Source organism: Erythrobacter sp. S57(2025) (assembly GCF_057365055.1).
Genome location: NZ_CP200299.1, coordinates 2,575,242 through 2,629,483, shown reverse-complemented (window position 1 = coordinate 2,629,483; position 54,242 = coordinate 2,575,242). Strand labels below are relative to the sequence as shown.

Annotated in this window: 64 protein-coding genes and 1 tRNA gene (2 of these 65 cut by a window edge); 46 read left to right on the top strand and 19 right to left on the bottom strand. The window is 57.0% G+C overall.

The window, feature by feature from the left end:
• From AC0V6N_RS12590 to AC0V6N_RS12550, 9 genes are all read left to right on the top strand, one after another.
• Nucleotides 1-1,079, top strand: the 3' portion of a protein-coding gene (locus AC0V6N_RS12590) for an acyl-CoA dehydrogenase family protein (protein ID WP_486171892.1). Its footprint begins 91 nt before the window's first position; 1,079 of the gene's 1,170 nt are visible here — the last part of the coding sequence; its start codon lies beyond the left edge, outside the window; its stop codon occupies nt 1,077-1,079.
• The gene (locus tag AC0V6N_RS12585) at nt 1,076-1,390 is read left to right on the top strand and encodes a DUF5076 domain-containing protein (RefSeq protein ID WP_486171891.1); all 315 of its coding nucleotides are present in this window, start codon (nt 1,076-1,078) and stop codon (nt 1,388-1,390) included. The genes AC0V6N_RS12590 and AC0V6N_RS12585 overlap by 4 nt, the downstream gene beginning before the upstream one ends.
• Before the next feature lie 14 nt (nt 1,391-1,404).
• Nucleotides 1,405-1,716 (top strand): DUF1330 domain-containing protein, encoded by a 312-nt coding sequence (locus AC0V6N_RS12580; protein ID WP_486171890.1) that lies wholly within the window; start codon nt 1,405-1,407, stop codon nt 1,714-1,716.
• Nucleotides 1,716-2,084 (top strand): hypothetical protein, encoded by a 369-nt coding sequence (locus tag AC0V6N_RS12575; RefSeq protein WP_486171889.1) that lies wholly within the window; start codon nt 1,716-1,718, stop codon nt 2,082-2,084. The genes AC0V6N_RS12580 and AC0V6N_RS12575 overlap by 1 nt, the downstream gene beginning before the upstream one ends.
• Nucleotides 2,081-2,443, top strand: a complete 363-nt coding sequence (locus AC0V6N_RS12570; protein ID WP_486171888.1) for a hypothetical protein — start codon at nt 2,081-2,083, stop codon at nt 2,441-2,443. The genes AC0V6N_RS12575 and AC0V6N_RS12570 overlap by 4 nt, the downstream gene beginning before the upstream one ends.
• Nucleotides 2,440-4,047, top strand: coding sequence for a carboxyl transferase domain-containing protein (locus tag AC0V6N_RS12565; RefSeq protein ID WP_486171887.1), 1,608 nt, complete (start codon nt 2,440-2,442; stop codon nt 4,045-4,047). Before AC0V6N_RS12570 ends, AC0V6N_RS12565 begins: the two co-directional genes overlap by 4 nt.
• Nucleotides 4,047-4,301 (top strand): hypothetical protein, encoded by a 255-nt coding sequence (locus tag AC0V6N_RS12560; protein ID WP_486171886.1) that lies wholly within the window; start codon nt 4,047-4,049, stop codon nt 4,299-4,301. Before AC0V6N_RS12565 ends, AC0V6N_RS12560 begins: the two co-directional genes overlap by 1 nt.
• A 73-nt stretch (nt 4,302-4,374) precedes the next feature.
• Nucleotides 4,375-5,004: a lysophospholipid acyltransferase family protein gene (locus tag AC0V6N_RS12555; RefSeq protein WP_486171885.1), complete on the top strand. Its 630-nt coding sequence runs from the start codon at nt 4,375-4,377 to the stop codon at nt 5,002-5,004.
• Between the two features lie 98 nt (nt 5,005-5,102).
• Nucleotides 5,103-5,750, top strand: coding sequence for a hypothetical protein (locus tag AC0V6N_RS12550; RefSeq protein ID WP_486171884.1), 648 nt, complete (start codon nt 5,103-5,105; stop codon nt 5,748-5,750).
• A 13-nt stretch (nt 5,751-5,763) separates the two neighbouring features.
• On the opposite strand, the gene AC0V6N_RS12545 is transcribed toward AC0V6N_RS12550, so the two are convergent.
• The 4 genes from AC0V6N_RS12545 to AC0V6N_RS12530 form a co-directional block, all read right to left on the bottom strand.
• The gene (locus AC0V6N_RS12545; protein ID WP_486171883.1) at nt 5,764-6,558 is read right to left on the bottom strand and encodes a M50 family metallopeptidase; all 795 of its coding nucleotides are present in this window, start codon (nt 6,556-6,558) and stop codon (nt 5,764-5,766) included.
• Between the two features lie 4 nt (nt 6,559-6,562).
• Complete coding sequence (locus AC0V6N_RS12540) at nt 6,563-7,726, bottom strand: AI-2E family transporter (RefSeq protein WP_486171882.1); 1,164 nt, start codon at nt 7,724-7,726, stop codon at nt 6,563-6,565.
• Nucleotides 7,727-7,769: 43 nt separating this feature from the next.
• Entirely contained in the window at nt 7,770-10,313 is a 2,544-nt protein-coding gene (gene gyrB, locus AC0V6N_RS12535) for a DNA topoisomerase (ATP-hydrolyzing) subunit B (protein ID WP_486171881.1), read from the bottom strand.
• Nucleotides 10,314-10,403: 90 nt separating this feature from the next.
• On the bottom strand, nt 10,404-11,300 hold the full coding sequence (locus AC0V6N_RS12530; protein WP_486171880.1) for a PIG-L deacetylase family protein: 897 nt from the start codon (nt 11,298-11,300) through the stop codon (nt 10,404-10,406).
• Between the two features lie 137 nt (nt 11,301-11,437).
• Between AC0V6N_RS12530 and AC0V6N_RS12525 the strand changes: the two genes are divergently transcribed.
• The 8 genes from AC0V6N_RS12525 to AC0V6N_RS12490 all read left to right on the top strand — a co-directional run bounded on the left by AC0V6N_RS12525 (nt 11,438) and on the right by AC0V6N_RS12490 (nt 19,817).
• Nucleotides 11,438-13,003: a class I adenylate-forming enzyme family protein gene (locus AC0V6N_RS12525; protein ID WP_486171879.1), complete on the top strand. Its 1,566-nt coding sequence runs from the start codon at nt 11,438-11,440 to the stop codon at nt 13,001-13,003.
• A gap of 888 nt (nt 13,004-13,891) precedes the next feature.
• Nucleotides 13,892-15,466, top strand: coding sequence for a glutamine-hydrolyzing GMP synthase (guaA, locus tag AC0V6N_RS12520; protein WP_486171878.1), 1,575 nt, complete (start codon nt 13,892-13,894; stop codon nt 15,464-15,466).
• A gap of 87 nt (nt 15,467-15,553) precedes the next feature.
• Nucleotides 15,554-16,162 carry a YceI family protein gene (locus AC0V6N_RS12515; protein ID WP_486171877.1) on the top strand — a complete coding sequence of 203 codons (609 nt, stop codon included), beginning with the start codon at nt 15,554-15,556 and terminating at the stop codon, nt 16,160-16,162.
• A 3-nt stretch (nt 16,163-16,165) separates the two neighbouring features.
• Complete coding sequence (locus tag AC0V6N_RS12510; RefSeq protein WP_486171876.1) at nt 16,166-16,699, top strand: metal-dependent hydrolase; 534 nt, start codon at nt 16,166-16,168, stop codon at nt 16,697-16,699.
• Nucleotides 16,700-16,717: 18 nt separating this feature from the next.
• On the top strand, nt 16,718-17,584 hold the full coding sequence (locus AC0V6N_RS12505; protein ID WP_486171875.1) for a hypothetical protein: 867 nt from the start codon (nt 16,718-16,720) through the stop codon (nt 17,582-17,584).
• Nucleotides 17,585-17,602: 18 nt separating this feature from the next.
• Entirely contained in the window at nt 17,603-18,307 is a 705-nt protein-coding gene (locus AC0V6N_RS12500; RefSeq protein WP_486171874.1) for an endonuclease III domain-containing protein, read from the top strand.
• A gap of 31 nt (nt 18,308-18,338) precedes the next feature.
• Complete coding sequence (locus AC0V6N_RS12495) at nt 18,339-19,127, top strand: hypothetical protein (RefSeq protein WP_486171873.1); 789 nt, start codon at nt 18,339-18,341, stop codon at nt 19,125-19,127.
• 39 nt (nt 19,128-19,166) lie between these two features.
• On the top strand, nt 19,167-19,817 hold the full coding sequence (locus AC0V6N_RS12490; protein WP_486171872.1) for an endonuclease III domain-containing protein: 651 nt from the start codon (nt 19,167-19,169) through the stop codon (nt 19,815-19,817).
• On the opposite strand, the gene AC0V6N_RS12485 is transcribed toward AC0V6N_RS12490, so the two are convergent.
• The gene (locus AC0V6N_RS12485; protein WP_486171871.1) at nt 19,814-20,299 is read right to left on the bottom strand and encodes a hypothetical protein; all 486 of its coding nucleotides are present in this window, start codon (nt 20,297-20,299) and stop codon (nt 19,814-19,816) included. The genes AC0V6N_RS12490 and AC0V6N_RS12485 overlap by 4 nt on opposite strands.
• Before the next feature lie 145 nt (nt 20,300-20,444).
• On the opposite strand from AC0V6N_RS12485, the gene AC0V6N_RS12480 reads away from it, so the two are divergent.
• Both AC0V6N_RS12480 and AC0V6N_RS12475 read left to right on the top strand, forming a co-directional pair.
• Nucleotides 20,445-21,416, top strand: coding sequence for an NAD(P)H-dependent flavin oxidoreductase (locus tag AC0V6N_RS12480; RefSeq protein WP_486171870.1), 972 nt, complete (start codon nt 20,445-20,447; stop codon nt 21,414-21,416).
• Nucleotides 21,417-21,622: 206 nt separating this feature from the next.
• On the top strand, nt 21,623-22,279 hold the full coding sequence (locus tag AC0V6N_RS12475) for a hypothetical protein (protein WP_486171869.1): 657 nt from the start codon (nt 21,623-21,625) through the stop codon (nt 22,277-22,279).
• An 11-nt stretch (nt 22,280-22,290) separates the two neighbouring features.
• Here AC0V6N_RS12475 and AC0V6N_RS12470 read toward each other — a convergent pair whose 3' ends face one another.
• Both AC0V6N_RS12470 and AC0V6N_RS12465 read right to left on the bottom strand, forming a co-directional pair.
• A complete protein-coding gene (locus AC0V6N_RS12470; protein WP_486171868.1) occupies nt 22,291-22,755 on the bottom strand; it encodes a hypothetical protein in 465 nt (154 codons plus the stop codon).
• Between the two features lie 162 nt (nt 22,756-22,917).
• Nucleotides 22,918-23,175, bottom strand: a complete 258-nt coding sequence (locus AC0V6N_RS12465; RefSeq protein ID WP_486171867.1) for a zinc-finger domain-containing protein — start codon at nt 23,173-23,175, stop codon at nt 22,918-22,920.
• Nucleotides 23,176-23,293: 118 nt separating this feature from the next.
• On the opposite strand from AC0V6N_RS12465, the gene AC0V6N_RS12460 reads away from it, so the two are divergent.
• From AC0V6N_RS12460 to AC0V6N_RS12430, 7 genes are all read left to right on the top strand, one after another.
• On the top strand, nt 23,294-24,238 hold the full coding sequence (locus AC0V6N_RS12460; RefSeq protein WP_486172486.1) for an ABC transporter ATP-binding protein: 945 nt from the start codon (nt 23,294-23,296) through the stop codon (nt 24,236-24,238).
• Between the two features lie 692 nt (nt 24,239-24,930).
• The gene (locus tag AC0V6N_RS12455; RefSeq protein ID WP_486171866.1) at nt 24,931-25,914 is read left to right on the top strand and encodes an MBL fold metallo-hydrolase; all 984 of its coding nucleotides are present in this window, start codon (nt 24,931-24,933) and stop codon (nt 25,912-25,914) included.
• Between the two features lie 434 nt (nt 25,915-26,348).
• Nucleotides 26,349-27,986 (top strand): L-aspartate oxidase, encoded by a 1,638-nt coding sequence (nadB, locus tag AC0V6N_RS12450; RefSeq protein ID WP_486171865.1) that lies wholly within the window; start codon nt 26,349-26,351, stop codon nt 27,984-27,986.
• An 8-nt stretch (nt 27,987-27,994) separates the two neighbouring features.
• Nucleotides 27,995-28,732: a hypothetical protein gene (locus AC0V6N_RS12445; protein WP_486171864.1), complete on the top strand. Its 738-nt coding sequence runs from the start codon at nt 27,995-27,997 to the stop codon at nt 28,730-28,732.
• Between the two features lie 20 nt (nt 28,733-28,752).
• Complete coding sequence (locus AC0V6N_RS12440; protein ID WP_486171863.1) at nt 28,753-29,727, top strand: TraB/GumN family protein; 975 nt, start codon at nt 28,753-28,755, stop codon at nt 29,725-29,727.
• Between the two features lie 187 nt (nt 29,728-29,914).
• Nucleotides 29,915-30,823, top strand: coding sequence for an alpha/beta fold hydrolase (locus AC0V6N_RS12435; RefSeq protein ID WP_486171862.1), 909 nt, complete (start codon nt 29,915-29,917; stop codon nt 30,821-30,823).
• 571 nt (nt 30,824-31,394) lie between these two features.
• On the top strand, nt 31,395-33,434 hold the full coding sequence (locus AC0V6N_RS12430; RefSeq protein ID WP_486171861.1) for a ribonucleoside-diphosphate reductase subunit alpha: 2,040 nt from the start codon (nt 31,395-31,397) through the stop codon (nt 33,432-33,434).
• A gap of 49 nt (nt 33,435-33,483) precedes the next feature.
• Here AC0V6N_RS12430 and AC0V6N_RS12425 read toward each other — a convergent pair whose 3' ends face one another.
• Nucleotides 33,484-33,753: a hypothetical protein gene (locus AC0V6N_RS12425; protein WP_486171860.1), complete on the bottom strand. Its 270-nt coding sequence runs from the start codon at nt 33,751-33,753 to the stop codon at nt 33,484-33,486.
• Between AC0V6N_RS12425 and AC0V6N_RS12420 the strand changes: the two genes are divergently transcribed.
• The 6 genes from AC0V6N_RS12420 (at nt 33,752) to AC0V6N_RS12395 (ending at nt 35,466) form a co-directional block, all read left to right on the top strand.
• Nucleotides 33,752-33,922 carry a hypothetical protein gene (locus tag AC0V6N_RS12420; protein ID WP_486171859.1) on the top strand — a complete coding sequence of 57 codons (171 nt, stop codon included), beginning with the start codon at nt 33,752-33,754 and terminating at the stop codon, nt 33,920-33,922. The genes AC0V6N_RS12425 and AC0V6N_RS12420 overlap by 2 nt on opposite strands.
• Nucleotides 33,923-33,935: 13 nt before the next feature.
• Nucleotides 33,936-34,229, top strand: coding sequence for a hypothetical protein (locus tag AC0V6N_RS12415; protein ID WP_486171858.1), 294 nt, complete (start codon nt 33,936-33,938; stop codon nt 34,227-34,229).
• A 90-nt stretch (nt 34,230-34,319) separates the two neighbouring features.
• Nucleotides 34,320-34,679, top strand: coding sequence for a PilZ domain-containing protein (locus tag AC0V6N_RS12410; RefSeq protein ID WP_486171857.1), 360 nt, complete (start codon nt 34,320-34,322; stop codon nt 34,677-34,679).
• A gap of 22 nt (nt 34,680-34,701) precedes the next feature.
• On the top strand, nt 34,702-34,893 hold the full coding sequence (locus AC0V6N_RS12405; RefSeq protein ID WP_486171856.1) for a hypothetical protein: 192 nt from the start codon (nt 34,702-34,704) through the stop codon (nt 34,891-34,893).
• Between the two features lie 97 nt (nt 34,894-34,990).
• Complete coding sequence (locus tag AC0V6N_RS12400; protein WP_486171855.1) at nt 34,991-35,182, top strand: hypothetical protein; 192 nt, start codon at nt 34,991-34,993, stop codon at nt 35,180-35,182.
• The gene (locus AC0V6N_RS12395) at nt 35,179-35,466 is read left to right on the top strand and encodes a hypothetical protein (protein WP_486171854.1); all 288 of its coding nucleotides are present in this window, start codon (nt 35,179-35,181) and stop codon (nt 35,464-35,466) included. Before AC0V6N_RS12400 ends, AC0V6N_RS12395 begins: the two co-directional genes overlap by 4 nt.
• A 25-nt stretch (nt 35,467-35,491) precedes the next feature.
• Here the strand turns inward: AC0V6N_RS12395 and AC0V6N_RS12390 are convergent, their stop codons facing one another.
• Entirely contained in the window at nt 35,492-36,799 is a 1,308-nt protein-coding gene (locus tag AC0V6N_RS12390) for a GGDEF domain-containing protein (RefSeq protein ID WP_486171853.1), read from the bottom strand.
• Between the two features lie 299 nt (nt 36,800-37,098).
• Here AC0V6N_RS12390 and AC0V6N_RS12385 point away from each other — a divergent pair, with 299 nt between their 5' ends.
• Both AC0V6N_RS12385 and AC0V6N_RS12380 read left to right on the top strand, forming a co-directional pair.
• Complete coding sequence (locus AC0V6N_RS12385; protein WP_486171852.1) at nt 37,099-38,148, top strand: ribonucleotide-diphosphate reductase subunit beta; 1,050 nt, start codon at nt 37,099-37,101, stop codon at nt 38,146-38,148.
• 3 nt (nt 38,149-38,151) lie between these two features.
• Complete coding sequence (locus AC0V6N_RS12380; RefSeq protein WP_486171851.1) at nt 38,152-38,865, top strand: DUF4145 domain-containing protein; 714 nt, start codon at nt 38,152-38,154, stop codon at nt 38,863-38,865.
• 22 nt (nt 38,866-38,887) lie between these two features.
• Here the strand turns inward: AC0V6N_RS12380 and AC0V6N_RS12375 are convergent, their stop codons facing one another.
• A complete protein-coding gene (locus AC0V6N_RS12375; RefSeq protein WP_486171850.1) occupies nt 38,888-39,358 on the bottom strand; it encodes a hypothetical protein in 471 nt (156 codons plus the stop codon).
• 122 nt (nt 39,359-39,480) lie between these two features.
• On the opposite strand from AC0V6N_RS12375, the gene AC0V6N_RS12370 reads away from it, so the two are divergent.
• A complete protein-coding gene (locus AC0V6N_RS12370) occupies nt 39,481-40,026 on the top strand; it encodes a DUF4440 domain-containing protein (protein ID WP_486171849.1) in 546 nt (181 codons plus the stop codon).
• Between the two features lie 108 nt (nt 40,027-40,134).
• Entirely contained in the window at nt 40,135-40,485 is a 351-nt protein-coding gene (locus AC0V6N_RS12365; protein ID WP_486171848.1) for a hypothetical protein, read from the top strand.
• Between the two features lie 9 nt (nt 40,486-40,494).
• Here the strand turns inward: AC0V6N_RS12365 and AC0V6N_RS12360 are convergent, their stop codons facing one another.
• The 5 genes from AC0V6N_RS12360 to AC0V6N_RS12340 form a co-directional block, all read right to left on the bottom strand.
• Nucleotides 40,495-41,205: a hypothetical protein gene (locus AC0V6N_RS12360; protein WP_486171847.1), complete on the bottom strand. Its 711-nt coding sequence runs from the start codon at nt 41,203-41,205 to the stop codon at nt 40,495-40,497.
• Between the two features lie 220 nt (nt 41,206-41,425).
• Complete coding sequence (locus tag AC0V6N_RS12355) at nt 41,426-41,896, bottom strand: DUF4870 family protein (RefSeq protein WP_486171846.1); 471 nt, start codon at nt 41,894-41,896, stop codon at nt 41,426-41,428.
• Between the two features lie 63 nt (nt 41,897-41,959).
• Nucleotides 41,960-42,319 (bottom strand): DUF4870 family protein, encoded by a 360-nt coding sequence (locus tag AC0V6N_RS12350; protein WP_486171845.1) that lies wholly within the window; start codon nt 42,317-42,319, stop codon nt 41,960-41,962.
• A gap of 92 nt (nt 42,320-42,411) precedes the next feature.
• Entirely contained in the window at nt 42,412-42,963 is a 552-nt protein-coding gene (locus AC0V6N_RS12345; RefSeq protein ID WP_486171844.1) for a thermonuclease family protein, read from the bottom strand.
• Between the two features lie 130 nt (nt 42,964-43,093).
• A complete protein-coding gene (locus AC0V6N_RS12340; protein WP_486171843.1) occupies nt 43,094-43,438 on the bottom strand; it encodes a BufA1 family periplasmic bufferin-type metallophore in 345 nt (114 codons plus the stop codon).
• A gap of 203 nt (nt 43,439-43,641) precedes the next feature.
• Here AC0V6N_RS12340 and argB point away from each other — a divergent pair, with 203 nt between their 5' ends.
• The 5 genes from argB (at nt 43,642) to AC0V6N_RS12315 (ending at nt 47,290) form a co-directional block, all read left to right on the top strand.
• Complete coding sequence (gene argB / locus AC0V6N_RS12335) at nt 43,642-44,550, top strand: acetylglutamate kinase (RefSeq protein ID WP_486171842.1); 909 nt, start codon at nt 43,642-43,644, stop codon at nt 44,548-44,550.
• Nucleotides 44,551-44,638: 88 nt separating this feature from the next.
• Nucleotides 44,639-44,935 carry a YggT family protein gene (locus AC0V6N_RS12330; protein ID WP_486171841.1) on the top strand — a complete coding sequence of 99 codons (297 nt, stop codon included), beginning with the start codon at nt 44,639-44,641 and terminating at the stop codon, nt 44,933-44,935.
• A 34-nt stretch (nt 44,936-44,969) separates the two neighbouring features.
• A complete protein-coding gene (gene folD / locus AC0V6N_RS12325) occupies nt 44,970-45,863 on the top strand; it encodes a bifunctional methylenetetrahydrofolate dehydrogenase/methenyltetrahydrofolate cyclohydrolase FolD (RefSeq protein ID WP_486171840.1) in 894 nt (297 codons plus the stop codon).
• Entirely contained in the window at nt 45,860-46,624 is a 765-nt protein-coding gene (locus AC0V6N_RS12320) for a hypothetical protein (protein WP_486171839.1), read from the top strand. The genes folD and AC0V6N_RS12320 overlap by 4 nt, the downstream gene beginning before the upstream one ends.
• 12 nt (nt 46,625-46,636) lie before the next feature.
• A complete protein-coding gene (locus tag AC0V6N_RS12315) occupies nt 46,637-47,290 on the top strand; it encodes a MarC family protein (RefSeq protein ID WP_486171838.1) in 654 nt (217 codons plus the stop codon).
• Here AC0V6N_RS12315 and AC0V6N_RS12310 read toward each other — a convergent pair.
• Complete coding sequence (locus AC0V6N_RS12310) at nt 47,287-47,718, bottom strand: MAPEG family protein (RefSeq protein WP_486171837.1); 432 nt, start codon at nt 47,716-47,718, stop codon at nt 47,287-47,289. The two genes, AC0V6N_RS12315 and AC0V6N_RS12310, sit on opposite strands and share 4 nt — an antisense overlap.
• Nucleotides 47,715-48,374 carry a TetR/AcrR family transcriptional regulator gene (locus AC0V6N_RS12305; protein WP_486171836.1) on the bottom strand — a complete coding sequence of 220 codons (660 nt, stop codon included), beginning with the start codon at nt 48,372-48,374 and terminating at the stop codon, nt 47,715-47,717. The genes AC0V6N_RS12310 and AC0V6N_RS12305 overlap by 4 nt, the downstream gene beginning before the upstream one ends.
• Before the next feature lie 149 nt (nt 48,375-48,523).
• Here AC0V6N_RS12305 and AC0V6N_RS12300 point away from each other — a divergent pair, with 149 nt between their 5' ends.
• Nucleotides 48,524-49,549, top strand: coding sequence for a serine hydrolase domain-containing protein (locus tag AC0V6N_RS12300; protein ID WP_486171835.1), 1,026 nt, complete (start codon nt 48,524-48,526; stop codon nt 49,547-49,549).
• Nucleotides 49,550-49,560: 11 nt separating this feature from the next.
• Here AC0V6N_RS12300 and AC0V6N_RS12295 read toward each other — a convergent pair whose 3' ends face one another.
• Entirely contained in the window at nt 49,561-50,172 is a 612-nt protein-coding gene (locus AC0V6N_RS12295) for an LON peptidase substrate-binding domain-containing protein (RefSeq protein ID WP_486171834.1), read from the bottom strand.
• Nucleotides 50,173-50,183: 11 nt separating this feature from the next.
• Nucleotides 50,184-51,113, bottom strand: a complete 930-nt coding sequence (locus AC0V6N_RS12290; protein WP_486171833.1) for a tetratricopeptide repeat protein — start codon at nt 51,111-51,113, stop codon at nt 50,184-50,186.
• Nucleotides 51,114-51,341: 228 nt separating this feature from the next.
• Between AC0V6N_RS12290 and AC0V6N_RS12285 the strand changes: the two genes are divergently transcribed.
• From AC0V6N_RS12285 to kynU, 4 genes are all read left to right on the top strand, one after another.
• Nucleotides 51,342-51,416, top strand: a tRNA-Gly gene (locus AC0V6N_RS12285).
• A 121-nt stretch (nt 51,417-51,537) separates the two neighbouring features.
• The gene (locus AC0V6N_RS12280; protein ID WP_486171832.1) at nt 51,538-52,521 is read left to right on the top strand and encodes a tryptophan 2,3-dioxygenase; all 984 of its coding nucleotides are present in this window, start codon (nt 51,538-51,540) and stop codon (nt 52,519-52,521) included.
• Nucleotides 52,518-53,153 carry an arylformamidase gene (gene kynB / locus AC0V6N_RS12275; protein WP_486171831.1) on the top strand — a complete coding sequence of 212 codons (636 nt, stop codon included), beginning with the start codon at nt 52,518-52,520 and terminating at the stop codon, nt 53,151-53,153. The genes AC0V6N_RS12280 and kynB overlap by 4 nt, the downstream gene beginning before the upstream one ends.
• Nucleotides 53,153-54,242, top strand: the 5' portion of a protein-coding gene (gene kynU / locus AC0V6N_RS12270) for a kynureninase (protein ID WP_486171830.1). It continues 146 nt past the right edge of the window; the window shows 1,090 of its 1,236 coding nt (coding positions 1-1,090); the start codon lies at nt 53,153-53,155; the stop codon falls past the right edge of the window. Before kynB ends, kynU begins: the two co-directional genes overlap by 1 nt.

Sequence of the window (54,242 nt, the reverse complement as noted above, 5' to 3'; positions counted from 1 at the left end):
TGCCATTAGCGGACAAGATCGACCGCGAAGACTATTTCCCGCAAGCCGAATTGTGGGCCCAGATGGGCGAACTTGGGCTGCACGGTATCACCGTTGACGAGGCCGATGGCGGGCTGGGGCTTGGCTATTTGGAGCACGTAATTGCAGTCGAAGAAGTCAGCCGCGCCAGTGCGTCGCTGGGCCTCTCCTATGGCGCGCATTCTAACCTGTGCATCAATCAGATCCGCCGCTGGGGCAATGAGGAGCAAAAGGCAAAGTACCTGCCCGGCCTGATCTCTGGCGAGCATGTCGGCAGCCTCGCCATGAGTGAGGCTTCTGCCGGGTCAGATGTGGTTTCCATGAAGCTGAAGGCCGAGGCTGTTCAGGGTGGCTATGTTCTCAACGGCACCAAGTTCTGGATCACCAATGCGACCTTTGCCGACACGTTGGTGGTCTATGCCAAGACTGACGGCCAAGCAGGTTCGCGCGGGATCACGGCGTTCCTGATTGAAAAGGGCGATGAAGGCTTTTCCATCGGTCAAAAAATCGAGAAAGTCGGCATGCGCGGCTCGCCCACCGCAGAATTGGTGTTTGACGATTGCCACATTCCCGAAGACCGCATCATGGGCCCGGTCAATGGCGGCGTGGGCGTTTTGATGAGCGGTTTAGACTATGAGCGTGTGGTGCTCGCAGGGCTTCAGCTTGGTATCATGCAGGCCTGCCTCGACACGGTCATTCCTTACCTTCGCGAGCGCAAGCAGTTCGGCAAACCCATCGGCTCTTTCCAGCTGATGCAGGCCAAGGTCGCGGATATGTATGTCGCGCTGCAATCGGCGCGCGCTTACACCTATGCGGTGGCGAAAGCATGCGATGCCGGCCAGACCACACGCTTTGATGCGGCGGGCGTAATCCTGCTCTCTAGCGAAAATGCGTTCCGCGTCGCAGCCGAGAGCGTGCAGGCTTTGGGCGGCGCAGGCTACACGCTCGACTGGCCGGTGGAGCGCTATATGCGCGATGCCAAGCTGCTTGATATTGGCGCCGGCACGAATGAGATTCGCCGGATGCTGATCGGGCGCGAATTGATCGGGGCGGCGGGGTGAGCGTTGTTCGCCCCCAACCGCAAGGATCAATAGACCTCGCGGATGCCGATCTGAAGGATGCGCGAGAGATCATGCGCGTGTTTCTGCCCGAAGGCGAGCCCATCCATGGCGGGATATTCATTGATCCACCAGCTGATTTCCAGCCCTTTGGCTTTGGCATTCTGCTCGCCGATTTGGCCACCCACGCAGCCTATGCCTACGCTCACAAATTTGAGATAGAGGACGTCGACAGTCTGAAAGAGGCTATTGTAGCGGGACTTCAAGCCGAGCTCGAAAACCCCACTGATACGCCCGGCCCCGCTTCTAACTGATTGGAACCGCAGCAATGCCCGTCTACATGATCTCTCGCATGACCATCCATGACCGTGCCGAGTATGACAAATACGAAGCGCGCTTCATGGAAATCTTCGAGAAATTTGAAGGCAAAATGCTCAGCGTTGACGAAGATCCTCAAATTGTGGGCGGCGAGTGGAACGCCACTCGCAGCGTGCTGATTGAATTTCCTGACAAGCCCAAATTGTTCGCGTGGCTGACATCACCCGAATATCAGGAAATCGGCAAATTTCGCGATGCTGGCAGCACGGCTGAGGCGATCATTGTGAAGGGCTTAGAGCCCGGCGACATTCCCGGCACCTAATGCCCACAATCGCCAAGATTATCTGGACTGTCGGTTTCCTGATTGGGACCATCACCCATACGCTCGATATCTTTCATGGCGGCTGGTTGCCTTATGATTTTCGCCCGTTGCCATGGAATGTCTATTGGACCAGCCTGGTGTTCCTCGACCCACTCGCCGCGATGTTGATCTGGGCGAAGGAGCGATTGGGCGTGGTGCTTGGCGTTTTGATCATGGCGTCGAACGTGCTGGTGAATGGCTACACCGCCTTTGTCGCAGGATACGAAGAGTTCTATTTCAGCCTCACCCTGCAAAGCATCTTTGCAGCCTTTGTCTTTTTCGCCGCATGGGAGCATTGGCGTCAGGATCGAACAGGAGAAAAGGGATGATGGGAACGTCGATCTGGCTGTGGCTGTCGGGACTAGTCATGGTGTTTGTCGCAATCGCCCATTCAACCGGCGGGGCGAGTACGGTGCTGGGGCCGATCCTCGCGCAGGGGAATCCGCATCCTGACATGGAGATCGCGCCTGCTCTGCTGCGCTATCTTTGGCATGCCATTTCCGCCTTTATGATCGCGAGTGCGGTCACGATCGTGTGGCCGGACACTCCGCGCGGGCTTATCATCGTGATAGGATTGTTCTGGATCGCGCTGGGCCTCGCGGATATCGCAACCTCTCATTTTAAACATCCCGGCTGGATACCCATGGGAATCGCCGGCGTATTGGCACTTATTGGGGCATATAAATGACCGCACCCGTTCTCACTTCCAAACTCGACCGCGAAGACCCGCAGGCGAAGGCGCGCGCTGAACACAACAAAACGCTTGTCAGTGACTTGCGGGCGAGTGTGGCTGAGGCTGCTCTTGGCGGATCCGAGCGCAGCCGCGAGCGGCATGTTTCACGCGGCAAACTCCTCCCACGCGAGCGGGTGGAGCGGCTGCTTGATCCGGGTTCACCCTTCCTTGAGGTCGGCCAGCTTGCTGCCAACGGCATGTATGAAGGGGATATCAATGGTGCGTCGCTGATTTGCGGAATCGGGCGGGTGTCAGGTCGCCAAGTGATGATCGTGTGCAATGATGCGACGGTCAAAGGCGGCACGTACTATCCCATGACGGTGAAGAAGCACCTTCGCGCACAGGAAATCGCGCAGGAAAACCGTCTGCCCTGCATCTATCTGGTCGATAGTGGCGGTGCGAACCTGCCGCATCAGGCGGAGGTGTTTCCAGACCGCGATCACTTTGGCCGCATCTTCTTCAACCAAGCCAAAATGTCAGCCCTCGGCATCCCGCAGATCGCCTGTGTCATGGGAAGCTGCACCGCAGGCGGCGCCTATGTGCCCGCCATGTCGGACGAGACCGTGATCGTCCGCAACCAGGGCACCATCTTCCTTGCTGGCCCTCCGCTGGTGAAGGCCGCGACGGGTGAAGAGATCACTGCCGAAGACCTAGGCGGCGGTGACCTTCATGCCAAGAAATCGGGCGTGGTCGATCACTTGGCCGAGAATGACGAGCACGCGCTCACCATTGTGCGCGATATCGTTTCGCAGCTCGGCGCAAACACCGATGCTGCCAAGGATATTGCGCTCAAAGACCCGCGCCCGCCCAAGTTTGACGCCGATGACCTCTATTCGATCATTCCGGACGATGTGCGGGCGCCCTATGACGTCAAAGAGGTCATCGCCCGGCTTGTCGATGGGAGCGTGTTCCACGAGTTCAAAGCGCATTATGGCAGCACGCTTGTCTGCGGCTTTGCGCATATCTGGGGAATGCCTGTCGCGATCCTCGCCAATAATGGTGTGCTGTTTTCTGAGAGCGCTCAGAAAGGCGCGCACTTTATCGAGCTCGCCTGCCAGCGCCGCATTCCGCTGCTGTTTTTGCAAAACATCTCCGGCTTTATGGTCGGCGGGAAGTATGAAGCGGAAGGCATCGCCAAACATGGCGCGAAGCTTGTCACCGCTGTCGCCACCGCAACCGTGCCCAAGATCACCGTAGTGATTGGCGGAAGCTTTGGCGCGGGCAATTACGGCATGGCGGGCCGCGCTTATTCGCCGCGCTTCCTCTTCACCTGGCCCAATGCGCGCATTTCGGTGATGGGCGGTGAGCAAGCCGCCAGCGTCCTCGCCACAGTCCACCGCGATGCTGACAAGTGGTCGGACGAAGAGGCGGAAGAATTCAAAGCCCCAATCCGCCAGAAATACGAAGACGAAGGCAATCCCTACTACGCCACCGCGCGTCTGTGGGATGACGGCGTGATCGACCCGGTGCAGACCCGCGACGTGCTGGGGCTGGCCTTCGCGGCGACGCTAGAGGCTCCGATCGCTGAGCGGCCCGCATTTGGTGTGTTTAGGATGTGATGATGTCAGACGTTCCATTAGACATCGTTCATGTGCCGGCCTTGGTTGCCGTCCTGCTCAACAAAGAGCGAGAGAAAGGCAGCCCGCTGACTGAGGCTGAAGTGATTCATATCCGCGATACCTCAGAAGCCATCGCGATGACCCGAGAACAGCACTTGGCTGTTACAGAGGGGCGAGGGTACTTAGATATCGACCCTGAAAATGTGTGGGAAGCGTGGCGGGACGCCCGCAAGGACTTCGAGGCTACTGAGTAAATCCTTCGCCCCTTTGCTTTCGTAGCTGTTAGACCTTACCTATCGGGAAGCGCGGCCTTGGGAGAGAGAACGCTTGCAACATAATGAAACTCGCAATGTCGGCTTGCTGTCGCGGATTGTGAACCGGATCATCCTGTTTTTCTACTGGCTCAAAGGCTGGCGGATTGTTGAGCGCTTTCCCAAGGATGTGAAGAAGTGCATTATCGCGGGCGCTCCGCATACCTCGAACTGGGATTTCGTCTTTTTCGCTGGCGCCACCAAAGAAGAAAAAGTGCAGCCTAACTTCATGGGTAAGCACACGCTATTCCAAGGCGTCATGCGTAACTTTATGCTCGATATGGGCGGCATTGCGGTTGACCGTCGCAAGGCGGGCGGCACGATCCAGCAACTCAAAGAAGAGTACGACCGCCGCAGCGAGCTAAATTTAGTCATGGCCTGTGAAGGCACGCGCAAATCAGACGGAAAGTGGAAATCGGGCTTTTACAATATTGCGAAAGCGGCCGGTGTCCCGATCGTGCTCGCCTATGCGGATAATGCGAAGAAGACGATCGGTTTTAGCGAGCCGATGATGCCGAGCGGCAATTACGGCGAAGACCTGCTTAAGATTGCTGAGTGGTTCCGCTCCAAAATCCCCGACCTGGAACGCTACAAGGTGCTCGAGCAGCAAGCGCGTGACATAATTGCGGGTAAGAACGACATTTAGGTCCGTCTTACGCGACACTTCGTCGAAAATTGCCAAACTATGCCTTTAAGACCGGACGAATCCCTCCTAAATAGCGATCAATCAGGAGGCCCCACCCCATGCCGTTGAGCGAAGAGACACGCAAAGCTGAGCGCGAACGGATCGCCCAGATGGTGCTTGATCTGGTGCGTGAGCGTGGTGCGGAAATCTCCTATGTTGCCGCTCAGACCGAAAGCGGATTGTCACGCAGCCGGTTTGAATGGCTGTTCCCCGACTATGACGATCTGTTCGATGCCATCGCGCAGGTTTGGCTGGCACCGCACATGCAGGTAATGGAGGAGGTTTTAAACGCTGACCTCCCACCCAATCGCAAAATGTACGAATTCATCCGTCGGCGCTTTGTTATTTCGCGCGAGCGATTTGATGCCGACCCTGAATATTTCACAATGATCTGCGAAATGGGCGCGGCGAATTTTGAGCGCGTGCGTTCCTATGTTGACCTGGCTGACCATTATTTGGCTGAGCTGATTGTGCAGGCTCAGGCGGACGGCTATTTTGCAGGGCTTGAGATTGATGAGGCGCTGTCATTGGTCAATCAAATGATTGGCAATTACACTTTGCCAGATGCGCTGATCTATCTGGGTGACAAGCTGACCGAGGAAAAACTGGCGCGGATCATCGACACGATCTTTATCGGATTGTCGGGTGAAACAGGCTTGTCAGCAGGCGGCGTCAACACAATCCGCGTGGCGTCTCCGGCGCAATAGCCTAGCGCGGCGATTACGGGCGCTTATCGTTCGAGTCGCGCCTGAACTGCAGCACATTGGCAGGAAGCTTTGGTTTGGGTTGCGCTCGGCGTTTTTCGGATAGCGCGTAACGAAAACTTGCCCCGACCATCACTGCGCTTACCACCAAAATCAAACCTGCCCAGAACCAGTGCGGCAGGAACAAGGCAGCCTCCATTTGGCCCGTATCAGACAGCATTTGCTGACCATTGATCACGCCTTGTTCGGTGAAGAGATAGTTGAAATCGCGCAGCATGCTCAATGCCCCGAGCAGGCCCAGGAATTGCAGCGCAAAGCGGACGATGCCTGGCGACGCTTTCCACGCGATCAGCGCAATTCCCAGCGCGGTTAGGGGGAGCACAGCGAATCCAACTGCAGAACGCACATAGATGATAACCGAGGCGAAGATAACGCCGGACATCACCCACAAGGTTGGCCGCCAAAGCCGCTCATGCGCGCTGGTGAGGATAAGCGCAGCGCCCACCACGCTCGGTGCCAACGGGCCGCCAGCAGCAATCGCTGCTTGGGAGAAAGGGGAAAGATCACTCTCAACCCGGCTTTCAGCTACGCCTGAGCCATCGGCGAAAATCCGCAATTGCTCAAAATCCTGACCCAGCATCAGCGCGGTCATGCCGTGGCCCATCTCATGAAACCAAGTGGTCAGGATCATGAAGGGATAGACGAGGTAATTGCCCAGCGGCAGCGAGGGCAGGGCGATGACGATAAAGCCTGCCAATATTAGCCGCCCGACCTGCTCCGCCTGGCTTCCCGGTTTGACAAGCGATTGCATCTAATCAGCCATCGCTCTCAGCAAGGCGGGCGACCGCATCGGGATCGCGCGCTTTGCCATCGGGGCCGATGCGCGCTGCATAGCGGGACGCGGCCTCTTCATCTTCTGCACGGTGTTCTTGCAAGATGCCCCAGCTGGCCAAGAATAGGCCGGCGACCAACGGCCCCAGCACAATGCCAGAGAAACCGAGCAGCGAAATGCCGCCAAGCGTTGTCACCAAAATGATCCAGTCAGGAATGCCGGTGTCGCGGCCCACCAAAACGGGGCGCAGCACATTGTCGACCGAGCTAATGATGATGAAGCCTGCGCCAAGCACGAATACGCCCTGCCAGACCTCTCCGACCACCAGCAACCAGATCCCTGCGGGCGCCCAGACAAGCGCGGTGCCGACGGCTGGGATCAGAGCAAGAATGCTCATCAAAACGCCCAGAAGCAATGGTGATGGCACGCCAGCGATTGCCAGCATAATGCCGCCCAACGTGCCTTGAACCAGACCCACAACGCCTGACCCTTTAATCACCGCACGCACGATACCCAGGAAGCGTTCTGCCAAACGGTCGGCAATGTCGCGCTCAATCGGGGCGGAGTGCAGGATCGTCTCTCCAATGCGCGAACCGTCGCGCAGCAGGAAGAACAGGACATAAAGGCCGATAGAAAAGCTTAGGACAAAGCCCAATGCGCCGCTGCCAATGGAAAGCGCCTGATTGGCAATAATGCCCGCGCTTTCGCCTAGGATGCCTTGCAGATTATCCTGAATGTTTGAGACGTCGGTCCAGCCATTGTCGCTAACGAATTGCTGCACACTGGCTGGCACCATTGAATAAAAGCTGTCGAACCAGGCGCGTACATCAATTGGGTTTTCGCGCAGGTCATTAACAACGCCTAGCGTCTCTCCCACGACGATTGACCCAATCCAAAGCGCGGGTAAGAGCACCGCGACAAAGATCACCAGCAGCGTCAGCGATGCCGCAAGATTGCGTCGCCCGCGCATTTTTCTGAGCGACCATTTGTACAGCGGCTGGAACATAATCGCCGCCAGCGCTGCCCACATGACCGGGCCGACAAAGGGCCACGTGACCCATACAAACAGGATCGAAACCACTGCAAGCAGGAGCAGAAAGCTCCAGTGTTCGAGGACTGTTGTGTCGTTGGGTTCTGCTTCTGACATGGCCTTTGATGTCGGACTTTAGCGTCCAAACATCAAGAGCCTATCAGACATCGAGATTGGCAACGTTCAGGGCATTGTCCTGAATGAACTCACGCCGCGGTTCGACCACATCGCCCATCAAACGGGTGAAGATTTCATCGGTGACATCGGCGTCTTCGACTTTTACCTGCAAAAGGATGCGGTTTTCCGGGTCGAGTGTGGTTTCCCACAATTGCTCAGGGTTCATCTCGCCCAGACCCTTATAGCGGCTGATCGCGAGGCCTTTACGCCCTGCGGCAAGCACGGCGGTGAGCAATTGCGTCGGCCGCGTGATAGCATCCTCTGCGATTGCCACTGGCGTTTCATCGCCGTCCTCGCTGGCTGTTTCGGGCTCTTCTTCGACCATATCGCCCGCTTTCACCAGACGCACGGCACTGGTGTAGGCATCGGCCTGATCGGCGGCGATAGAGTGCAGCTTTTGCGCCTCAGTGCTGGAGAGGAAGCGACCTTCGATCTCATGCACATCGGTGACGCCGCGCCAAGCCCGCGCAAATTGCACTGTGCCGCTTTCGAGCACTGTCGCTGTCCATTTCGCATCGGCATCGCCAGCCTGAAGAGCCGCAGCCGTTGCGCCAAGCGCTGTTTCGCGTGCCGCATCGCTGAGAGACGGATCAAGCGCGCCGGACAAAGCCATCTGCTCGATAATGCCCGCATCATAACGGCGCGGAGCAAAGGCGATCATGTTCTTAAGCCGCAAAGCGCTGTCCACCAGCGCTCGCAAGTCTTCACCCGAACGCGCACCGCCGCCTGTCTCCAACACGCGGCCTTGCAGGCCTGCATCGACCAGATAGCGGTCAAGCGCGCCCTGGTCTTTCACATAGACCTCGCTCTTGCCCTTTGCGACTTTGAACAAAGGTGGTTGTGCGATGAAAAGATGCCCGGCTTTCACAATCTCCGGCATCTGGCGATGGAAGAAGGTGAGCAAGAGCGTGCGGATATGAGCGCCGTCGACATCGGCGTCAGTCATGATCACAATCTTGTGATAGCGCAGCTTTTCAAGGTCGAACTCATCGCGAATGCCGGTGCCCATCGCTTGGATTAGCGTGCCGACTTCGCGGCTGGAAATGATCCGGTCAAAGCGCGCGCGTTCAACGTTCAGAATCTTGCCTCGCAGCGGCAGGATCGCCTGATACTGGCTGTCACGCCCACCTTTGGCAGAGCCGCCCGCGGAATCGCCCTCCACCAGGAACAGTTCGGCTTTGGTCGCGTCGCGTTCGCGGCAATCGGAAAGCTTTCCGGGCAGCGAAGCAACGCTCATCGCGCCCTTTCGGCTCATCTCGCGGGCGCGCTTGGCAGCCTCGCGCGCAGCGGCCGCGTCGATGATCTTCTGGATGATTGCCTTCGCGTCGGCAGGATTTTCCTCCAGCCACTCATTCATCTTCTCGCCCATCAGGCTTTCAAGCGGTTGGCGAACTTCGGATGAAACCAGCTTATCCTTGGTCTGGGATGAGAATTTGGGATCAGGCAGTTTCACGCTGACAATTGCGGTCAAACCTTCGCGCATGTCCTCGCCCGACAGCGAGACTTTCTCTTTCTTGAGTAGGCCCGACCGGTCCGCATAACCATTCAGCGTGCGGGTCAGCGCTGCGCGAAAGGCCGCCAAATGCGTGCCCCCATCGCGCTGAGGAATGTTGTTGGTGAAGGTCAGGACGTTTTCGTAATAGCTGTCATTCCATTCCAACGCGACGTCGATTCCGATCCCGTCTTTCTCTGCCGACACTGAAATAGGCTCAGAAATCAGGGCGTCTTTGTTGCGGTCGAGATATTTGACGAAGGCCGCAATGCCACCTTCATAAAATAGGTCGTGCTCAATTGGTTCTTCGTGCCGTTTGTCGCGCAATTTGATGCGCACGCCGGAATTGAGGAATGCAAGCTCGCGGTAGCGGTGCTCGAGCTTGTCAAAATCATACTCGGTGACGTTTTTGAACGTGTCATTCGAATGGTGGAAGGTGACGCGGGTGCCCTTCTTATAGCCGTTATCATCCGGATTACGATCAACCTTGGGCGCATCGCCCTTGATCTCAAGCGAATTGACCGCATCCCCGTGCTCAAAGCGCATCCAATGCTCTTTGCCCTCGCGCCAAATGGTTAGCTCCAACCATTCGGACAGCGCATTCACAACCGATACGCCCACGCCGTGCAGGCCGCCTGATACCTTGTAAGCATTATCGTCAGAGGTGTTTTCGAACTTACCGCCCGCATGCAGCTGGGTCATGATGACCTCGGCTGCGGAAACGCCTTCTTCCTTGTGCATGCCCACAGGAATACCGCGGCCATTATCTTCAACCGAAACCGAGCCATCGGGGTTCAATTCGATCAAAACGAGGTCACAATGCCCCGCTAGCGCTTCGTCGATCGCGTTGTCGGAGACTTCAAACACCATGTGGTGCAAGCCCGATCCATCATCGGTATCGCCGATATACATGCCGGGGCGCTTTCGCACCGCGTCCAAGCCTTTGAGAACCTTGATCGAATCGGCGCCGTATTCACCCTGCATTTTCTCGGGCTTTGATGGGCTTGTGGCGTTTCCTGAAGTGTTGTCTTCCATGCCCATTATATAGGCGCAGACCGCCCCAAACCCAAGCTTTCACGCCCCAACGGAGCAGCTTTTCCACCGCCTGTTTGGGCACTTGGAAATCTACTGTGGTTCGACGGTCACTTGATTGGGAAAGGCTAGCCGGAAATGCACGCTGCCGCGCCATACATGCTGGTGCAATAGAGAGGGCAACGCGCTGCGGGCGCTTGCATCAAACTGGCTCTGATAGCAGTCGATTGCAAAGCGTGTGGCCTCCAGATCGGCCAGCTCATAACGAAGCCTGTCCGTAACCAAAGAGGGGTGCGTCGTGGCCCAGCGATCAATGCCGGGTACGTCTGCGCGGTCTTCAGCGGGGATCGTGACGTAGAGGAGCTCAGGCCGGTTTCCTCCCAGTGTTTGGATGACTTCGGTCACAACGTTGCTGATCGCGCGATGATCGGAATGGCCGTATCCGCCATCCGGACCCCAAGTCATCACCACTTTGGGCTGATGAATGTCGATCAGAGCGGCTACCCGCTCTCGCGCGGCATTTGCTGCACTCTCAGGATCGCCTGACTTGTTGGCGAGCGACCCATCAGCCAAACCCCAGAAAATTGGCTCGTCCAACCCAATCGCAAAAGAAGCGCAGCGCGCTTCGTTTTCGCGCAAGGTCTCCAATTCTTTCCCTGGCTCCAATCCGCTCACGCCAGGCCCGATTCCGCCGCTGGTCGCAAAAACAAGCGTGACATCGCCGCCACCGCGCAATGTGCGCGAAAGGACAGGGGCAATCATGATCTCATCATCGGGATGCGCAAAGATGGCGAGGATCGATCGTGATTCGCTGCGTGTTGGAGCGGCATCGTTGCCCGGCCTTACCTCAGAGGGAGCGCGCCTTGGCGGCAAAGGGCCGGATGGAGGAAGAATACGAATATCATCTTCACGCTCGCTCTGGGCAATCGCAGGCGAGGTCATCAGCCCCGCGCCCAGAAGGGCAGCCATCGCCAACGCGGTTCGTTTCATGCTCGGTCTCACAGCTGCATCCCTCATGTATTTCGGCGCATCTGCGCAGCATCAAGCCATAGCCTAGCTGAGCAAACGTAAACAATTCACGCCTGAAAGCTTGTGCGGCGCGATCTGGCCAAGCTAGGCTCGCAGCCATGACATCACCTGCGATCGCTGAGAAAATGAGCGCCAAGCTCGCTGAGCCCTTTGGCTCCTACACCGATATCTTGCGCGATTGGGCGCGCGCGCAGCCCGATGCGATTGCCCTGGTCGATGATGATGGGGACTGTGCATGGGCAGAGCTGATCGGGCTTGTTGAAAGGCTGGCTGCGCGGATGATCGAAACGGGGCTGGAACGCGGGCAGTCGGTTGCGATCCTTGGCACAAGCTCGATAAATTACGCGCTGGTGTTTCTGGCAGCGGTCCGGGCTGGCGGGGTGGCAGCGCCGCTGACCACCAGCGCAAGCCCAGATCAATTGCGCGGCATGGCCAGGGATTCGGGCGCGCGCCACCTCTTTATCGATGCGGGTAAAGCCGCTGAACTTGGCCCTGATTTCTTGGCTGACATGATCCGCGTGCCGCTCGAAGAGATTGATCAGTGGATGGCGCCTCCTGGTTCGCGCGCGGCGGATTTCACGCCGGAGCCTTCAGAGCCGTTCAACATCATCTATTCCAGCGGCACGACCGGCATTCCTAAGGGAATCGTCCATTCGCACCAGATGCGCTGGCGGCAATTTGGTGCGACCGCCATGTCCTACCTTTCAAGCGGACTTGAGGTGCGCGCGCTTGCATCAACGCCGCTCTATTCGAACACGACGATGGTTGCCTTCCTCGCGCCTCTATTGGCCGGCGGGACTGTGCGGATCATGGGCAAGTTTGACTGCGGACGCTGGCTTTCTCACGCCCAAGCTGACCGCACTACGCTTACCATGCTTGTGCCTGTGCAGTATCAACGGCTGATGGATTATCCCGGCTTTGACGATCACGATCTGAGCGCGCTGGCGATGAAATATTGCACCTCCGCGCCGTTCTCTGCCGAGTTAAAGGCCGAGGTCCTAAAGCGGATGCCGGGCGGCTTGGTCGAGATTTACTCGATGACCGAAGGCGGGGTTGTGTGCCTGCTCGCGGCTCATGAATTTCCCGATAAGCTTCATACGGTTGGCAGGCCTGCGCCGGGTAGTGAGATGAAGGTGCTCGATGATGACGACAATGAAGTGCCGCCGGGTACAGCTGGCAATCTGATCGGACTCTCGCATACCATGATGAGCGGCTATCAAAACCAGCCGGGCAAGACGCGCGAGGGGTATTGGACACACCCCGAAACCGGCGTCGATTGGCAGCGCATGGGTGATATTGGCCGCGTCGATGAAGATGGCTTTGTCGAGCTGGTGGGCCGCGCTAAAGACATGATCATCTCAGGAGGATTTAACATCTACCCAAGCGACCTAGAGGCAGAGCTGGAGCGCGAAGAAGGTGTCGTCGAAGCAGCGGTTGTCGGTATCGCTTCAAGGCAATGGGGGGAGACGCCCGTAGGCTTCGTGGTTTTAGGGAACGGCGCGCAGACCTGCGACGAAGTGCTTGGCGCAGTCAACGCACGGCTTGGCAAAACGCAGCGGCTATCCGCGCTCCATACAATCGAAGAAATGCCGCGCAGCCATATCGGCAAACTGCTCAAGACGCAGCTGCGCGAAGAAGCAGAAAGGCGCGCAGCACAGGGGTAGTGCTGCGCGCCATTTCGCGTGTGTTTTCAATGATATTTAGACGATCACAGCGTTTAGCGCAGCGCCGCTAATTGCGAGCGCGAAAAAGAACGAAAACGCTTTTTCAGAAACCATAGTCATATCTCAGTACTCCTAGACTGGGCAGGGGTTGGAGAGGGCCCAGTTACTGAAAGGTAGTTCGTCACAATGCGAAATATAGTTACGCAACTGTGATCAATAATACCTATCGGATTTATCGATATTTCCGATGGCTGCGGTTGCCTGACCGGCCTAGCGCGCGTTTGGAGACGCGGCCACCATCGGGGGGGAGGGGAGAGTGGGTGGCCGCGTCTCGCGCGCTGCAATGCCCAAAGCAATCGCCGTTAATTTACAGAGCCAAGCCGTTGATCCCAGCGTCCGGGGGGGAGAGGACGCCATTGGCCTTGGCTCACAAACGGCGAAAACAAGCCGGAGCGCAGAAAACTGCGCTGCGAAAGAGATGCTGGCTTTTGCTAGATCGGGTGCTGGAAGCCACCATAACCTTAGCGCCGTTGCATCAACTCTACTCGGCTGCTCGCATTGGCAAGCAGACTGGCGGGTCCAATTCGTATTCGAATTTATGACCTACCAATGTGCCGCATCAGGGAGGGAGAGAGGTATCCTGATCGCGGTACGAGGCCCAAATGATGTTCGATTGCACGAAACTCAAATGCGAAAATGCGCAATTTTGTTGAAAAATATGCAACTACCGATCGGTTGGTTTCTCTAACCCCCTGATGCCTTGTGCGAAATCGCAATCGCGTAAAGACTATGCGGGCGATTTTGCCGAACAATTGGTAGCTGTCGAAAGCTTGGATTAGACGCCTTAGCACGCTGGACAGCACGCCATTGGCTCGCTTAACAGCCCCCATGGAAGCAGAACATCTCCCAGATTCGATCCTGATTGTCGATTTCGGCAGTCAAGTGACCCAGCTGATTGCGCGCCGGGTGCGCGAAGCAGGGGTCTATTCCGAAATTGCCCCATTTAGCATGGCAGAGGAAGCGTTTCGGCGCCTCAATCCCAAAGGCATCATCCTATCAGGCTCGCCTGCGGGTGTGCCCGATGAGGGTTCTCCGCGTGCACCGCAAAGCTTCTTTGAAGCAGGCGTGCCGATCCTTGGCATTTGTTATGGCCAACAGGTGATGAGCCACCAATTGGGCGGTGAAGTGCGTCCCGGTCACGAAACCGGCGAAGGCGGCGAGTTTGGCCGCGCCTATCTGACAGTGACCAAGGATTGCGCTTTGTTTGACGGCCTTTGGAAAGAGGGCGAGCGCCATCAGGTCTGGATGAGCCACGGCGATAAAGTCACTCGCTTTGCAGATGGATTTGAAATCGTCGCCACCTCAGACGGAGCACCCTTCGCGGTGATCGCGGATGAGGAGCGCAAGTTTTACGGCACCCAATTCCACCCCGAAGTCGTCCACACGCCAGATGGCGGCAAACTGCTCGCCAATTTTGTGCGCCATGTTTGCGGCCTCAAAGGCGATTGGACCATGGCCGAATTTCGCAAGACCAAGATTGAAGAAATCCGCGCGCAGGTCGGTTCAGGCCGCGTGATTTGCGGGCTTTCTGGTGGGGTCGATTCTGCGGTGGCTGCCGTGCTGATCCATGAAGCCATCGGTGATCAGCTCACCTGCGTCTATGTCGATCATGGCCTCATGCGCCTCAATGAAACCGAGCAAGTCGTCTCGCTTTTCCGCGATCATTACAACATCCCCCTGATCGCAGTGGATGCGGAAGAAACCTTCATGGCAGGGCTCGAAGGGGTCACTGACCCTGAAAAGAAGCGCAAATTCATCGGCGGCGCGTTCATTGACCTGTTCGAAGCCGAAGCCAAAAAAGTCGGCGGCGCTGACTTCCTTGCGCAAGGCACGCTCTACCCAGATGTGATCGAGTCCGTCTCATTCACCGGCGGGCCATCTGTTACGATCAAGAGCCACCACAATGTCGGCGGACTGCCTGAACGCATGAACATGCAATTGGTCGAGCCATTGCGTGAGCTGTTCAAAGACGAGGTGCGCGAGCTGGGCCGTGAACTTGGCCTGCCCGAAGCCTTTGTTGGCCGCCATCCGTTCCCCGGACCAGGCCTTGCTATCCGTATCCCCGGTGAAGTCACCAAGGAACGCTGCGATATCTTGCGCAAGGCGGATGCGATTTACCTCGAGGAAATTCGCAATGCTGGATTGTACGATGCAATCTGGCAGGCCTTTGCCGTTCTGCTCCCGGTCAAAACCGTGGGCGTGATGGGCGATAGTCGCACCTATGACAGCGTCTGCGGATTGCGCGCTGTCACCTCCACCGATGGCATGACCGCCGATGTCTACCCCTTCGATGCTAGCTTCCTCACTCAGGTCGCCACGCGCATCGTCAACGAAGTGCAGGGCATCAACCGGGTGGTTTACGACTTTACCAGCAAGCCGCCGGGAACAATCGAGTGGGAGTGACGCTGTAATCGCAAAGAGTGTTTGTCGGCTTGTCCGGCACTCTGATAGGTGTCTTGCCAAGGCCAATATTCGAAGGAACACAAAACCGTGACCCGCTTTGCTTTTCTCGCTCCGATTGCCGCCCTTTCCCTCGCTGCGTGTTCTGGCAGCTTGCCTGAACCCACCGCTGTGACCGAGGGCGCATGGACGTTGGATGGAGAGGCCTCAGAGCTTTCCTATGTCACGATCAAGGCCGATGAAATTGCTGAGGTAAACTCGTTCGAAGGGCTTTCCGGTTCCGTCTCAGCCGATGGCGCCGCGAGTGTGGAGATCGACCTTTCCACTGTTAGCACTGGCGTCGACATCCGTGATGAGCGGATGCGCGATATCTTTTTCGTGGTCGCCGACAATCCCACTGCGAACGTGTCTGCAACGCTCGATCCGGCGTCGTTTGAGGCGCTGGGTGTGGGAGACAGCATGACGACTGAACTGTCCGGTACATTGACGCTTAAAGGGGTCGAGGCACCGTTCCAAACCGAAGTAACCGTAACGCGCGCCGCGCCTGACCGAGTGATCGCTGTCTCTGATGCGCCGTTGATCGTGGATGCGGGGCGGCTGGAGCTAACCGATGGCTTGGCGCAATTGCAGGAGCTCGCTGGACTTCCCTCAATCACGCCCGTCGTCCCGGTGACATTCAGTCTCGCTTTTGAGCGCTAAAGCTTGCCGACCATATTCACCCATGCTGTCGTACCGCTTGCGATCGCGGCGGCAGCTGGCAGTGGGCGCATTTCTCCGAAATTGGCGGTAGCAGGCGCAGTTTTTGCGATCCTGCCAGATGCTGATGTGGTCGGTTTTCGGCTAGGGATCGAATATGCCGATGAGTGGGGGCATCGCGGCGCGACGCATTCGATAGTGTTCGCCGCCCTTTGCGCAGGCGCACTTGCGCTGGTTTGGAAGGAGGCGCGCAGCCTGATCGGCTTTGCGTTCCTGACCCTGGCAATGGCGAGTCACGGCCTGCTCGACACCTTGACCAATGGTGGTTTGGGAGCAGCGCTTTGGTGGCCGTTTGACAATTCGCGTGTCTTCGCGCCCGAAACGCCCGTGCGTGTCTCTCCGATTGGCCGCAACTTTTTCTCGATGAGAGGGGTTGAGACAGTGTGGTCGGAGTTCAAATGGATCTGGCTCCCGTGCCTTGTGCTGGCCACCGGGGCAATCGCGCTTCGGAGACGCAAAGGGCTGGTCAAAACGCCCTAAATGTGCAAATTGACAACGATGTCTATTTGGAAGCTTACGCCCGCAATCGCCCTAGCCGCCGTACTAAGCCCAGCCGTTTTGTCCGCTCATCCGCATCATAGTGATAGCGCTGCTGACCTTTGCGCCGATGCGCCGATGATCGGGCGATTTGATCCTGCAAGAGACCTGTTGATCGCCAATTATGACAGCAAGCCCGATGTTGACGATCTGCAATCGGTGGCCGGGCTCGGCAGTATCTTGGCGCATCCTGACTTTGCCTGTGTGCGCTACATCGCGACCGCAGGCGCCTATGGCACGCAGGATGGCGAGTTCATCCCTGCACCCAAATTGTTCGACCTCGCCTTTGGTGATAGCTGGGTTGACGCGCATGCTGATCGGGATGCGGCGGTAGCGCGTCTGACAGCAGAGGCGCGCGCCACTTTGGATGCAGGCGGCAAGGTTTGGATCACAGAGGCCGGGCAATCGGATGTGTCCGCCGCGATGGTGCGCGGCCTGCCGGAAGAATTGTGGGGCAATGTCCATCTGGTGCAGCATTCTGATTGGAACGAGGCCACCACGAGCGAGGCCGACATCTACTTCGTTCGCCGCAAAGTCCGTTACCACCGCATCTCAGACGGCAATTTCCCCGGCAATGGCTCGCCCAGCTTTAACACGCACAGCCCCGAACATTGGCCCGCTTTATTAAATGACCCCAGCATTGGCGCGATTTGGGTGGAGGCAAAACGCCTGTCGGACCTGCACAACCCCACCGCTGCCTATGTCAATCCTGCCGTAAGCGATGGCGGGCTCGATTTTTCCGACACGGTAGAGCCCGCCTATGTCTTTGGCTTTGAAGATATGCCGGGTGTGGGTGAGTTCACCGCAAGATTTGCACGCGGGCAATGATCGTGCAAACCGGATGCTATGGAGCTTCCGCTTGGCCCTGATCCGCGCACCGAAGTATTGCGAGCGACCCAGACTGCGCTGATCGGCGCGTTTGGGCGCATCATCCGCCCGCCAGATAAGCGCCGCGATCCGGTGTGGGTGCTGGTCCACGGGGTGATCGGCGCGCAGACTAAGACCGCCGCCTCCAATGCATCCACCGATGGACTGCTTGCCGAATTTGGGACTTGGGAAAAGGTGGCATCTCAATCAACCGATGCGCTGGAGGAACGGCTGCAACGCCAGACCTTCCCTAGTGTCGCTGCCAAACGTCTTAAAGACTGCCTCAATGCCATTATCGCAGCGCGCGGCAGTGTCGATCTGCGTCACCTTTCTAACCTGCCAACCGACGAAGCGATGGCTTGGCTGGAGCAATTGCCCGGTGTCGCACGAAAGAACTCGGCTGGCGTCATGAATGCCAGTACCTTCGATCGGCGCGCAATGGTGATTGATGGCCATCACCGCCGGATCATGCAGCGTATGGGCATTGTCGCAGCGAAAGCCGATACCGCGCGGACATATGACACGCTGATGCCGATAGTCCCGCCAGAATGGTCGGCGGCGGATATGGATGAGCATCACCTTCTACTCAAAAAACTGGGTCAGACCCATTGTCGCCCTCGCAAAGCGGATTGCGCGCGGTGCCCTGTGCAAGAGAATTGCGAAACGGGGCGGAAGTCTGCATGACGTGGCCAACACTTGAACAATGAGAGATGTGATGAGCTGGGAAGATCAATTTGCCGAAGAGGCCGAGCGCCGCGAAGCCGAAGCCAAAGGCAAATCGCGCAGCGTAACGGTGGGTTGGACGGTTCGTTTCCCTCAAGGGGGCGATGCGATCTGGTCTCCGCCCAAACCCTTCACGCGCTCCGATCCCAAGCCCGCTTCTGCCAAATCGGTGCAGGTGTGTCCGGCGGCGATTGATTTTGACCGGCGACATTTCGTCATTCCGTGCCCGATCGACCTGAAACTGTCCTTTGGGCGAAAGCCTGATGGTCAGCTGCAATTGCTTGATGCGGATGGCGAGAAATCGGCGATGCGGCCGCAAGGCAGGGCCAATATGCTGATCATGCATCCGCCCAGCGAATGGCGCCATCCAGAGCGACCGATCATTCAGATCACTGCGCCTTATGTCTTTGTCGCTGATGAGCCATGCTATGTGGTGCAGACCGCGCCTTATCTCGACTATTTCCCCACTCCTCGCCCAGGCGTGCAGATGGGTGGCCGCTTCCCCGTCCATATCTGGCCGCGTCCTCTTAGCTGGGGATTTGAGTGGCATGACATCAACCAGCCATTGGTGCTCAAACGCGGTGAACCGTGGTTCTATGTCCGCTTCGAAACCGAAAATCCGGGCGCGCATGTCCGGCTGGTTGAGCAGGAGATGACTGAGGATCTTGAAAAATATCTCGACAGCATCGTCGATGTCTCAAACTATGTGAACAAGACCTATTCCATGTTTGGCGAAGCGCGGCGGATCAGGCCGGACCGGCTGCTTAAGCCAAAGGGGTGATGCTGGAACCGCTTGGGTGCTTTGTGCGCTGTTCCAAGTATGCTCAGCGAAACTCAAGTCGACGAAGTCTACGAAGCTCTGGCCAAGGCGATGCCGGGCCGCACCAAGAATGCCAAAGGGCCGAAGGGACAGCCTGATGCGTTCCGATCCTGCATATCCTGTATGCTCTCTGCCCAATCGCTCGACCGGAATACGGCGGCTGCGACGCGCGCCTTGTTCAAACTCGCAAAGACACCTGAGGCCATGTTGGCGCTGCGCGATGAGGATATTGCGGCGGCGATCAAGCCCTGCGGCCTCTACAACAACAAGACCAAGAGCATCCGCAAGTTCTGCACTGCATTGCTGGACGAGCATGGCGGCGTGGTGCCTGACACTCGCGAAGGTTTGATGAGCCTGCCCGGCATTGGTCGCAAATGCGCCGACATCGTGATGAGCTTTACCTTTGGCAAAGACGTGATCGCGGTCGATACGCATGTGCACCGCGTCTGCAATCGGATCGGCCTGACAGAAGCGAAGACGGCGGAAAAAACGGCGCAGCAATTAGAAGAACGCAGTCCCGAATGGGCCATGCGCGATGGGCACTTCTGGCTGATCCAGTTCGGCAAGCGCGTGTGCCGGGCGCGGATCCCCAAATGCGATATCTGCGTTGTGAAGGGTCTTTGCGAAACCGGCCCGATTGAGCGGGATTAGCGCTTATTGTGCGTTTGTGGCCTTGCGTGAGCTGGCCAGTGCAGCACTTTGCGTTGGACAATGGCCCCAGCAATCATTGCCAGTGTGATGGGGATCGCAAGAAACACAAAATTGCCACCGTCTGACCAATCGAGCGGCTCACGCGAAATCAGCAGGGCGAGGCCAATCAGGCTGATCGCGACCAGCGCGCCTGTCACTGGCCCTTGCCACCAACGCGCGGGCGTCACCCGCAACATCGCCAGCCCAATCGCTGTCCCGAGCGGTGCGGTGAGCAGCAAGCCGGCGGCTGCAGCGCCCAGCGCGCCAATGGTCATAAACATCACCAGAGAAGTGATCATCGGCCCCCAACCGCCATGGGTTCCGCCAAAATACATGACACCAGAAAAGATGAGTGCGCCAGCAATATAGACGAGCGCGGTCGCGATAAGGCTTGCGTAAAACAGCGCGGGCGCATCTGGCGTATCAATTGATTGCTTCGGCATCGCGTCTCCTCCTGCATCTGACGCTACGACGCGCAGCGTAAGGCAATTCGCTCAGGAAATCCCCTGCAAAAAGCGAGCTTGCACACGCTGCAATATTCGGCTTGTTTGCGCGGCAAATCAAATAGGCTTGAGAGGAACGCTAAAGATGAAAACCGCGATCACCGAAATGTTCGGCATTCAGCACCCCATCATTCAAGGCGGTATGCATTATGTGGGCTTTGCCGAAATGGCAGCGGCGGTTTCCAATGCGGGTGGTCTGGGGATCATCACCGGCCTGACCCAAGGGACGCCGGAAAAGCTCGCCAATGAGATCGCGCGTTGCAAGGACATGACCGACAAGCCGTTCGGCGTGAACCTCACCATTCTGCCCACGCTCACTCCGCCCGATTATCCAGGTCTGGTGAAAGCAATCATCGATGGCGGCGTGCCTGTGGTTGAGACCGCAGGGCGCAATCCCGTGCAATTGCTTGGGCCGCTTAAAGATGCGGGGATCAAGGTGATCCACAAATGCACCAGCGTGCGCCATTCCCTAAAAGCGCAGGAGATAGGTTGCGATGCGGTGAGCGTTGATGGCTTTGAATGCGGCGGTCATCCGGGTGAGGACGACATTCCCAATTTCATCCTGCTGCCACGCGCCGCGGATGAGCTCGACATTCCCTTCGTATCATCAGGCGGCATGGCAGATGGGCGCAGCCTGGTCGCCAGCCTCGCCATGGGCGCGCAGGGCATGAATATGGGCACGCGCTTTATCGCCACCAAAGAAGCACCCGTTCATGAGAATGTGAAAAAGGCGATTGTCGCGGCCTCTGAACTCGACACCCGCCTTGTCATGCGCCCGCTCCGCAACACGGAACGCGTGATGACAAATGAAGCGGTGGAACGCCTGCTTGAGAAGGAAAAGCAGCTTGGCGATGACATCAAGTTTGAAGACATCGTTGAAGAGGTCGCAGGCGTCTATCCATCGATTATGATGGAAGGCGATATGGATAAGGGCGCGTGGAGCTGCGGCATGGTCGCAGGCCTGATCAACGATATTCCGACCTGTCAGGAATTGATCGATGGGATCATGGAAGAAGCCGACAGTATCCTTGCCCGGATGAATGGAATGGCGGCTTAGGCCTGCCATTCCAGCTCGGCAATCCACCGCTTCAATCCCTACTCGCCCGTTAACGCGGACTAGGTAGCCCTGCGAATTTTCTAAGCAGCTACACTCAGGTAACTTACGCATGTTCGATGGCAGTGCCGGACCACGCGTAATTCCTTAATCGCGCCTCTGTTCGACCGTTCAAAGAACTGGGAACGTTTGGACGAGAGGGCATGTAAGTGAGCATTGTTTTTGGGCCGGAATTTTGGGCGGCCGCGTCAATCGCAACGGGCGCATGCGGTTATATGCTGGGCGATATTCGCGGCGCGATGCGACGTTATGTCGCAGAGGACATTGCGAGCGAGGAATTTGAAAGCCTCTTCACGTTCCCTGTTCCCGGTAAAGTGGCTCCCGGTAAAGTAGCCCGAAGCGAGCCGGTCAATCTGCGAAATGCTGCGTCGAAAGTCGCTCTAGATTCCGCCGCTGTTGATGGCCCGATCAGCTTCGCCCCCCGCGTTCAGGCCCAGCGTCACGATCGTTTCGCTGACATGCCGCCTGTTGATGAATTGCGTGCGCAAGTTCGTGAGATTTTGGCGACAGACAATGTCTGGGCCGAACCCGAAAGCTATAATCGTCTATCCGAAATTGTGCGGCGACCTGATGTGCAATCGCAATCCTTACTCGATCGGTATCGCCATTCCATTGATCAATTGCAGCGCGCCAACGCGTTGCAGCGAGCACTTTACTCGCCTGTCGCAGGTTCGCGCCACCAAGGTACTGGGGCCGGATTGAACGATATCTTCTGCGACGATTTGCAGGTCAGCTTTCACCCAGAGACCGCGACTCAAAACAAAGAGCGCGGCGAGACAGTCTCACCGCGCTCTCAAATTCGTTGATTTAGACAGGCTTAGCTGTCGGATTCTTCGACCCGCGTATAAGGGATAAAGTCGTCGAAAAAGACAGCGCCGGTAAAGATGCCGCTCACGGGATCTACCGTGGTGCGGATCTCATGCTTGCAAACCTGCCCGCCGCCAAAGCGCCGCGTGACGAGGGTGTCGAAACGATCAATGTCTTCAGGATCGCGCGTGCGCTGCACATAGATCGTATTGCCGCGTCCATACACATAGGCGGTGCCGTCAATAACGGTGAAGCGATCGTTCAAACGGTTGCGAATGCAGCTTTGTGGTTCGCCTGCAACGCGCCCTTCGAGCAATCGGGCAAGACGCTGCTCACCTTCAGTCATTTCGGCGTTTTGCGCGCTGTCTTCGCTGTGTTCTTCCGCCAAAGTGGGTTGCGCAGCGACTAGCGCGAATGCGGCAGCTGCACCTGCCGATGATAGCTTAAAGACAGAATTCGAAAGAGATTTGGCCATAGCACACTCCTGTTTTCTGACCCCCAAGTTGCAATGAGTCGCACACATTCGCTGAACGGGTGCTGACCAGGTGCGCGCTCCCTGAGCCAGCGAAACTGCCGAAACTCTTGTTCGGCATTGATTCCCTCAGGCTCCGCGCTGGGTAGATCATGCCTCCCGTCATCAATGGCCGGGATCAGCGCCTGCTGAGATATCGGGTAGGTCCGCCTGATCTGCGCCATCTGCCGGCCCGCCTTCGAGCACAAAGCGCCGGTCGCAATAACCGCAATCGACATAGCCGTGCTCGTCAATCTCAAGAAAAATGCGCGGATGGCCTAGCGCAGCCGGGCGATAATCGCTGCCGCCGCGAATGGCGCTTGCCCCGTCGCAGCTGACGCGGCGCGTTTTGACGCGGATGATTTCAGGCACAAGATCAGTCATGGGAGGGGCAATTACCCCTGCGCCGATCCGATTTCAATCCGGGATTTGCACAGGAGCCGCATCAATGCCCGGTTTGAAAGGCTTGCAAGCGCGCGCCCTCTTGATAGAGCCTAGCGGCATGAACCTGCCTGCCATTCGCATCGACAATCTGGTTAAGCGCTATGCCGCGCCCAAAGGCGCAAAAGGCGCTGATGCTGAAGGTAAGTTGGCGCTGAAAGGCGTCAGCTTTGATGTGCCCGAAGGGTCAATATTCGGATTGCTCGGCCCCAATGGCGCGGGAAAATCCACACTGATCAATGTGCTCGCAGGCCTCGTCAACAAGACCAGCGGCTCGGCTGAGATCTGGGGCTTTGATATTGATGAGCAACGCCGCAATGCCAGCCGCGCCATCGGGATTGTCCCGCAAGAGATTGTGTTCGATCCGTTTTTCACCCCGTTTGAAGTGCTGGAAAATCAGGGCGGCTTCTATGGCATTCCAGCCGCCTTGCGCCGCAGCGAAGAATTGCTCGAAGCGGTGCGTCTGGCTGACAAACGCAACGCCTATGCCCGCACATTGTCTGGCGGGATGAAGAGGCGGCTTTTGGTGGCAAAGGCGATGGTTCACTCGCCGCCGATCCTCGTGCTTGATGAGCCGACCGCGGGCGTTGATGTCGAATTGCGCCGCCAGCTATGGGAGCTTGTCACTGAGCTCAATCGTGAAGGCGTAACGGTCGTCCTCACCACGCATTACCTCGAGGAAGCCGAAGAGCTGTGCGATGAAATTGCGATTATCAATCACGGCGAATTGATTGCTCACAAACCCACGCAGGAATTGATCGGCATGGCGCGCGAGAAAATCGTTGCCGTGACCGTGGCAGGCGATCTTTCAACTGCGCCCTCTCACGATGCCTTTAGCAAGGTGCAATTGACGGGAGAACGCGGGGTCGAAGTCACATATGACAAAGACCAGATGAATGCGGGCCAAGTGCTTGCCATCTTGCAAGAGCAAGGGCTGACGGTCGAAGACGTCACCACTCGTGAGGCCGATTTGGAAGATGTGTTTGTACAGCTGACAGCGAGTTAGGCCCTCGATTACGCCAACTCTTACGGCGAGAACGTCCAGTGCGACGGAAGTGAAGCGACACAGGATTTAAACGCGCTGACGGATCGCAAATAGGCTGCATCGGCAACCGCAAGACTAAAACGGCCGGGCCTCGTGCCTTGATATTCGAGCGTGAAGCCGCGGATATGCTTCAATGTCGTATGATCCGCTCCAATCGCTGAGAGATCGACGATGTAGTAGAAGACACCGCCTGAGTTCGGGGGACTTCATGAATGAAGCTCTTCGCTCAAGCGTTCTGCTGACCCCATGAATTTCAAGGCGCATATCACCCCCATATTCGTCTGCCATGTCGACCGGTGAGAACAGTGTTAGTGTGCTTCTGGGGCCGGTTTTGCCAATAGTGAAGGTGAAACCTGATTGATCGAGGCGATTGACCGACACCAGCGAGCATCTCTCGTCTCGAGCATCGATCCGGTAGTCGAATGACCCTTCGCTGGCCCTAAACGGCGCGTCGCTTTGGGCGAGCAATGGGGCACCGATGGGCATGACTAGGGCGCTCATCGAAAGGACAATGCCTGCGAGGAAAATGCCACTGCGCTCCGAGGCCCAAACACTCAAGCCAATAAACCTACGCACCATGCCTATCGCCTTTCACTGAGCCGCTGGGTATGAGATCATCATACACACAAAGCTGCAGTATGAGGCGTTGAAATATGCGATATGTGATCACGATGTTTGGAGCTTGTGTGCTTTCTGGCTGTTCACTTGCCAGCGCTTCGGATGACGACGCGCAAGCCATCGCTGCCAAAGATGAAATCCCCCGCGCCGAACAGCCTGCCGCCTGCCCCAATGAAGGGGCTGCATTGCAAGTGCTTGGAAGCGGTGGTCCGATTGCTGAGGCAGGGCGCGCTGCGACATCCTATCTTCTTTGGATTGATGGCACTCCGCGCCTGCTGATCGACGCAGGCTCTGGCAGTTTCCTGCGATTTGCTGAGGCAGGCGGGAAGCTGGAAACACTTGATGCGATCCTTGTCACCCATCTCCACGCCGATCACGCGGGCGATATTGTCGATGTGCTCAACTCCGGTGTTTTTGAAGGGCGAACCGAGTCACTCACGATAGTAGGCCCAGATGCAGCGCCTCGCTTCCCCGGTATGGCAAGTTTCATGCAGCGCCTCATCGGGAAGGCCGATGGAGCTTTTGCCTATAATGGCGGCTATCAGGATGGGACTGAGAATAAGCCCGAACTGTTAGTGCGCGAGGTTACAACGGCACAAGGCGCGGGAGGACCAGTGGGTCTCGATGTCTCCAACGATTTTTCCGTTATGGCGCATCCGGTCCATCACGGCCCAGTCCCGGCGCTCGGCTATATTGTCGAAGTGGGCGAGGCGAGCTTTGTCATTACCGGCGATCAGAGCTTCCTGAGTGAGCGTTTTGCCAGCGATCTTGCCGGTAGCAACCCCACGGTCCTCTTCGCGCATCATGTGATCAATGGCGAGCAAGGCCAGCCGCGCGGATTGCACCGCACGCCAGAGGAGATTGGCGAACTTGCAGGGGCAATAGCGCCAGAGCGGTTGGTGCTAACCCACAATATGGAGCGCAGCCTTAGCCGGATCGAAGACGGGTTGGCGGCGATTGCCACCAATTACGATGGGCTGGTTAGCGTTGCAGCTGACCTTGATTGCTACGCGCTTTAGAACGCTTTTTCGAAGAATGCTCTTTGCGTTCGCGCCAAGTGCGGCGGGAAAGGCGCCTGATGTTCTTGTCGCAGTGCCGGCATTTGCCAATGTAATGGCTGCCATCCCATTCTACTTCACGTCTAAGCGGTGCATGGCGGCCTAAGCTGCAAAGAATCGAACTAAAAACGGACATGGGGGACTGTCCTCTCAAGTTGAGCATTTTAAAGTCGGACAGATTTTAGTTCAATAAGTTCTAATTTAACTTACAAAACTAACCTGGCACCGGGTGATTACCGCAATTGCGTTCCCCTGGTCGCAATAACGATTAAGCTTATCTTTAAGCCGCGCTGCATGATGGTGGCCTGCGCCCCATCACGTCCAGCCAAATGCGATCAGCCGTGGCAATCTCTTGATACTTGCTATGCTGGGCTGCGGCCGCCATGGATTTATGCATGAATGAGCCAAGAGAATTGCAGGAAAGCGCCCGCTCCGCCGACGTCAACAATGGTGCAAGCGCCTTTGATGTTATCATCATCGGATCGGGCGCCGCGGGATTAACGGCGGCGCTTGAGCTTGCGACGAGCAAGCGAGTCTTGGTGCTGGCCAAGGGATCGCTCACCGGCGGCTCTACCGCATGGGCGCAAGGCGGGATCGCAGCAGTCCTGGATGCGGGCGATACGTTCGAAAACCATGTCCGCGATACGATGGTTGCGGGCGCTGGCCTGAATGATCAGGAAGCCGTGGAGTTCGTGATCGAGCGCGCGCCTGAAAGCATTGATCGGCTGGTCGAACTGGGCGTGCCTTTTAACAAGGACTCAGGCGATCTGCACTTAACGCGCGAAGGGGGGCATTCGCACCGCCGGATCGTGCATGTCGATGATGCGACCGGCTGGGCGGTGCAATCCGCTTTGCTGAAAGCCGCCGAAGCCAATCCCAATATCACCATGCTTGGCGGGCGCACGGCAATTGACCTGATCACTGACCGCAACCGAGAGCAATTCTCCGCTGCTGGCCGGGTGTGGGGCGTTTACGCGCTCAATGAAGAAACGGGCCAGGTTGAGCGCCACACCGCGCGCGCGACCATTTTGGCCGCTGGCGGTGCAGGCCGCGTCTACCAATTCTCTACCGCCCCGCGCGGCGCGACCGGCGATGGTATCGCAATGGCGTGGCGAGCTGGTGCGCGGGTTTCCAATATGGAGATGATGCAGTTCCACCCAACCTGCCTCTACAATCTGGAGGTCAAAAACTTCCTCATCACCGAAGCCGTGCGCGGAGAGGGCGGGCGGCTCTACAACCCTGAGACGGGTGAGCGCTTTATGCAAGGTTACGATCCTGAGCGTATGGAGCTGGCGCCGCGCGATGTGGTGGCGCGCGCGATTGATGCCGAGATCAAGAAATACGGGCTTGATTATGTCCATCTTGATATTAGCCACGAAAGCCCGGAATTCGTGCGCAAACATTTCCCAACGATTGATGAGAAGCTCACGGGGCTCGGCATTGATATGACCGCAGGGCCGATCCCGGTTGTGCCTGCCCAGCATTATACATGCGGCGGAGTGGTGGTGGACCTGCATGCCCGCACCGATCTCCCCGGCCTATGGGCGGCGGGCGAATGCACCGAAAGCGGCCTGCACGGCGCGAACCGGCTGGCGTCCAACAGCCTGCTCGAATGCTTTGTTTATGGCGAAGCGGCGGCCAGCGACATCCTTTCTAAATGGGACCAGCTCGAAGAACCGCCTGCGATCCTGCCGTGGGATGAAAGCCGCGTGACCGATTCCGATGAAATGGTCGTGATCAAACAGAACTGGACCGAAATCCGCCGCTTCATGTGGAATTATGTCGGGATAGTGCGCACTACCAAACGTCTGGAACGCGCCGCCAATCGCATCGCGCTGCTGAGGAAAGAGGTGGAGGATTATTACGGTAGCTTCGTCGTCACCACTGACCTGATCGAACTGCGCAACCTGCTCCAAGCCGCAGAGCTAATCGTAACTAGCGCTTTGCACCGGAAGGAAAGCCGCGGGCTGCACTATACGCTCGATTATCCTGAAACTTCAGAGGAAGTGCGTGATACGGTGTTGGTGCCGTGAGGATTCCTTTGTTCAAGTCTATTGCTGCCGCTCTTTCTCTGCTTATCGCAGCGCCTCTTTCGGCAAGCCCGGATACGTTCATCGATTTTGTCGAAGACCCTATCGGTGTGAGCGAAAAGCATTTGTTTCTGCTTCGCGTATCGACCGACAATTTGGGGTATTACGAGGCCTCCCGCGTCGAGGTTTACTTTGTCCAGATCGATTGGGACACGGGCGCTGAAACCACACTGGTGGTCGATCGCTTTGTCAATTCGATGGATTATGACGAGAATGGTGAAAGCTTAGGCTATTCAATCAAGCGCGACGAGGATGTGGTGCCGCGTAGCCCCCACATTTTGATGATCGAACGTGGAGGCATTCCATGGATCGCGGCGCGTCGCCCTTGGAACCTGTCTGCCCCGCCCATAGTAGCAGATCAGCCCGATTGGCTCACGGTTCAGCATGGGGGAATTCATCGCATTTCGCGCGATGCAATTCAGGCAAGACTAGAGCAGCAAGAGGCCTTTTTCGTCGCCAATGCCGTCGATTACCCCCGTTCATCGACCATGACGACGCGGCAACATTTCGAAGAACGGTCTATCACCGCTGCCCAATGCGCATCTGATGGCGTCTATGACTATTGGGTTCCGGGTCAGCCGAGACTGCCCCTGCTCATGCGCGTGCGCTGCGCGTTTGATGATGACAGCGAGCAGACTTCAGTGATTGTTCAACTGCGGCGTGCTGAGGATGAGACTTTAGCCGAATAGAACCGATTTTGGAGCAATAGATGATGCGTGCAATTGCAGCGCTTGCCTTAGTGATGGTGCCCGTATCGGTCACCGCGCAGGAGGCCAACAGCCAAAATCAGGCCTCTAATCAAGCTGGCAATCAAACTCCAAACCAGATCGTCGTCACCGCTCAGCGCTCTGGTGCGCCGATGTGGACCATTGAAACACCCACCGGGACCATCATTCTGGTCGGCGAAATCCGCGCAGTGCCTGAAAGCACGCCTTGGCAACCGGACCGATTGAAAGAAGCCACTAGTGAAGCGAGCCGCGTTATCCTTCGTGCGCGGCCCAAATTCTCACCCGGTGATGTGTTTCGCCTGATCTTTCGCGGAGGACGTTTTACCAAGCTGCCTGATGGAGCTGTTGCGGGTGACTATCTCTCGGTCGAACAACGCCAGCGCCTTGCCGCACTCGAGGCAGAGCATGACATTGATTATGATCGCCGTAGCTTTCTGATGACCGGGTTTGACCTGCTCGCCCGGCGGCTCGACTTTGATGATGATACGACGGACGATGCAACCGATGTGGTGCGCAAGGCAGCAGACCGCGCGGATGTGCCGATCACCCGGCCAGAGCGGTTTCGCGGCGAAGACTTGCTCGACAATCTGGCAGACGCTGATCCTGCCTCTCATATCCCCTGCCTCGAAGCGGCGATGAGCGCGACCGAAGCGGGTCAGACAATTATCGAACAGCGCGGAGAGGACTGGCGCACCTTTGACGTGCCAGCGGTCATGCAAAACCCGCTCGAAGTGGCGCTGGGAACCTGCTGGCCTTGGGCGGACCCGGAACTGGGTGACGAAATCCGGGGCCAATGGGTGAGCATGATTGCCGAGGCTGCAAATGATGAAGGCGTAACCCTTGCTGTAGTGCCCCTTCGAGTGCTGGCAGAAAGCGATGGCGTCCTCGATCAGTTGGAAGGTCAGGGTTTTGAAATTGGCGGGCCTGATTGGCGGGGCAATTTGCCGGGCGGCTAATCCCGCGTCACCGCGTGTCTATTCAGCGCAGCTTACCGATCGGTTTCTGTATCCTTGAAGCCACGCGCCTGGCTTTTGTTCATATATGTAACATGAAACGTTGATCTGCTTAGGTAAACCGGCTTTGATACTCTCAGGTTCGCGCAGGCACTAAAGCCCCGCAAGAGGGTGATTGAGGAAAACCACTATGCCGCATATTGGGGCGAACGGCCTTTCGCTGTTCTATGAAAGCCATGGCAATCCTGATCATGAGCCAATTCTATTGGTGATGGGATTGGGTGCACAGATGACTCTGTGGCCCGATGAATTTGTGGCTGCTCTGGTTGATCGAAAATACCGCGTCATCCGCTTCGACAATCGCGACATTGGGCTTTCTGACAAGATGGAAGGCGCACGCGCGCCAAAGCCTGCATGGCAAGTGATCCGTAAGAAGATCGGTTGGCCAGCCAAGGTCCCCTACACTCTGGAAGACATGGCCGACGATGCCGTGGGCTTGCTCGATTCGCTCGAAATCAGCCGCGCGCATGTTGTAGGTGCGTCGATGGGCGGGATGATTGCGCAGCTGACTGCGGTGAACCACCCTGACAAGCTGCTTTCGCTCACTTCAATCATGTCGACCACTGGCAATGCATCGCTGCCTCTTGCTGAAAAACAAGCGATGCAGGCGCTGACCGCGCCGCTTGCTTCGCTGGATGAAGAGACCGTGGTGAAGCACGGCATCAATATCGCGCAGAATATTGGCAGCCCCGGTTATCGCCCCGATCCAGAGCGCTTGCGTGAACGCGTGCTCAAAGGTGTGCAGCGCAGCGTCTACCCGCCCGGCCTGCCCCGCCAATTGGCAGCTATCATTGACGATGGTGATCGCCGCACCCGTCTGGCGCAGATAACCACCCCCACTTTGGTGCTGCATGGTGAGGACGATCCGCTGGTGAAGCTGGAGGGCGGTAAGGACACCGCCAAGCATATTCCTGGCGCAAAGCTGGTGACGATCCCTGGCTGGGGCCACGATCTGCCGCTGGAACTGGTGGACAGATTGGCTGACGAAATCGCGCTTCATGCCAAGGCGGCGCGCGCTGCCACACCGATCAGAACCTAGCTTACTGATTCTTTGTCGATTGCCGGGTCTCTGCCGTTTGAGCGGCGATGGCCCGGCCGGCCGTGAGCTGCCCCCAACGGCCACCCGCGCAACATTGTTGCGGTGAAACAGGGTAAAGATTCACAGATTGATTCACATGATTCAATCACCAAATTTTTCTTCACAGATTCACTTTGGGGCTTGCGCGATCCACGACTCAAGCTTTTCCGGCGCGTCGCTGCACTGCAACATAGAGTTGTATCCTGAATCGGATACAATTCATGGTTAATCACCCGTTGACGGCCAATCGCCTCTGATTCATTATCTAGGGGTTCGGTTCGCACTGGACCCCCAAATGCTTGTGATTTCTCCCGAGCCTAAACGTTAATCGTGAAGGCCCGAGCGGGGGAGGAGTCGGTCAAGTTGGGTCTTGTGTGGATTGAATGGCGGATAACCTTGTGGGCCTGTTGGGGGCGACCAAGGGGGAAGCTGTCGATAGATTTGGTGCAGAACAGAATCGGAACAAACGCGATATTCCGCTATGGTGTGGAAACGCTCTATCCGATTCGGATGATGTGAGAACGGGGCTACAATGGAATTTAAGGCAGGCGACGAAGTGCTGAGCGAGACAGAAACGGGTGAAGCGCTCGAGACCGAGACGAAAAGTACTCCCAAGAACACCAAAGGCGAAAAGGCCGTGATGATGGACAAGGCAGATAAAGGCAGCGAGGAATTGATCGCCGCCAAAGGCGCAGAAGCGCTTGCCGGTGCTATGACCGAAGCGGTCAAAGCCGCTGCCGACGATGACAGCAAAAAGGTCAATGATCGCCGTTTTGACGTTGTTACCGATGATGCGCGCGATGCGAACCTGACCGAGTTTGGTAAGGAAACGCTGACCGATCGCTATCTCTTGCCCGGAGAATCGTATCAGGATCTGTTTGCCCGTGTTGCAGATGCCTATGCTGATGATCAGGAGCATGCCCAGCGCCTGTATGATTACATTTCAAACCTGTGGTTCATGCCTGCGACCCCGGTTCTTTCAAACGGCGGCACATCGCGCGGCCTGCCGATCAGCTGCTATCTCAACTCAGTTGAAGACAGCCTCAACGGGATTGTCGGCACCTGGAATGAGAATGTCTGGCTCGCGTCCAAAGGCGGAGGCATCGGCACCTATTGGGGCAATGTGCGCGGCATTGGTGAACCGGTTGGCCTGAACGGCAAGACCAGCGGCATTATCCCATTCGTGCGCGTGATGGATTCGCTGACCCTCGCGATTTCGCAAGGCTCGCTGCGGCGTGGTTCGGCGGCGTGCTATCTCGACGTCTCGCACCCGGAGATTGAGGAATTCCTCGAGATCCGCAAACCCTCTGGTGACTTCAACCGTAAGGCCCTGAACCTGCATCACGGCGTGCTGCTGACCGATGACTTCATGGAAGCGGTTCGCGATGGCGCGGAATTTGAGCTCAAATCGCCCAAAACCGGCGAAGTGCGCGGCACAGTGGATGCGCGTTCATTGTTCCAGAAGCTGGTCGAATGCCGTCTGGCAACAGGTGAGCCCTACATCGTGTTCAACGACACCGTGAACCGCATGATGCCAAAGCATCACCGCGAGTTGGGCCTTAAAGTGTCGACCTCAAACCTGTGTTCAGAAATCACTCTGCCAACCGGCATTGACCACCTTGGCAATGATCGCACGGCTGTGTGCTGCCTGTCTTCGCTCAACCTTGAAAAATGGGATGAGTGGAACGGCGACAAGCAATTCATCGAAGACGTAATGCGCTTCCTCGACAATGTCCTGCAGGACTATATCGACCGCGCGCCCGACGAAATGGCCCGTGCGCGCTATTCAGCTGACCGTGAACGCTCGGTTGGTCTGGGTGTGATGGGCTTCCACTCTTTCCTTCAGCAAAAAGGACTGGGTTTCGAAAGCGCGATGGCGAAAGCCATGAACCTCAAAATGTTCAAGCACATTCAGGCCAAGGCATCCGAAGCCTCCATGCTGCTGGCACAAGAGCGTGGACCATGCCCAGACGCTGCTGAAATGGGCGCGATGGAGCGGTTCTCCTGCAAAATGGCAATCGCGCCGACCGCGTCGATTTCGATCATTTGCGGCGGCACGAGCGCCTGTATTGAGCCGATCCCTGCGAATATCTACACGCATAAAACGCTGTCCGGCAGCTTCATCGTCAAGAACCCGTATCTTGAAAAGCTGCTCGATAAAAAGTCGAAGAATTCGAACAATGTGTGGAATTCGATCCTCGAACGCGGTGGTTCGGTCCAACATCTCGACTTCCTCACCGAAGAGGAAAAGGCGAGCTTCAAAACAAGCTTCGAAATCGACCAACGTTGGCTGCTAGAATTCGCAGCAGACCGCGCGCCGTATATCGATCAGGCGCAGTCGCTGAACCTGTTCATCCCGGCTGATGTTGATAAGTGGGACTTGATGATGCTGCACTTCCAAGCATGGGAGAAAGGCATCAAATCGCTCTATTATCTCCGGTCAAAATCGGTCCAGCGCGCAGGCTTTGCCGGTGGCGTCGAAGCGGACAACACTGACGAAGCGCTCAAAATCGAGCTGTCCGCCAATGCCGGCGAGCAAACCGATTATGAAGAATGCCTGAGCTGCCAGTAACGCGCTGCCAGTAAAGCGCTGCCCGACAATGGACAGATGCCTCATCTAACTACGCAACAAGGGTGCCGAGTTTTGGCTTCATGAATCCAGAGCCCGGCACCTCGATTGCGATAGCAGTTGGCGCAACCGCAATTGTGTTTTTCTGCTTAAACTTGGTCGCCATAGGATTGACCATCATTAGCAAAACAACCCGCCTGCGATGGCGCTTTACAGCGATCATTGCAGGCGGAATTGTTTGTTTCACATGCCTGTTGTTCGCTGTTGCCATGTTTATGGGGCTATCAACGAACTGGTCCGAAACCTCAAAATCGCTGATCATGCTTGGGATCGCAGCAGGCTTTGTCGCCGCGATTGGATCGGCGGTGTTGCTGATCGCCAATCTGTTTGTTTCGGTATCCGCGCCGGTTAGAGCCTACCTCATTCTTGTGTCGCTTGCGGATTTCCTTGTATTTCTCCTGCCCGCCGCTCTTGCTTGGATATTCTTTTGAGCGTTCAGACGCCATGATCCCAACTGAAATCCTCAGTCTGTTCGATTGGTTTCTTGACCTCGATCTGGGGCCTTATGGCGCATTCATCGGCCCAGCGATTTTGGGTGCGTTGTTTCTGGCGGGCGGTTGGTCTGCGGTGCGAGAGGCGCGCCGGGACGCCAATGACGACCGGCGCGGATTTCTGGGGTGTTTCGGCTGGGGATTGGTTGCAATCGGCGCGCTGTTTTTCGGCAAATTGCTGTTCGACCTGCTCGCACCGCCGATAATGCTCCTGATCACGCTGCTGTTTCTCGAAGCCGCCAGCTGAGCGCATCGCGCACCCCAAATTCCTCCTGATTGCTGTGCGAAACAGTGGTTTACGGTGCCTTAAACTTATCGGGCTATCTCTGCGTGCATCATGCGTACTCGGCAAACCACACGCAAAAGCATCACGCTGCCTGGCCGTTACTTTACTGGTTCGGGGATTCCGGAGGATGTGCAACTGTCTGACCTCTCGGTTGGCGGCTGCCGGTTTGCGTTGGGTGAGCGTGGTCTAACGCCTGGCATCCCTGTACAAATCTATGTCGGAAAATCAGGGCCGCATCGCGCCTCTGTTAAGTGGATCAAAGATGGCGAAGCGGGCGTGACGTTCAACGCGCCGCTTTCCGAAGAGCTGTTCACCTCTTTCCAGACGAGCCATATTCCCGACCCTGCCAGCATTGGTGTTGCCGACGAGTTCGAGGATATGTCCGGGGTAAAGCCGCAGCGTTTCTGCTGATAGTGCGCCAATGACGCTTGGCGTGCTCCTTCCCATAACATTTGCCTTCATCGCATTGTTTGAGGTCAGACTGTTCAGCCATTGGCGCAGCAATGGGTTGATCACCACCTCGGCTGCGAAATTCATGATCATCGCCACGATATTGCTGCCGGTGATCCTTTACGTCGTGTTCAACCTAATCCTCCCCGATATCGGAGCGCTTGAGGTCTTCTAAGGGGCGAAAAGACCAAGCCCCTCGCGCTTTTCCAAAATCTATGTCAGTCTGTTCGCCGACCTTGCGCTGTAAGGCGGGTTGGACGGGAGTGGCTTTGATGACTGGTATCGCGGTGCCCATTTGGATTGGAATTGCCGGCACGATCTTCGCGCTGGCCTTTATCGGCAACGGTATGCGGCTTGCCATGGGGCCAGAGGGACACGGCGCCAATGCAGGGCGATTGCATGTCTTGATGGCCGGCGTGTTTCTGCCAATTTTGTGGCTGGTGGTCTGGATGGCAGTGGCGTGAAACTCTCCCGTATCGCCTTTGCTGTATCGTTGGCGTTACTCGTATCTGCTTGCGCCAGCCAGATTGATGCAGGGGTAAGCGCTGCGCCTGAAACGCCCGGATTCTGGTGGGGGCTGTGGCACGGGTTCATTTTTCCGTGGAGCTTTATCGGCTCGCTCTTCAGTCCTGATATCGCCGTTTACGCCGTGCCCAATTCAGGCGGCTGGTACGATTTCGGGTTTTTCCTAGGCGTCACTGTGCTGGGCGGCGGAAGTTTCTTTGGCTCGAAAAAGCGATCTGACTGATCACCCTTGCGGCGATTGCCCATTCTTACTGTGCACTAAAGGCAGCTTCTGCCTCGACCACTTCAACCCGGTTGCGGCCATTATCCTTGCTCGCATACAGGGCTGCATCGGCCATTTCGATCAGCTCTTCGCGTGGCAATTTGGCAGCAGCAGGCGCGATGCCGACCCCTACAGATGTCGTCACCATGGGTTTTCGACGCCTGTCAGCGGGTGCCAGAACATCGGCAATAGCGCCGCGAATGTCCTCACCCATTTCGATGATGGATGACTTGTCGGTCACGCGCATTGCGCCGATGAATTCCTCACCGCCATAGCGCGCAGCAATGCCGCCCTTGGCCTCGACCACATCGCGAAACGCCTCGGCGACCAGTTTGAGGCAATAGTCGCCCGCCTGATGGCCATGCGCATCGTTGAACGCTTTGAAGTGATCAAGGTCGATCAGCACAAGGCCGATGGAATCGCTGCCTCTGCCGTTTTCACCGGGGGGCAGAACGCGCGCGTCAAACTGGCGTTCGAACCAGCGACGATTGGGGATTCCCGTCAACGGGTCGGTTTCTGACAGAGCGCGCAGGCTGCGATTGGCTTCGAGCAATTCGCGGCCAAAGATACGGGCACGCAATGTCAGCAGAAAGTTGTTTTGACGCAGCCGCTCGAACCGCGACGCAATCGGTAGGGTCGCTGCCGCGATCAGTGCGAAAACGGCGATCTGGTCAATATGTGCGCCAATTCCCAAAGGTGCATGACCCGCGATCACGGCGCTGGTTATCGCAATGGCGATCGCATCGAAAATGATCAGACCGCGCAGCGAATAGGGCAAGATGACATTGGCAATGCCGACCAGCAAAATTGTTGAATTGACATAGCGCGCAGCAAGATCAGGCGGGAGCAAGAACCCCAAATGCACGATCACCCCAATGAAAGCGATGGGCGCTGCGCCGAGGCAGATTTTTAGCAGCCAGGTCCAGCCGCGCAGCCCTGCAACCAGCCCCAAAATGGTAAGCGGCGCAATGGCGAGGATGCGCAGAACAACGCCTTCGACAACCATCGCTGGATTCACGATAAAATCGAGCGCAATGGTGCCAAGGCAGAGCAAAAACCCGATCAAAAACAGCAGGTGATGTTCACGGTAAATCCGCTGAACGATCTCTTCACGGTAAAGCTTTGCGGCGGCCTGTGGCCAATCACGCAAAGATGCACCGCTCTTGCGAACATACTCTACCGCGTCGATGTCGATGCCCGCAGGCACGCGGAACGCCTCCTCCTGCAAAGGAAGATGCTCTGTCGCTTCAGCGGGAGAGAGGGGTTGCATGACGCCCATGACAAAAGCTGCCATAGAGTAAGACACTTAATTTGGTGTTAGGCTTAGCGGATGCGGGGTCTCGCTTCGCAAGGTTGGCGGAAACCGGGTCTGATCGGATTGGTCGCTGGGAATATTGCAGATTAGGTGGTTTTGCCTATCTGTTGCGATGCGCACATCTTAAATTCGTGAGCGGTGTGCAAGTGTCACGAAGACCGACTCGCTTCGACTCAGATTTTGCACGGTTTATCCCCGCCGAATCATACGTGCTTGCCTGTCACTGCGTACTTTGTTCACCTATATAGAAACGCTGAACACGAAACGAAGGACACAACATGTCGTTGCTCGAAGCCCGCAATACCTACAAGCCGTTCCAATACCCTTGGGCTTACGAGTTCTGGAAACGTCAGCAGCAGATCCACTGGATGCCAGAAGAAGTGCCGCTGGGTGAAGATTGCCGCGACTGGGCGCAAAATATCACCGAGCATGAGCGCAATCTGCTCACCCAGATCTTCCGCTTCTTCACGCAGGCCGATGTCGAAGTGCAGGATTGCTATCACGACAAATATGGCCGCGTGTTCAAGCCGACCGAGATCAAGATGATGCTCGCCGCTTTCTCCAATATGGAGACGGTACATATCGCGGCCTATTCGCACCTGCTCGACACAATCGGTATGCCTGAAAGCGAATACAGCGCCTTCCTCGAATATGAGGAAATGGCCGACAAGCACAATTACATGAACCAGTTCAGCGTCGACACTGACGAAGACATCGCCCGCACGCTCGCCATGTTCGGTGGCTTCACCGAAGGCCTGCAGCTGTTTGCGAGCTTCGCGATGCTGATGAACTTCCCGCGCCACAACAAGATGAAAGGCATGGGGCAGATCGTATCATGGTCTGTTCGCGATGAGACGCTCCACTGCGAAGGCATCATCAAGATGTTCCACACCTTCTGCGAAGAGCGCGACTGCCTGACCAAGGCCGTCAAAGAAGACATCATCGACATCTGCCAGAAGACCGTCCGCCTCGAAGACGCATTTATCGACCTCGCGTTTGAAATGGGCCCTGTTGAAGGGATGACGGCCAAGGATATCAAGAAGTACATCCGTTACATCGCTGACTGGCGTCTGGGCCAGCTGAACCTCCAGCCGATCTACATGATCGATGAGCACCCACTGCCATGGCTCAGCCCACTGCTGAACGGTGTCGAGCACGCCAACTTCTTCGAAGCGCGCGCAACCGAATATTCCAAAGGCGCGACCAAGGGCAATTGGAACGACGTGTGGAGCTCCTTCGACAACCGCCAAAAAGCCAAAGCGGTCAACGAAGACGAAGCGGTCGACGGCGGCCCCGATATGTTCGGAGCTGTTGAAGCGGCGGAGTGATGTATGGCAGAACCGACAACTGACCCCAATCCAAAGCTGCATAGTTCGGCGTTCGTTTGTCCGCACTGTAAGCAATTTGCTAAGCAACGTTGGGGCCAAGTCGGGTCGACATTTATCCAAAGGGGTAACAGTACATCCTCTAGCTTTAACGCGCACACTGAGAACATTTTTCTTTCTCAATGCGATGCCTGTGAAAAAAAGCTAATTTGGAAATTGAAGGAATTGGTTTGGCCAAGAGCTAGCCTAGCGCCTGAAGCACATGCAGACTTCCCAAAGGAACTTGTTCCTGACTTTGAAGAAGCACGTCAAATTTACAACGACTCTCCTCGCGCGAGTGCTGCTCTTTTAAGGTTGTGCTTGCAGAAGCTTTGCGTTGTCCTTGGTGCGCCTGGAAAGAACATAAATAAGGATATTCAGTTTCTGCACGACGAGTACGGCCTTGGTAGGCGTGTCATGGACTCGATGGACATATTGCGAGTGGTCGGAAACAACGCGGTCCACCCCGGAGCGATCAACCTAGATGATGATAGGGAAATCTCGCTAGGCCTGTTCAGTATCCTCAATTTCATTGTTGAGAAGGCAATTTCTGAACCCGCACAGATCGATGCGATTTACAGCAAATTGCCAGAAACGGCACGCAACGCAATCGAAGAAAGGGTAAGCAAAAGCGCTGCTCCACATGGTCGCCTACCCCTTACTGCTTCGAAAGAAAACTGACCGTTTTAGGTGCGATTGGTTCTCAAACCCCACCCAACAAAACCCGCGCGTACCATTGGTGAACCGGCATCAGCGCCTTCACCACGCCGCGATCTGGCTTGCCGACCCAGCTGCCAAACAACAGCTTGGTGCCGCCATCCGCTGCGGGTCTGACCGATAGCCAGCTTGCAGTGGCTCCCTGAAAGTCTTGCAGCAAAATCTCGTTTTCACGGCGGTCGATTACGGTCCATGCAGCGAAGCTCTCGACCTCGCCGCGAGCCAGTGCCCGCGCGTCTTCGCTTGAGGCCCCGCGTCCAATAAACCCCAGCGCTATCCGCTCAGGGCGGAAGGCCCAGCTGCAATAGAAGCGCTCGATCAATTGCTCCAAGCTCACCACGCCACTTTCGCGGCGTATAAAGCAGTCGCGATAGGGCTCAGTTGTGAAGCCCGGTGGTGGGCCGAACTCGGCAAGTAGGCTGCCTTGGGGGATGGGGATGGCTTCGATCTTTGTCATATCTAAGATATATCGTAAGGCGCGCGCGATCTCAATACAGTTTCGCGCAATGACTATGCGCGCGCTTGCACCCGAGGCTCGCACGTGTATTATTCAAACAATACACTAAAGGAGCCTCCCCCATGCTATCCGCCGCCTTGCTCTCCCCGCTCTTGGCCCTTGCGCAAAGCACCGCGCCTGATCCCATCCCGCCGCTCGAACAGGCGCGCGAGCAGATTGTCGTGCAAGATGCGGAGCTGTTCTGGAATGCCTTTGAGGGCTGCAATGCGCGCGCGGTTGAGGATTTGATCACCGAAGACTTCCGCATGCTCCACGATCTGGGCGGGCTGGTCGCGCGCGATGGGGCAAGCTTTATCAATATCATCGCCGAGCAATGCGCTGCGCGTGAACCCGGCGGCGCGAATGAGGGGTATAAGAACCGCCGCCTCTCCGTGCCCGGCAGCCGCACGGTGACGCCGCTGGGCAAGTGGGGCGTGCTCGAACGGGGATTTCACACCTTCCATGAATGGGGCCCAAAAACAGGGAATGAGGAAAATGGATGGCAGCAGGTCGGCGGCGCGCGCTATATCCATGTGTGGGAATGGATGCCTGCCGAGGGACGTTTTCGCCTGAAGGAAAGCCTCAGCATAGATCACGGCGCGGCAGTCCCGTATCCGCCTGAACCATAGGTGCGTAAAAGCAACCGGCTTTGCCTTGGTTAAGGCCCGGTCCAACTCATAGCGGGCGCAATGCGCGCCGCATGTCGTATCCAACGTTTCCCAACCTTGGAGGACATTATGAATACCCCCCGCACCCTTAACGCCCCCCGAATGGCATTGCTCGCTGCTCTAGGCGGCTCGCTTGCGCTGGCAGCCTGCGATCAGCCGGCGGAGCCAGAAGTTGACCCGGCGCAGCCCGATGAAACGATGATCATGGAAAGCCCTGATGAACCCCTGACGGGTCAGGAAATCGAGCAGGCCGTTCCCGGTATCGAGGATATTACGCCAGAAGGTGACACGCCCAACGCCGCCGACCTGGTCGATGAGGACAATGTCGACGTGTCCGATGTAGGCGAGCCTGAAACAGACATGGATGTCACAGAAGACGGCGCGCCCGGTATCGATGGCGCGGAGATTGATGACTATTAAGTCCGATCCTTATTCGTGGCCATTTTCATGACCCCAAGCGGGGGGTGGGGCAACCACCTCCTCGCTAAGGTCAAATTCAACGCGGAACAGGCGTGGCTCTGGGGCGCCGCCTTCGACGGTGCGTTTTAGCTGGTAGGCGAAGGTCGGGTCGGCCGACTCTGCATGGTCGACCTCTACCGTCCAGACATTGGTTACAGAGGCGGTCAGACCTTCGCGCTCAAACAGTTCGATACTGAAAGCATCGACCGGGAAGTCTTGCGCGCTTTGCGATCCTTGCGAGGCCGTGTCGCCGCCATACATGGTGACCGCGTCGCTTGTCCCATCTTCGTGGCGGTGATCGTGTTTGAGGCGCAGGCCAACCGGTGTTTCGCCTTTCCCATTCATATGCGGGACGGCGACGCGGGTGATGCGCCATGTGCGCGAGCGGTCCCACTCAAGCTCGCCGTCGTCATTGGCCAGCTGGACATGAAACGGGATGGCGATGCGATCGTCTGAGCACTTTGCCACATGCATGACCATCGCGGCATCGGCAAAGTCAACGTCTGCCGCGTCCTCGCTCACCAATCTGCCCGCAAACGCCTTGCCGCAATGGCTGGAGAGCGCCTGCCAGAACAATTCTTGGCTATCAGGCGTCGGGTCAGAGGCGATGTTTTCCGGCGCTTTGCAAGCGGCCAGAGTGAGGAAAGCGAGCGGAGCGGTGAGCTTTGTAAAAGTGTTCATGCCCGCAACACTAGCGGTGTCGTTCCGCTTTGTCGCGCTTTCCTACAGGGGGCGTGCTGGCCTATGGATATGGCGATGCATAGGCGCCAAAACAAACCGCTCATTAATCGGATGAACCGATCAAAAGGCGGGTTTGTGATCGAGCGGATTTTTGCGCCAGGACCGTGTAACATGCGGTCCATGTGCCCTTCAGCAGCGACGAACCGAGTGGCTGGGCGCGTTAGAAAAACCAGTTGCGTGGCCGATCAACCGGCTTCTCACTGCCCGCCTTGGCCAGCGAGATGGCGCAGCGCGCGCAGTACCAAAGCATCATTAGGCCAAAGACGCCAAACATGCCGAAGAATACAAGGAAGAAACCTGCAGTCGGCGGGCTGTTGGGCTGCGATGCGGGAGGGAGCATTGCGAAAACGCTCCCGAACCACAGGAACATTAGCGTCACCGTCAACACCAAGCCGATCCAGAATGTGTGGATCATGTAAGTGAAGTGCGAGTTCTCCCATTCCTGGGAATCGCTGTCATTGCGCCAGACATAAGCAAGTACGACACCCACAATGACGGAAAAGCCCATGACGATATTGGCTAAATACAGAATGGCGATGATCATCGGACGCGACAAATGCGCGCCAGTCTTACGCGGCGCATTTTGCGTCGTTGGATCGACGCTTGGTTTTGGAGGTGTCGGAACTGTCATTGCTTAAGGCAGACCCCGGCGAAACGCGATCGCCGGGGGTCCACGATTGGGTGCAAGGTCTGGTTAGAACAACCAGGTTTGGGGGTCAGGCATCGGCTCCTGCTTCTGCGCTTTGAGCAGGCTCATGATGCTGCGAACCATGACCCAGACGAAGACCAGCGGCATCAGCAACAGGCCGATAAGCACGACGGTCAGGACGGCGGAGATGATGGTTGCGATGAAGCCGACCCAAAAGGTGCGGATGAGATAGGTGAAGTGCGAATCCGCCCAGGCTTCGCGGTTGTCGCCTTGCCAGACATGGGCAAGAACAATCCCGACAAGGCCGGAAATGCCGGTCACAATGCTGCCAAGATACAGTAGCGAGATGATGGTTGGCTGGTTGAAATCGAAACCAGAATTGGTGGTATTGGTCGGTTCGGTCACGGCGGATCCCCTAAATGGCCTGACAAAGTGGCGTGCAGTCTAAGGATCGCAGGCGCTTTGCCAAGTGTTTCCTCGTATGGCAGCACGCGACGCTACTCGCACCAGTCAACAGGAAAGGTGCCCCATCCGCTTTCAGAGGCGAGGCCTTCGGCGATCAGTGTTTGGGCCAGGTACTCGTATGAGCCATCACCCTGCGTACGCCGCACCTCACGCAGTTCGCGGCCATACTGATCCCTTGGGGGTTCATGCGTGCCGTCCCATTCGAACGGCCCTTCGCCAAGCCATTGGTGCAGGCGGGCGCGTGCCTCTAGCGCCTTGGCGCTCTCCGCCGCGCAAGCGCCTTCCAGTTCAGGCGCGTCAAACCCAGTTAGGCGAATGCGGCGTTGGCCATTGCCAAAGCCGAGCACCAGCGTGTCGCCATCGACCACGCAGCCCGCTTGGCTGGGGCCAGCATCACCGCAAATGGCGAAACGGTCTGTGACCTCTATCCATCCCCGCCCGTCGCTCACCGGGCGAACCACAAACCACCAGACGGCCATCACGATCAGAAGGAGGATCGGCATGCGCCAGACCATCCACCAACTGCCCAGCGCCCTTGCCGGGATGCGGGACTTACGACGCAAGGGGGAGCGAAAGCGGGCCATTGGCGCACAGCTTAGCAAGTCAGACCCGCTCTCTCTATGCCCGATCCCCACTCAGCTGCGCACAAAGAGAAAAGGCCGCGCCGGGATGTGTGTCCTAGCGCGGCCCTCGCAAAAGCTCATTCAGCGAAACTTATGAAACGTTGGCGGTCTCTTCGAGCGAACCAAAGCTGCCATCGGGGCGCTCTGTGGTCTCGCATGTGCCAGCATCCACATAGGTCCAGGCGTTACCCTGATAGTCAATCACGCTGGTGCCAGCGCAGCTTGTACCAGGGCCTGCCGCGCAGTCATTCTGACCTGCGAGCGAAACGCCAAAGCACTTCACCTTCTCATCGCTTGCAGCGACTTCGGTGGTTTCAGCGCCTTCCGCGCCAGCTTCTGCGGCTTCGGTCGGAGCGTCAGCTCCACCTGAGCATGCAGCGGCAAGACCGGCTGCTGCGGCAAGAGCGATAGAACCGTTAATACGAGTGGTGTTCATGGGTATTCCTCCATCCAATGATCCGAGCGGCACAAGTGATCCCAGCGCCGCTTCACTGATCGATTCGCAGAGAAACAGGGTTTGGTTACGCTGCCAAGTGCAAAATACGCAAAACGGAGATGGGCTGCCCCGTATTTGCGTCCCTTTCCTACGCGCTGCGAACCCGCTAAGCGGCGCAGCGACATTCAGGAAAACCAGTAATCATGACCAAACCTGCCAGTACGCCTGATCACGGGCTCGACCTTGCTAAAGCCGAAGTGCTGATCGAGGCGCTGCCCTACTTCCAGCGTTATGCGGGGCGTACCTTTGTGGTGAAGTATGGCGGGCACGCGATGGGCGATGCTGAGGCAGCGCGCGACTTTGCAGAAGATATCGTGCTGCTAAAGGCTGTGGGGATCAATCCGGTCGTGGTTCACGGTGGCGGTCCGCAAATTGGTGAAATGCTGTCGCGCCTTGGCGTCGAAAGCACCTTTGTCGATGGTCTTCGGGTGACTGATGAGGCGACGGCCAAAGTGGCTGAGATGGTGTTGTCCGGCGCGATCAACAAAGAGCTGGTCGGCTGGCTTTCCAATGCAGGTGGCAAGGCGCTTGGCCTTTCGGGCAAGGATGGCGGGCTTGTCACCGCGCGCAAAGTGACGCGCACAACGCGCGATCCTGAAAGCCTGATCGAAAGCATCGTCGATCTTGGCTTCGTTGGAGAGCCTGCCAGTGTCGACACCAGCGTGATCGATACAGCTGTCGCGGCAGGTATGATCCCGGTGATCGCGCCAATTGCAGGCGGCGAGGATGGCGCGACCTACAATATTAACGCAGACACGATGGCAGGCGCAGTGGCCGCGGCATTGGGCGCAGCGCGCTTGTTCCTGCTGACCGATGTTGCAGGAGTGCTAGATGGCGATGGCCAGCTGCTCAGCGACCTTGACCCCGCCCAAATCGCTAAGCTTCGCGCAGAGGGCGTGATCAAAGGAGGCATGGTGCCTAAGCTTGAGACCTGCGTTTCGGCGGTCACGTCGGGTTGTGAGGCTGCCGTGGTGCTCGATGGGCGTGTCCCCCATGCGATGCTGCTCGAATTCTTTACCGCGCGCGGCGCAGGTACGCTGGTGCGGGCCTGACCGCCTTCATATCGCAATCGACGAGCGTCCTTGACGTTCACGCCAGCCGTCTTAGGTAGGTAACACGCCTTTTTGAATAGGAACCCAAATGCAAGGTCTATTTCTGGTCTCTGACATTATCAGCATGGTAACGAGCCTGCTGATCATGTTGATCATCATTCAATTCGTGATTGGTTTGCTGTTCGCCTTCAACGTGGTGAGCCCTTCAAACCAGTTCCTGATGGCGTTCTATCAATCTATCAACAATCTGCTCGATCCGCTGCTGCGTCCGATTAGGCGGTTCATGCCCGATACGGGGGCGATCGATTTTTCACCGATTATCCTCATTTTGGGGCTTCGAATACTCGATGCAGGCATCTATCGCCTGATCCTCAGCATGGCCTGATTCCGGGCGTGCTTTTGAGGCAGAAAGGCACGCAATGACCGCCACACGGATTGACGGAAAAGCGTTCGCAGCAGCTCTGCGCGAACGCGTGGGTACGAGCGCGCTCGACTTTGCCAATGCGGCTGGGCGAAAGCCGGGTTTGGCAGTGGTGCTGGTGGGGGATGATCCTGCCAGCCAAGTCTATGTCGGCTCAAAAGGCAAGGCGACCATTGCTGCCAATATGAACAGCTTTGAGCATCGCTTGCCCGACGACACAAGCGAGACGGATTTGCTGGCAGTGGTAGAGCAGCTCAACAATGATGAAGCGGTCGACGGTATCCTTGTGCAATTGCCGCTTCCGGATCATCTTGATGAACAAAGCATCATTGCCTCGATCAGCCCCGACAAGGACGTGGACGGGTTTCATGTCATTAATGCAGGGCGCCTGAGCGTCGGACAGTCGGGGTTTGTGCCGTGCACGCCGCTTGGTTGCATGATGTTGCTAACAGACCGGCTGGGGGACTTGTCAGGTTTGGAAGCGGTGGTGATTGGCCGCTCCAACATCGTGGGTAAGCCGATGGCGCAATTGCTGGTCGATGCGAACGCAACGGTCACCATCGCGCATAGCCGCACCAAGGATTTGCCGAGTGTTGTTAAGCGCGCGGACATCGTGGTTGCTGCAGTGGGTCGTCCTCAGATGATTACCAAGGATTGGCTTAAGGATGGCGCGACTGTGATTGACGTAGGGATCAACCGATTGCCGCCTGAACCGGGCAAGGAAAAGGGCAAGCTGGTGGGCGATGTAGCCTATGAAGAAGCTGCCGAAGTGGCAGGCGCAATCACGCCTGTACCCGGTGGCGTTGGGCCAATGACAATTGCTGTATTGCTCCGCAACACGCTGGTCGCTGCTTACCGCAATGTTGGCTTAGCCCCGCCAGACGCCCTGTGAAGTTTGGCGCAACTATCGCGCTCACAGCGCTCGCCATCGGCGTTGCTGCCTGTTCGGGCCCGCGTGAGCGCATTCCGCCGCGCGCAGTCATTCAGCGCGCGCTTGCCACTGCGCCCGGAGCCGCGCAGCCAAGCGATATTGTAGCGACAGAGCTCGCCTATGCGCGCGCTGCAAAGGAGCAGGGCCAGTTCACAGCCGGTCAGGAATTCGCAGCCCCCGGCGCGATCTTCCATACACGCGATGGAGATGTTTCCGCGCAAGTCCTGTTCGCACAACTCTCCAATCCTGAAACCGCGACCCAATGGGCGCCGCGCACGGTCGTGATGAGCTGCGATGGTTCACTCGCTCTTAGCCTTGGGCGCTTTGTTGATGAGCAAGGGCTAGTCGGCAACTACGTCACGGCTTGGGCGCGCCAAGGTGATGGTCAATACAAATGGATCTATGATGTTTCTGGACTTGATGATCCGCAGCCCCCTCCACGCGCCGAAATCGAGGATGGTGACATTGTGGTAACCGCCATCGACGCGATCGAAGGACTTGTCGCCACCTGCCCACGCCGTGGAGAGGCAGTGCCGCCGCCGCCTGCTATCCCTGTGGGAGAAGACGGCAACGCCGATGCAAAGCTTTCGCGCGACGGAACTTTGCGCTGGCGCTGGGAGCACCGCGGCGATGGCACAAAATATGTCGCAGCCGACTATTTCTACTTAGGTCGCTGGGTCAATGCTATTGAAGAAAGTCTTGCATCTCCTGACGAACAATGATGAGGGGCGCTGATGCTGCCCGAACTCTTCATTTCCGCCTTTGTGACACTGTTTGTGGTGATTGACCCGCCAGGATGCGCGCCAATCTATGCTGGCCTTACAAAAGGTGCGAGCGCGTCACAGGCGCGCAATATGGCTTTGCGTGCGACTGGAATCGCAGCGGTCATCCTGATGATTTTTGCCTTTTTTGGTGAAGACCTGCTGGGCGCATTGCATATCGATCTCGATAGCTTTCGTATCGCAGGCGGCTTGATGCTGTTCTGGATCGCGTTTGAGATGGTGTTTGAAAAACGCACTCAGCGCCGCGAAGAGAGAGCCGACAAGGTCAATGCTGACCCTGAAATCGAAGATGTTTCTGTCTTCCCAATGGCGATGCCAATGCTGGCTGGCCCAGGCGCAATCGCTGCTATCATGCTCTTGATGAACGAGGCCAAGACGACCGCCGAAACACTGGAAGTCTTCGCCGCACTAGGTTTGGTCTTGTTGATCACCGCTGGCGCTCTGGTCGCTGCAGGCCCATTGATCAGGCTGCTGGGTGACAAAGTTGAAGCGGTCATCACACGTCTTCTTGGTGTGCTGCTTGCAGCTCTCGCCGCGCAATACGTGATTGACGGATTGCGCGGATCTTTCGCTATCTCTGCGACGACGGGCGGAACCATCGCCTAGGCAAAGGCGAGGGTCGAACCAATCCCATAGGCCAGCGCAACTGCGGTAAGTGCCGTGCCAAGCGCGCCAAGCGCTCGCATTCCTGCAAAGGCTTTGCGTGCCCCCGTCAGATCCTTGCCATGCGATCCTGCAAGCGACGAAAAGCCAACCGCGTGAAGCACCCTCGCGGCTGCGAACACAATGCAAACGGCCGCAACGTAGGTGGTCTGGCCCACAAGCAATTCGAACAAGGCAATCACGACCAGAAACAGCCCAGCATTCTCTGCCAGATTGCCATGCCGCCGAACCTTACGCTCCAAATCCAGATTGCCCTCGTGACCGATGAACGCACCTTTGCCGCGAACAATGCCAACACTCAGCATCAGGACAACTTGAAGCACGATGATAAAGGCGCCGAGCGCGGCGCTGTAGATCGGTAGGTTGGTCATGCGGCTTGTCCTTGTTGGAGGCTTGGATTGTCGGCGATGGGAGTATTGGGATAGCCAATCAGTGCGAGTGAGGCGTGACCTGCATCAAGCAGCCGATCTGGCTCGGACGCGATCCGGGCAGACGCAAACCCACCATGCAACAATTGCACAAGCGTTCGTGCCAGCATCTCTGGCGATCCAGCGATATTGCGTTCGGCCATCGCGTCCGCAGCGATGCTGCGCAAGTAGGCTTCCACTCTATCAAAGATCGCGCGTGCTTCATCGCGCAAAAGCGGCATTTCCTGCCCGAGCTCCAGAGCAAGCCCTAGGATCGGGCAGCCGTTCAAATCGCCACTTACATCCTTCACCTCGCGATGCGCGCAATGAATATCGTTGTAGATTGCAGCAAGTCGAAATTCGGGGCGTGAATAGCGGGCAAAATTGCGTTCAAAAACATCACGCAAAACCAGTTCACCATGGTAGCGAACAACCGCTAGCGACAAATCACCCTTATCGGCGAAGTAACGATAGACGGTCGCTTTGTTCACATTCGCAGCGGACGCCACATGATCGACCGAGACGCCGTGAAAGCTGCGAGTCCAAAAAAGCTGCGCCGCTGTCGCAACAATGTGCGCGCGAGTTCGCTCACCTTTAGTGACGGGCCGAGTTAAGTTCATAAGTAACTACTTAGTTGACTGAAGGCTTGGGGTATAGGCCAGAAGCGCGACGCGCGGTCGCATTCGCCTGTCATTCAGAATGAAACCGGCATCATCTGAACTGATACTTGGGGAGGTCTGCTTTGCGTCTGTTTCAAACTATATGCTCATTGCTGGTACTTTGCGCATTGATTGCTGTTGGCGGAATTCCAGCGCGCGCTCAGCCAATTCCGGACCTGACTGTCGAAGAGCTTGAAGGTCAATTGCGCGCTGGCGAATATGGCAAAATCCGCGCCGTTGCTGTCGAGCAGGGCGGTGAACTGGTCTATCGCGAGCGCTTCGGTAAGGGTGAGCTTGGTGACCGGGTTGATATCAAATCGGCGGGTAAATCGATCACCGCCCTAGCCGTGGGTGCGGCCATCGCGGATGGAGCGCTTGCCGGAGTTGACGTGAAGGTCTGGCCTTTTCTTGGCAGTGAGCGGGGTGCGCCTTTTGACGAGATCACCGTTGCTGACCTGCTGACCATGTCCTCAGCGCTTGATTGCAACGATTGGGAGCGCGGCTCTCCAGGCCAGGAGGAGCGCATGTACCGGCGCCGTGTCTGGCGAGATTTTGCAATGGCATTACCGGCAAGGGAATACGCCCGCGATCAGAATGGCACGGGCCCTTTCTCTTACTGCACAGCGGGCGTGTTCTTGCTGGGCCAAGTGGTTGAACGGGCCACTGGTGAGCGTTTCGATCAATATGTTCAACGACGCATCTTCGACCCTTTGCAAATTGACGGCGCCGATTGGCGGACCTCGCGCAGCGGCGAGATTCAATCAGGCGGGCAGCTGACAATATCCGATGAGGCGCTGTTGAAAATCGGCCGGATGGTCATGGATGGCGGGGTATGGGAAGGCGAGCGCATTCTGCCCGAAGAATGGCTGCGCACGATGCTCACTCCAGCGCACACGCTTGGTGAACACGTGCATTATGGCAGGTTGTGGTGGATGACGCCGGTGCGATCGTCGCGCGGCTTTGAGGGTGCATTTATGATGAAGGGCAATGGTGGCAACATAGTTGCGCTGGTGCCCAACCTTGACGCAGTGCTGGTGGTGCAGACCGAAAATTACAATCGGGGTGAGGCGGAGCGCAATTCATTCATCGCTCTGACCACGATGCTTCGCAGCCTCCCAATTCCTGACCGCCAATGAGACTGTCTGAACTACTGAAAGGTCGTGATTTCCTCGGTTCCATCACCACGACCGAAAAACTGCATAAGCTGCATCAAGAGTTCGCAGCGCGCGGTCAACGATGGGGCTTCAAGCAAGGCCTGCTTAGATGCTGCGTCAAACGGCGCGATCTGTGATACGCCATTAATCAGCGATTGATCGTCTAGCCGTTCAACCGAATCCCAATCCACGCTGTAGCCTTGCGCGTCAGCGAATTCGCGCGCTTCACGCTCAAATCCGCCGCGCTGGGCATGGCTAAGCACTTCGTCCGCATCGTCATCGATCAGTTCGCCCTCTACCTGACGGAAGGGTGTGTTGGAATCGAGCTCGCGCAGCAATTTGAAGCGAGACTTGCCCTCAAGGATGAGGTTGTAGCGCCCATCATCCATCGCCTCGATCTCGCCGATCCGCCCGACGCATCCGACCGTGTAAAGCGGAGAGCCTTCGATAGGTCGCTGCGGCTGGATCATTGCAATTTGGCGATCGCGCACCAGTGCGTCGCCGACGAGTGCACGATAGCGCGGCTCAAAGATATGCAGCGGCAATTGTAGCCCAGGAAACAGGACAGTGCCGGGCAATGGAAAGATGGAGAGACGGGTGGGCATTGCGTGTTCTGTTACCCGAACAGGATCTTGGACAAGCGGCGGCGAGTATTAACGACCCACTCATCTTCAAGGCCCGTGGCCTCGAAGATTTGAAGCAGTTTTGCGCGTGCTGCGCCGTCATTCCACTCGCGGTCAGCCTCGACCATTGCCAGTAAAGTGTCAGCTGCCTCATCGCGCGCACCACCGGCAAAGGCGGCTTCGGCAAAGGCAAGTTGAGCATCCATGTCTTCCGGGTTCGATTGCGCTGCATCGCGCAGGCCGGAGAGCTCACCGTCATCAACCTGCGTGCCGGCAAGCTCAACCGCGCTCTTTGCGGCGGCGATTGCTGGGTCCGAGGCGATTGCTTCATTCTCTTCAATTGCGCTGAGCACTTGTTTTGCCTCTTCGACCTGACCCAAAGCAACCAGTGCTTTGACGAGGCCGGCGTTGGCTGGCGCATTGTCGCTAGCGAATTCTGTAACTTGCGCAAAAATGCCAGCGGCACGCTGCGCATCACCTTCTGCCAAAGCTGCATCACCTAAGGCAACGAACTGCTCGATTTCTTCGGGCGTGGGACCTTGCGGCGCTCCCTCTGCCCCTTCGCCATTTTGAATAGGAAGCTGCGACAAAAGCTGGTCCAGTACCTGCTTAAGTTGTGTTTCGCTGCGCGCACTGGTCAAGTCGGCGACTGGCTGGCCTTGGAACATCGCGTAGACTGTTGGGATTGAACGAACCTGGAACTGCCCGGCGATGAACTTTTCTTCGTCGACATTTACCTTGGCCAAAATCACGCCTTTATCAGCGTAGTCTGCGGCAACTTTTTCTAGCGTTGGCGTGAGCGCTTTGCATGGGCCGCACCATTCAGCCCAGAAGTCGAGGATCACCAGCTTGGTTTGTGAGGGATCGACGACATCCTTGCGAAATCGCTCGACGGCTTTTTGCTCTTCCATGTTGAGACCCATGCTGGCCAAGGGATGCTCCTATTCTCGTAAGTGTGTCTGTTTGCGCCACCATGTGGGGTGCCTTTTGCGCTTTGTGAACCTTGGCGTGAGCGCTGGCTAGGTGTTGAATGCAAGAGAAGGTGCCATTTGAGTGAATTTAAGGCTTGCAGGGTCACAAAGGCGCTGCTAATCGCGCCGCCTCCCCGGCAGAGAAGTGCGTATTTCGCGTCTCTGTGTGGCGTTCAGTGAGCGGGCGTAGCTCAGGGGTAGAGCACAACCTTGCCAAGGTTGGGGTCGGGCGTTCGAATCGCCTCGCCCGCTCCATTTTCCAATTTGCGATAAAACGATTTCGCCCCTTTGGGCGCGAGTGCGCTTGTAATGCGCTCACTTCTTGGGCAGGCGATGCCTGCGTGCCGTCGACAATGGCCCGCGGCAAAGGTGAAACATGGTACAGGCGAAACATCCCTCTGGCTCTCCTCTAACGCATTCAATTGAGGATGGTGTTGAGACCTTCACGGCGGAGATCGAAGGCGAAACGATCACGTGGGATCGTTCGCTCACTTATGGGGGGCATCTGCAAACATCGCGGTTGCTCGGTGCCCAAACACCAGTGTCTGACAAGCCAGATGAAATGCTCTTTATCATCATGCACCAGACGATGGAGCTTTGGATCAAGCTGATGCTGCATGAGACGCGGATCGCCATCGCTGATTTGCGCGAGGATGAGCTAGGCAAGGTCTTCAAAACACTTGACCGGATCGCGACCATCCTGCGGCATATGACCCATTCATGGGAAGTGCTTGCCACGCTCAGCCCGCACGACTTCCTTACGTTCCGCGGATATTTGCGCAAAGCCTCCGGCTTTCAATCGGAGCAATATCGTGAACTTGAGTTTCTGCTCGGCACCAAACGCCCCGATCTGGTGCTGGTTCACCAAGACAATCCTTCCGCAACTGCTCAGTTGGAAAAGACCCTTGCTGAGCCGTCGTTCTATGACGAGGTGATCTTTGCTTTGTCCCGCGCAGGAATGGCTCTGCCGGACGAGGCCACAAAACGTGATTGGGCGCAGCCTTATGTGCCAAAGGCTGCGGTTGAGGCGGCTTGGCTCGAAATCTATTCGGAGCCCGAAAAGCATTGGGACCTCTATATGCTCGGCGAGAAGGTGACCGCACTTAAGTACCATTTCCAGGAATGGCGCTTCAAACATATGAAGACGGTCGCCCGAGTCATTGGTCACGGTGCAGGGACTGGTGGGTCATCGGGAGTGAATTATCTGGTCAGAGCGCTCGACCTGAGGTTTTTCCCCGAATTGTGGTCGATGCGAACAAAGCTGAGCAATATTGACGATGGAAGCTTTAGCGAGACTGATGACGATAGCGAACCGACATCCACACCGTCCTCAACCGAAGGTGGGTGTCCATTCTCATGAGCGTGCCGCGCATCTGGGATATCTCGCAGACGATCCATTCCGCCATTCCATCTTGGCCGGGTGAGCCTGGCATTTCAATTGACCAGCATGCCCAGATCGGCCCCGATTGCCCGGTCAATGTTGGGTCGGTCTCCATGCCACTTCATACGGGAAGCCATGCCGATGCACCTTTCCACTATTCGGACAATGGCGCGGCGTCTGCGGAATGTGACCTAGACGCATATATTGGGCGCTGCGTGTTGCTCGACGTCACGCATTCTGGCGCAAGGGTGGAACTAGAGGATTGTGATTGGGCCGCGATTAAAGGGCATAGTCGTGTGCTGATGCGCACTTACGATCGCTTCCCGCATGACCGATGGGTCTCGGACTTTAAAGCGATTGCACCAGACGTGATCGACCGGTTGGCGGAGCACGGTGTTCGCTTAACTGGAGTAGACACTCCATCGCTCGATCCCGAAACCTCCAAGACGATGGATGCGCATCACCGTGTGCTTGCCGCTGATATGCGCATACTTGAAGGGCTGGTGTTCGACGATGTGGCTCCCGGCGAATACGATCTTGTGGCCTTGCCATTAAAGCTGGCGGGCGCAGATGCGAGCCCGGTGCGCGCAATCCTGCGGGAGATCATGTGATGGATGCTCTCAAGGTCAAAGCCGCGCAAATGGACAACAGCGATCCGCTGGCATCTTTCCGATCTCGTTTTCGTATCCGCGAAGGCTTGATCTATCTTGATGGCAATTCGCTTGGCTGCCTTCCCAAGGCCACCATGGCGCATTTGCAAAACGCAGTGGAGCAGCAATGGGGTGAGGGGTTGATCACATCTTGGCTTGATGCCGAATGGTCGACCGCGCCGCAGCGGATCGGCGATAAGATTGCAAAGCTGATCGGAGCCGATGCGGGCGAGGTGATCGCCACTGATTCGACTTCGGTGAACATATTCAAGGCGCTCACAGGTGCAATTTCACTTCAGCCAGAGCGCTCGGTTATCCTGACCGAGAAAGGCAACTTTCCCACTGACAGCTATATGATGCAGGGGATTGAGCAGTTTTCAGGCGGTCGCATCATCGCGCGCACCGTAGAGCCCGATGCACTGCTTGATAGCGTGGATGAGAACACGGCTGCGGTGCTCCTCACACAGGTCCACTACAAAAGCGCCAAGATGCGCAACATCGCCGAAACCACGCGCGCTATTCAGGAAAAAGGTGCGCTCGCGATCTGGGATTTAAGCCACAGCACAGGAGCCGTTGAGCTGGACCTGGGCGGTGCGAATGCTGATTTTGCCGTGGGCTGCGGATACAAGTTTCTCAATGGCGGGCCAGGTGCCCCAGCATTCCTTTACGTTGCCAAGCGCAATCAAAGGGCGGATTCGATCTTGTCTGGATGGTTCGGTCACAAACAGCCCTTTGCTTTTGAAGAGCGATACGAACCTGCCAGCGGCGTGGATCGTTTTTTGTGCGGTACACCTTACATCCTTGGCCTTTCGGCGCTTGAGGTTGGGGTCGATCTAATGCTTGAAGCGGATATGCGCAGTGTGCGGGCGAAGTCGGCTGCATTGGGCGATCTCTTGATAGAGGCAATGGCGCCCCTTTGCAGGGAACATGGCTTTGAACTCGCGAGCCCGCCTGAAGCCAATCAACGTGGAAGCCATGTCGGCTTTGCTCACCCGCAAGCCTATGCGATGGTTCAGGCCTTGCGAGAATCGGATGTGATTGCCGATTTCC

Excerpts from the sequence above, each read along its gene's own strand:
- AC0V6N_RS12580 (WP_486171890.1), top strand. The coding sequence starts at position 1,405 with ATGCCCGTCTACATGATCTCTCGCATGACCATCCATGACCGTGCCGAG.
- AC0V6N_RS12575 (WP_486171889.1), top strand. The coding sequence starts at position 1,716 with ATGCCCACAATCGCCAAGATTATCTGGACTGTCGGTTTCCTGATTGGG.
- AC0V6N_RS12570 (WP_486171888.1), top strand. The coding sequence starts at position 2,081 with ATGATGGGAACGTCGATCTGGCTGTGGCTGTCGGGACTAGTCATGGTG.
- AC0V6N_RS12565 (WP_486171887.1), top strand. The coding sequence starts at position 2,440 with ATGACCGCACCCGTTCTCACTTCCAAACTCGACCGCGAAGACCCGCAG.
- AC0V6N_RS12560 (WP_486171886.1), top strand. The coding sequence starts at position 4,047 with ATGATGTCAGACGTTCCATTAGACATCGTTCATGTGCCGGCCTTGGTT.
- AC0V6N_RS12550 (WP_486171884.1), top strand. The coding sequence starts at position 5,103 with ATGCCGTTGAGCGAAGAGACACGCAAAGCTGAGCGCGAACGGATCGCC.
- AC0V6N_RS12545 (WP_486171883.1), bottom strand. The coding sequence starts at position 6,558 with ATGCAATCGCTTGTCAAACCGGGAAGCCAGGCGGAGCAGGTCGGGCGG.
- AC0V6N_RS12540 (WP_486171882.1), bottom strand. The coding sequence starts at position 7,726 with ATGTCAGAAGCAGAACCCAACGACACAACAGTCCTCGAACACTGGAGC.
- gyrB (WP_486171881.1), bottom strand. The coding sequence starts at position 10,313 with ATGGAAGACAACACTTCAGGAAACGCCACAAGCCCATCAAAGCCCGAG.
- AC0V6N_RS12530 (WP_486171880.1), bottom strand. The coding sequence starts at position 11,300 with ATGAAACGAACCGCGTTGGCGATGGCTGCCCTTCTGGGCGCGGGGCTG.
- AC0V6N_RS12525 (WP_486171879.1), top strand. The coding sequence starts at position 11,438 with ATGACATCACCTGCGATCGCTGAGAAAATGAGCGCCAAGCTCGCTGAG.
- guaA (WP_486171878.1), top strand. The coding sequence starts at position 13,892 with ATGGAAGCAGAACATCTCCCAGATTCGATCCTGATTGTCGATTTCGGC.
- AC0V6N_RS12505 (WP_486171875.1), top strand. The coding sequence starts at position 16,718 with ATGTCTATTTGGAAGCTTACGCCCGCAATCGCCCTAGCCGCCGTACTA.
- AC0V6N_RS12500 (WP_486171874.1), top strand. The coding sequence starts at position 17,603 with ATGGAGCTTCCGCTTGGCCCTGATCCGCGCACCGAAGTATTGCGAGCG.
- AC0V6N_RS12495 (WP_486171873.1), top strand. The coding sequence starts at position 18,339 with ATGAGCTGGGAAGATCAATTTGCCGAAGAGGCCGAGCGCCGCGAAGCC.
- AC0V6N_RS12490 (WP_486171872.1), top strand. The coding sequence starts at position 19,167 with ATGCTCAGCGAAACTCAAGTCGACGAAGTCTACGAAGCTCTGGCCAAG.
- AC0V6N_RS12485 (WP_486171871.1), bottom strand. The coding sequence starts at position 20,299 with ATGCCGAAGCAATCAATTGATACGCCAGATGCGCCCGCGCTGTTTTAC.
- AC0V6N_RS12480 (WP_486171870.1), top strand. The coding sequence starts at position 20,445 with ATGAAAACCGCGATCACCGAAATGTTCGGCATTCAGCACCCCATCATT.
- AC0V6N_RS12470 (WP_486171868.1), bottom strand. The coding sequence starts at position 22,755 with ATGGCCAAATCTCTTTCGAATTCTGTCTTTAAGCTATCATCGGCAGGT.
- AC0V6N_RS12465 (WP_486171867.1), bottom strand. The coding sequence starts at position 23,175 with ATGACTGATCTTGTGCCTGAAATCATCCGCGTCAAAACGCGCCGCGTC.
- AC0V6N_RS12460 (WP_486172486.1), top strand. The coding sequence starts at position 23,294 with ATGAACCTGCCTGCCATTCGCATCGACAATCTGGTTAAGCGCTATGCC.
- AC0V6N_RS12455 (WP_486171866.1), top strand. The coding sequence starts at position 24,931 with ATGCGATATGTGATCACGATGTTTGGAGCTTGTGTGCTTTCTGGCTGT.
- nadB (WP_486171865.1), top strand. The coding sequence starts at position 26,349 with ATGAATGAGCCAAGAGAATTGCAGGAAAGCGCCCGCTCCGCCGACGTC.
- AC0V6N_RS12440 (WP_486171863.1), top strand. The coding sequence starts at position 28,753 with ATGATGCGTGCAATTGCAGCGCTTGCCTTAGTGATGGTGCCCGTATCG.
- AC0V6N_RS12435 (WP_486171862.1), top strand. The coding sequence starts at position 29,915 with ATGCCGCATATTGGGGCGAACGGCCTTTCGCTGTTCTATGAAAGCCAT.
- AC0V6N_RS12430 (WP_486171861.1), top strand. The coding sequence starts at position 31,395 with ATGGAATTTAAGGCAGGCGACGAAGTGCTGAGCGAGACAGAAACGGGT.
- AC0V6N_RS12420 (WP_486171859.1), top strand. The coding sequence starts at position 33,752 with ATGCTTGGGATCGCAGCAGGCTTTGTCGCCGCGATTGGATCGGCGGTG.
- AC0V6N_RS12425 (WP_486171860.1), bottom strand. The coding sequence starts at position 33,753 with ATGATCAGCGATTTTGAGGTTTCGGACCAGTTCGTTGATAGCCCCATA.
- AC0V6N_RS12415 (WP_486171858.1), top strand. The coding sequence starts at position 33,936 with ATGATCCCAACTGAAATCCTCAGTCTGTTCGATTGGTTTCTTGACCTC.
- AC0V6N_RS12410 (WP_486171857.1), top strand. The coding sequence starts at position 34,320 with ATGCGTACTCGGCAAACCACACGCAAAAGCATCACGCTGCCTGGCCGT.
- AC0V6N_RS12400 (WP_486171855.1), top strand. The coding sequence starts at position 34,991 with ATGACTGGTATCGCGGTGCCCATTTGGATTGGAATTGCCGGCACGATC.
- AC0V6N_RS12390 (WP_486171853.1), bottom strand. The coding sequence starts at position 36,799 with ATGGCAGCTTTTGTCATGGGCGTCATGCAACCCCTCTCTCCCGCTGAA.
- AC0V6N_RS12385 (WP_486171852.1), top strand. The coding sequence starts at position 37,099 with ATGTCGTTGCTCGAAGCCCGCAATACCTACAAGCCGTTCCAATACCCT.
- AC0V6N_RS12380 (WP_486171851.1), top strand. The coding sequence starts at position 38,152 with ATGGCAGAACCGACAACTGACCCCAATCCAAAGCTGCATAGTTCGGCG.
- AC0V6N_RS12375 (WP_486171850.1), bottom strand. The coding sequence starts at position 39,358 with ATGACAAAGATCGAAGCCATCCCCATCCCCCAAGGCAGCCTACTTGCC.
- AC0V6N_RS12370 (WP_486171849.1), top strand. The coding sequence starts at position 39,481 with ATGCTATCCGCCGCCTTGCTCTCCCCGCTCTTGGCCCTTGCGCAAAGC.
- AC0V6N_RS12365 (WP_486171848.1), top strand. The coding sequence starts at position 40,135 with ATGAATACCCCCCGCACCCTTAACGCCCCCCGAATGGCATTGCTCGCT.
- AC0V6N_RS12360 (WP_486171847.1), bottom strand. The coding sequence starts at position 41,205 with ATGAACACTTTTACAAAGCTCACCGCTCCGCTCGCTTTCCTCACTCTG.
- AC0V6N_RS12355 (WP_486171846.1), bottom strand. The coding sequence starts at position 41,896 with ATGACAGTTCCGACACCTCCAAAACCAAGCGTCGATCCAACGACGCAA.
- AC0V6N_RS12345 (WP_486171844.1), bottom strand. The coding sequence starts at position 42,963 with ATGGCCCGCTTTCGCTCCCCCTTGCGTCGTAAGTCCCGCATCCCGGCA.
- AC0V6N_RS12340 (WP_486171843.1), bottom strand. The coding sequence starts at position 43,438 with ATGAACACCACTCGTATTAACGGTTCTATCGCTCTTGCCGCAGCAGCC.
- argB (WP_486171842.1), top strand. The coding sequence starts at position 43,642 with ATGACCAAACCTGCCAGTACGCCTGATCACGGGCTCGACCTTGCTAAA.
- AC0V6N_RS12330 (WP_486171841.1), top strand. The coding sequence starts at position 44,639 with ATGCAAGGTCTATTTCTGGTCTCTGACATTATCAGCATGGTAACGAGC.
- folD (WP_486171840.1), top strand. The coding sequence starts at position 44,970 with ATGACCGCCACACGGATTGACGGAAAAGCGTTCGCAGCAGCTCTGCGC.
- AC0V6N_RS12315 (WP_486171838.1), top strand. The coding sequence starts at position 46,637 with ATGCTGCCCGAACTCTTCATTTCCGCCTTTGTGACACTGTTTGTGGTG.
- AC0V6N_RS12310 (WP_486171837.1), bottom strand. The coding sequence starts at position 47,718 with ATGACCAACCTACCGATCTACAGCGCCGCGCTCGGCGCCTTTATCATC.
- AC0V6N_RS12305 (WP_486171836.1), bottom strand. The coding sequence starts at position 48,374 with ATGAACTTAACTCGGCCCGTCACTAAAGGTGAGCGAACTCGCGCGCAC.
- AC0V6N_RS12295 (WP_486171834.1), bottom strand. The coding sequence starts at position 50,172 with ATGCCCACCCGTCTCTCCATCTTTCCATTGCCCGGCACTGTCCTGTTT.
- AC0V6N_RS12290 (WP_486171833.1), bottom strand. The coding sequence starts at position 51,113 with ATGGGTCTCAACATGGAAGAGCAAAAAGCCGTCGAGCGATTTCGCAAG.
- AC0V6N_RS12280 (WP_486171832.1), top strand. The coding sequence starts at position 51,538 with ATGGTACAGGCGAAACATCCCTCTGGCTCTCCTCTAACGCATTCAATT.
- kynB (WP_486171831.1), top strand. The coding sequence starts at position 52,518 with ATGAGCGTGCCGCGCATCTGGGATATCTCGCAGACGATCCATTCCGCC.